General features: G+C 53.0%; 54 protein-coding genes, 3 tRNA genes, 1 pseudogene and 1 other annotated feature (1 of these 59 cut by a window edge). Of the genes and pseudogenes, 21 read left to right on the forward strand and 37 right to left on the reverse strand.

Translation table 11 applies throughout. The features are described 5' to 3' along the window. Nucleotides 1–79: 79 nt before the first annotated feature. Nucleotides 80–571, forward strand: a pseudogene (locus tag OGV85_RS10100) (MFS transporter); the annotation flags it as partial. Nucleotides 572–611: 40 nt separating this feature from the next. Then, the gene (locus OGV85_RS10105; RefSeq protein ID WP_003018947.1) at nt 612–2,651 is read left to right on the forward strand and encodes a glycoside hydrolase family 31 protein; all 2,040 of its coding nucleotides are present in this window, start codon (nt 612–614) and stop codon (nt 2,649–2,651) included. Nucleotides 2,652–2,700: 49 nt separating this feature from the next. Here OGV85_RS10105 and nhaR read toward each other — a convergent pair whose 3' ends face one another. The 4 genes from nhaR to dnaK form a co-directional block, all read right to left on the reverse strand. Beyond that, the gene (gene nhaR, locus OGV85_RS10110; RefSeq protein ID WP_003018949.1) at nt 2,701–3,600 is read right to left on the reverse strand and encodes a transcriptional activator NhaR; all 900 of its coding nucleotides are present in this window, start codon (nt 3,598–3,600) and stop codon (nt 2,701–2,703) included. A 38-nt stretch (nt 3,601–3,638) separates the two neighbouring features. Next, nucleotides 3,639–4,805 carry a Na+/H+ antiporter NhaA gene (nhaA, locus tag OGV85_RS10115; RefSeq protein ID WP_003018952.1) on the reverse strand — a complete coding sequence of 389 codons (1,167 nt, stop codon included), beginning with the start codon at nt 4,803–4,805 and terminating at the stop codon, nt 3,639–3,641. A gap of 206 nt (nt 4,806–5,011) precedes the next feature. Next, the gene (gene dnaJ, locus OGV85_RS10120; protein WP_003018956.1) at nt 5,012–6,145 is read right to left on the reverse strand and encodes a molecular chaperone DnaJ; all 1,134 of its coding nucleotides are present in this window, start codon (nt 6,143–6,145) and stop codon (nt 5,012–5,014) included. Nucleotides 6,146–6,230: 85 nt separating this feature from the next. Then, nucleotides 6,231–8,153 (reverse strand): molecular chaperone DnaK, encoded by a 1,923-nt coding sequence (gene dnaK, locus OGV85_RS10125; protein WP_003018959.1) that lies wholly within the window; start codon nt 8,151–8,153, stop codon nt 6,231–6,233. Between the two features lie 383 nt (nt 8,154–8,536). On the opposite strand from dnaK, the gene OGV85_RS10130 reads away from it, so the two are divergent. The 3 genes from OGV85_RS10130 (at nt 8,537) to satP (ending at nt 10,403) form a co-directional block, all read left to right on the forward strand. Next, nucleotides 8,537–8,941 carry a DUF2541 family protein gene (locus OGV85_RS10130; protein WP_003018965.1) on the forward strand — a complete coding sequence of 135 codons (405 nt, stop codon included), beginning with the start codon at nt 8,537–8,539 and terminating at the stop codon, nt 8,939–8,941. A gap of 33 nt (nt 8,942–8,974) precedes the next feature. Next, entirely contained in the window at nt 8,975–9,688 is a 714-nt protein-coding gene (msyB, locus tag OGV85_RS10135; protein ID WP_003845650.1) for an acidic protein MsyB, read from the forward strand. Between the two features lie 148 nt (nt 9,689–9,836). Further along, nucleotides 9,837–10,403 carry an acetate uptake transporter gene (satP, locus tag OGV85_RS10140; protein ID WP_061548372.1) on the forward strand — a complete coding sequence of 189 codons (567 nt, stop codon included), beginning with the start codon at nt 9,837–9,839 and terminating at the stop codon, nt 10,401–10,403. A 34-nt stretch (nt 10,404–10,437) separates the two neighbouring features. On the opposite strand, the gene OGV85_RS10145 is transcribed toward satP, so the two are convergent. The 3 genes from OGV85_RS10145 to tal form a co-directional block, all read right to left on the reverse strand. Then, complete coding sequence (locus OGV85_RS10145) at nt 10,438–11,745, reverse strand: MFS transporter (protein WP_061548373.1); 1,308 nt, start codon at nt 11,743–11,745, stop codon at nt 10,438–10,440. Between the two features lie 124 nt (nt 11,746–11,869). Then, nucleotides 11,870–12,457 (reverse strand): molybdopterin adenylyltransferase, encoded by a 588-nt coding sequence (mog, locus tag OGV85_RS10150; RefSeq protein ID WP_003018973.1) that lies wholly within the window; start codon nt 12,455–12,457, stop codon nt 11,870–11,872. 110 nt (nt 12,458–12,567) lie between these two features. After that, nucleotides 12,568–13,521, reverse strand: a complete 954-nt coding sequence (gene tal / locus OGV85_RS10155; protein WP_003018974.1) for a transaldolase — start codon at nt 13,519–13,521, stop codon at nt 12,568–12,570. Nucleotides 13,522–13,795: 274 nt separating this feature from the next. Between tal and OGV85_RS10160 the strand changes: the two genes are divergently transcribed. Both OGV85_RS10160 and yaaA read left to right on the forward strand, forming a co-directional pair. Further along, nucleotides 13,796–15,226: an alanine/glycine:cation symporter family protein gene (locus OGV85_RS10160; RefSeq protein ID WP_048233940.1), complete on the forward strand. Its 1,431-nt coding sequence runs from the start codon at nt 13,796–13,798 to the stop codon at nt 15,224–15,226. Nucleotides 15,227–15,303: 77 nt separating this feature from the next. Beyond that, complete coding sequence (gene yaaA, locus OGV85_RS10165; RefSeq protein WP_060855445.1) at nt 15,304–16,077, forward strand: peroxide stress protein YaaA; 774 nt, start codon at nt 15,304–15,306, stop codon at nt 16,075–16,077. 84 nt (nt 16,078–16,161) lie between these two features. On the opposite strand, the gene thrC is transcribed toward yaaA, so the two are convergent. From thrC to yjjY, 6 genes are all read right to left on the reverse strand, one after another. Continuing rightward, a complete protein-coding gene (gene thrC, locus OGV85_RS10170; protein ID WP_003018980.1) occupies nt 16,162–17,448 on the reverse strand; it encodes a threonine synthase in 1,287 nt (428 codons plus the stop codon). A 3-nt stretch (nt 17,449–17,451) separates the two neighbouring features. Continuing rightward, entirely contained in the window at nt 17,452–18,381 is a 930-nt protein-coding gene (gene thrB / locus OGV85_RS10175) for a homoserine kinase (RefSeq protein WP_003018982.1), read from the reverse strand. A gap of 1 nt (nt 18,382) precedes the next feature. After that, nucleotides 18,383–20,845: a bifunctional aspartate kinase/homoserine dehydrogenase I gene (gene thrA / locus OGV85_RS10180; protein WP_003018985.1), complete on the reverse strand. Its 2,463-nt coding sequence runs from the start codon at nt 20,843–20,845 to the stop codon at nt 18,383–18,385. 23 nt (nt 20,846–20,868) lie between these two features. Next, nucleotides 20,869–20,995 (reverse strand) — a sequence feature (Thr leader region). Further along, nucleotides 20,925–20,990, reverse strand: a complete 66-nt coding sequence (gene thrL, locus OGV85_RS10185; protein WP_072291326.1) for a thr operon leader peptide — start codon at nt 20,988–20,990, stop codon at nt 20,925–20,927. Its footprint overlaps the feature before it by 66 nt. A 206-nt stretch (nt 20,996–21,201) precedes the next feature. After that, nucleotides 21,202–21,888, reverse strand: coding sequence for a tRNA/rRNA methyltransferase (locus tag OGV85_RS10190; RefSeq protein WP_003018988.1), 687 nt, complete (start codon nt 21,886–21,888; stop codon nt 21,202–21,204). Nucleotides 21,889–22,286: 398 nt separating this feature from the next. Beyond that, nucleotides 22,287–22,427 (reverse strand): YjjY family protein, encoded by a 141-nt coding sequence (gene yjjY, locus OGV85_RS10195; protein WP_042998021.1) that lies wholly within the window; start codon nt 22,425–22,427, stop codon nt 22,287–22,289. A gap of 95 nt (nt 22,428–22,522) precedes the next feature. Here yjjY and arcA point away from each other — a divergent pair, with 95 nt between their 5' ends. Then, nucleotides 22,523–23,239, forward strand: coding sequence for a two-component system response regulator ArcA (gene arcA, locus OGV85_RS10200; RefSeq protein ID WP_001194359.1), 717 nt, complete (start codon nt 22,523–22,525; stop codon nt 23,237–23,239). Between the two features lie 60 nt (nt 23,240–23,299). Here the strand turns inward: arcA and creD are convergent, their stop codons facing one another. The 4 genes from creD to creA are packed head-to-tail and all read right to left on the reverse strand — an operon-like array spanning nt 23,300 to nt 27,318. Then, nucleotides 23,300–24,661 carry a cell envelope integrity protein CreD gene (gene creD, locus OGV85_RS10205; RefSeq protein WP_061548374.1) on the reverse strand — a complete coding sequence of 454 codons (1,362 nt, stop codon included), beginning with the start codon at nt 24,659–24,661 and terminating at the stop codon, nt 23,300–23,302. Between the two features lie 57 nt (nt 24,662–24,718). Further along, nucleotides 24,719–26,143: a two-component system sensor histidine kinase CreC gene (creC, locus tag OGV85_RS10210; protein WP_286553496.1), complete on the reverse strand. Its 1,425-nt coding sequence runs from the start codon at nt 26,141–26,143 to the stop codon at nt 24,719–24,721. Then, on the reverse strand, nt 26,143–26,832 hold the full coding sequence (creB, locus tag OGV85_RS10215) for a two-component system response regulator CreB (protein WP_016149520.1): 690 nt from the start codon (nt 26,830–26,832) through the stop codon (nt 26,143–26,145). The genes creC and creB overlap by 1 nt, the downstream gene beginning before the upstream one ends. A 12-nt stretch (nt 26,833–26,844) precedes the next feature. Further along, complete coding sequence (gene creA, locus OGV85_RS10220; RefSeq protein ID WP_003018998.1) at nt 26,845–27,318, reverse strand: protein CreA; 474 nt, start codon at nt 27,316–27,318, stop codon at nt 26,845–26,847. Between the two features lie 211 nt (nt 27,319–27,529). Between creA and robA the strand changes: the two genes are divergently transcribed. Then, on the forward strand, nt 27,530–28,399 hold the full coding sequence (gene robA, locus OGV85_RS10225; RefSeq protein WP_003837295.1) for an MDR efflux pump AcrAB transcriptional activator RobA: 870 nt from the start codon (nt 27,530–27,532) through the stop codon (nt 28,397–28,399). Here robA and gpmB read toward each other — a convergent pair. Continuing rightward, on the reverse strand, nt 28,396–29,043 hold the full coding sequence (gene gpmB / locus OGV85_RS10230) for a 2,3-diphosphoglycerate-dependent phosphoglycerate mutase GpmB (protein ID WP_003019006.1): 648 nt from the start codon (nt 29,041–29,043) through the stop codon (nt 28,396–28,398). The genes robA and gpmB overlap by 4 nt on opposite strands. A 52-nt stretch (nt 29,044–29,095) precedes the next feature. Here gpmB and yjjX point away from each other — a divergent pair, with 52 nt between their 5' ends. After that, complete coding sequence (gene yjjX / locus OGV85_RS10235; RefSeq protein WP_003019009.1) at nt 29,096–29,611, forward strand: inosine/xanthosine triphosphatase; 516 nt, start codon at nt 29,096–29,098, stop codon at nt 29,609–29,611. A gap of 55 nt (nt 29,612–29,666) precedes the next feature. Here the strand turns inward: yjjX and trpR are convergent, their stop codons facing one another. Beyond that, nucleotides 29,667–29,993 (reverse strand): trp operon repressor, encoded by a 327-nt coding sequence (trpR, locus tag OGV85_RS10240; protein ID WP_003837292.1) that lies wholly within the window; start codon nt 29,991–29,993, stop codon nt 29,667–29,669. Between the two features lie 89 nt (nt 29,994–30,082). Then, entirely contained in the window at nt 30,083–32,020 is a 1,938-nt protein-coding gene (gene sltY / locus OGV85_RS10245) for a murein transglycosylase (protein ID WP_003019016.1), read from the reverse strand. 331 nt (nt 32,021–32,351) lie between these two features. Between sltY and ettA the strand changes: the two genes are divergently transcribed. Beyond that, a complete protein-coding gene (gene ettA, locus OGV85_RS10250; protein ID WP_003019019.1) occupies nt 32,352–34,019 on the forward strand; it encodes an energy-dependent translational throttle protein EttA in 1,668 nt (555 codons plus the stop codon). A gap of 99 nt (nt 34,020–34,118) precedes the next feature. Here the strand turns inward: ettA and nadR are convergent, their stop codons facing one another. From nadR to serB, 3 genes are all read right to left on the reverse strand, one after another. Next, the gene (gene nadR / locus OGV85_RS10255; RefSeq protein ID WP_003019021.1) at nt 34,119–35,348 is read right to left on the reverse strand and encodes a multifunctional transcriptional regulator/nicotinamide-nucleotide adenylyltransferase/ribosylnicotinamide kinase NadR; all 1,230 of its coding nucleotides are present in this window, start codon (nt 35,346–35,348) and stop codon (nt 34,119–34,121) included. Between the two features lie 88 nt (nt 35,349–35,436). Next, nucleotides 35,437–36,819: a DNA repair protein RadA gene (radA, locus tag OGV85_RS10260; protein WP_001728171.1), complete on the reverse strand. Its 1,383-nt coding sequence runs from the start codon at nt 36,817–36,819 to the stop codon at nt 35,437–35,439. Nucleotides 36,820–36,830: 11 nt separating this feature from the next. Continuing rightward, nucleotides 36,831–37,799 (reverse strand): phosphoserine phosphatase, encoded by a 969-nt coding sequence (gene serB, locus OGV85_RS10265; protein ID WP_003019027.1) that lies wholly within the window; start codon nt 37,797–37,799, stop codon nt 36,831–36,833. Nucleotides 37,800–37,914: 115 nt separating this feature from the next. Between serB and OGV85_RS10270 the strand changes: the two genes are divergently transcribed. Together OGV85_RS10270 and lplA are read left to right on the forward strand one after the other, a co-directional pair. Next, nucleotides 37,915–38,556, forward strand: coding sequence for a YtjB family periplasmic protein (locus tag OGV85_RS10270; RefSeq protein ID WP_003019032.1), 642 nt, complete (start codon nt 37,915–37,917; stop codon nt 38,554–38,556). Between the two features lie 36 nt (nt 38,557–38,592). After that, nucleotides 38,593–39,609: a lipoate--protein ligase gene (gene lplA / locus OGV85_RS10275; protein WP_003019035.1), complete on the forward strand. Its 1,017-nt coding sequence runs from the start codon at nt 38,593–38,595 to the stop codon at nt 39,607–39,609. Nucleotides 39,610–39,759: 150 nt separating this feature from the next. On the opposite strand, the gene deoD is transcribed toward lplA, so the two are convergent. From deoD to deoC, 4 genes are all read right to left on the reverse strand, one after another. Further along, on the reverse strand, nt 39,760–40,479 hold the full coding sequence (gene deoD, locus OGV85_RS10280; protein WP_000224864.1) for a purine-nucleoside phosphorylase: 720 nt from the start codon (nt 40,477–40,479) through the stop codon (nt 39,760–39,762). Nucleotides 40,480–40,582: 103 nt separating this feature from the next. Continuing rightward, a complete protein-coding gene (gene deoB / locus OGV85_RS10285; protein ID WP_061548376.1) occupies nt 40,583–41,806 on the reverse strand; it encodes a phosphopentomutase in 1,224 nt (407 codons plus the stop codon). 51 nt (nt 41,807–41,857) lie between these two features. Further along, entirely contained in the window at nt 41,858–43,180 is a 1,323-nt protein-coding gene (gene deoA / locus OGV85_RS10290; RefSeq protein ID WP_003019040.1) for a thymidine phosphorylase, read from the reverse strand. A 112-nt stretch (nt 43,181–43,292) separates the two neighbouring features. Further along, nucleotides 43,293–44,072 (reverse strand): deoxyribose-phosphate aldolase, encoded by a 780-nt coding sequence (deoC, locus tag OGV85_RS10295; RefSeq protein WP_003019042.1) that lies wholly within the window; start codon nt 44,070–44,072, stop codon nt 43,293–43,295. A gap of 261 nt (nt 44,073–44,333) precedes the next feature. On the opposite strand from deoC, the gene OGV85_RS10300 reads away from it, so the two are divergent. Beyond that, entirely contained in the window at nt 44,334–45,884 is a 1,551-nt protein-coding gene (locus OGV85_RS10300; RefSeq protein ID WP_061548377.1) for a YjjI family glycine radical enzyme, read from the forward strand. Continuing rightward, nucleotides 45,856–46,719: a YjjW family glycine radical enzyme activase gene (locus tag OGV85_RS10305; protein ID WP_003019049.1), complete on the forward strand. Its 864-nt coding sequence runs from the start codon at nt 45,856–45,858 to the stop codon at nt 46,717–46,719. The genes OGV85_RS10300 and OGV85_RS10305 overlap by 29 nt, the downstream gene beginning before the upstream one ends. Nucleotides 46,720–46,755: 36 nt before the next feature. Here the strand turns inward: OGV85_RS10305 and OGV85_RS10310 are convergent, their stop codons facing one another. The 8 genes from OGV85_RS10310 to holD form a co-directional block, all read right to left on the reverse strand. Beyond that, nucleotides 46,756–47,532 carry a metal-dependent hydrolase gene (locus OGV85_RS10310; protein ID WP_003019050.1) on the reverse strand — a complete coding sequence of 259 codons (777 nt, stop codon included), beginning with the start codon at nt 47,530–47,532 and terminating at the stop codon, nt 46,756–46,758. Continuing rightward, complete coding sequence (locus OGV85_RS10315) at nt 47,529–48,602, reverse strand: patatin-like phospholipase family protein (RefSeq protein WP_003837277.1); 1,074 nt, start codon at nt 48,600–48,602, stop codon at nt 47,529–47,531. Before OGV85_RS10315 ends, OGV85_RS10310 begins: the two co-directional genes overlap by 4 nt. A gap of 121 nt (nt 48,603–48,723) precedes the next feature. Then, on the reverse strand, nt 48,724–48,885 hold the full coding sequence (locus OGV85_RS10320; protein WP_003019081.1) for a DUF1328 domain-containing protein: 162 nt from the start codon (nt 48,883–48,885) through the stop codon (nt 48,724–48,726). 127 nt (nt 48,886–49,012) lie between these two features. Continuing rightward, nucleotides 49,013–49,630: a molecular chaperone OsmY gene (osmY, locus tag OGV85_RS10325; RefSeq protein ID WP_003019084.1), complete on the reverse strand. Its 618-nt coding sequence runs from the start codon at nt 49,628–49,630 to the stop codon at nt 49,013–49,015. A gap of 308 nt (nt 49,631–49,938) precedes the next feature. Continuing rightward, on the reverse strand, nt 49,939–51,528 hold the full coding sequence (gene prfC, locus OGV85_RS10330) for a peptide chain release factor 3 (protein WP_003019086.1): 1,590 nt from the start codon (nt 51,526–51,528) through the stop codon (nt 49,939–49,941). 92 nt (nt 51,529–51,620) lie between these two features. Beyond that, nucleotides 51,621–52,301 carry a pyrimidine 5'-nucleotidase gene (yjjG, locus tag OGV85_RS10335; RefSeq protein ID WP_003019088.1) on the reverse strand — a complete coding sequence of 227 codons (681 nt, stop codon included), beginning with the start codon at nt 52,299–52,301 and terminating at the stop codon, nt 51,621–51,623. Nucleotides 52,302–52,315: 14 nt separating this feature from the next. Then, complete coding sequence (rimI, locus tag OGV85_RS10340) at nt 52,316–52,762, reverse strand: ribosomal protein S18-alanine N-acetyltransferase (protein ID WP_061548378.1); 447 nt, start codon at nt 52,760–52,762, stop codon at nt 52,316–52,318. Further along, a complete protein-coding gene (holD, locus tag OGV85_RS10345) occupies nt 52,731–53,144 on the reverse strand; it encodes a DNA polymerase III subunit psi (protein ID WP_003837254.1) in 414 nt (137 codons plus the stop codon). Before holD ends, rimI begins: the two co-directional genes overlap by 32 nt. Before the next feature lie 103 nt (nt 53,145–53,247). On the opposite strand from holD, the gene rsmC reads away from it, so the two are divergent. The 4 genes from rsmC (at nt 53,248) to OGV85_RS10365 (ending at nt 54,819) form a co-directional block, all read left to right on the forward strand. Further along, complete coding sequence (rsmC, locus tag OGV85_RS10350; protein ID WP_286553499.1) at nt 53,248–54,279, forward strand: 16S rRNA (guanine(1207)-N(2))-methyltransferase RsmC; 1,032 nt, start codon at nt 53,248–53,250, stop codon at nt 54,277–54,279. Between the two features lie 221 nt (nt 54,280–54,500). After that, nucleotides 54,501–54,587: transfer RNA gene (locus OGV85_RS10355), tRNA-Leu, on the forward strand. Nucleotides 54,588–54,615: 28 nt separating this feature from the next. After that, nucleotides 54,616–54,701 (forward strand) — tRNA-Leu (locus tag OGV85_RS10360). 32 nt (nt 54,702–54,733) lie between these two features. Beyond that, nucleotides 54,734–54,819 (forward strand) — tRNA-Leu (locus OGV85_RS10365). A 40-nt stretch (nt 54,820–54,859) separates the two neighbouring features. Here the strand turns inward: OGV85_RS10365 and OGV85_RS10370 are convergent. After that, nucleotides 54,860–55,096 carry a DUF1435 domain-containing protein gene (locus tag OGV85_RS10370; RefSeq protein ID WP_003019100.1) on the reverse strand — a complete coding sequence of 79 codons (237 nt, stop codon included), beginning with the start codon at nt 55,094–55,096 and terminating at the stop codon, nt 54,860–54,862. Nucleotides 55,097–55,351: 255 nt separating this feature from the next. On the opposite strand from OGV85_RS10370, the gene OGV85_RS10375 reads away from it, so the two are divergent. Next, the gene (locus tag OGV85_RS10375) at nt 55,352–56,428 is read left to right on the forward strand and encodes a GGDEF domain-containing protein (RefSeq protein WP_061548380.1); all 1,077 of its coding nucleotides are present in this window, start codon (nt 55,352–55,354) and stop codon (nt 56,426–56,428) included. Nucleotides 56,429–56,536: 108 nt separating this feature from the next. After that, nucleotides 56,537–57,325, forward strand: a complete 789-nt coding sequence (gene fhuF, locus OGV85_RS10380; protein WP_003837247.1) for a siderophore-iron reductase FhuF — start codon at nt 56,537–56,539, stop codon at nt 57,323–57,325. Nucleotides 57,326–57,354: 29 nt separating this feature from the next. Here the strand turns inward: fhuF and OGV85_RS10385 are convergent, their stop codons facing one another. After that, on the reverse strand, nt 57,355–57,430 hold the 3' portion of the coding sequence (locus OGV85_RS10385; protein ID WP_061548381.1) for a PTS sugar transporter subunit IIC. The gene runs 1,268 nt beyond the window's last position; the window shows 76 of its 1,344 coding nt (coding positions 1,269–1,344); its start codon lies beyond the right edge, outside the window; its stop codon occupies nt 57,355–57,357.

A 57,430-nucleotide genomic window follows, 5' to 3' on the forward strand; every position in this document is an offset into this window, starting at 1 on the left:
GTAAATGTTCGTCTCATTCAAAAAACCTCCGCAACCCCATGTTTTCACATAACTGTTGCGTTGACCAATTGAATCTACAATCCCTTTCTTTAGCAAATTCCTGGCTAAAACCTGGATATGGGTAGGTGGCTTGCTGGTCGCCACGTTCGGCGGCGTCTTGATGTGGCTGGCGGCGGACAACATACCTTTCCTCATCGCGGCCTGGGTGCTCGGCAATATCGGTAGCGGAATCGCCTGCTCAATGCCGTTTGCCATGTTGGGCTTTGCCGTCGACTTCGGTGCCTGGAAAACGGGCATTAAGGCCACGGGCATTCTTATCGCCTTCGGCAGTACTTTCTGCATCAAGATGGGCAGTGGTCTGGGTACCGCTTTCGCCGCCTGGATCATGAACAGTTTTGGCTATGTCCCGAACCATGCCCAAAGCGCTGCGGGCCTGGAAGGCATTACCTGGGCTTTTATCTGGGCGCCCGCCCTACTCTTCGCACTCGCGGCGATCCCGCTACTTTTCTTCCGTAAGTACGAAGCAATGGAAGAGACGATTCGCCACGATCTGGAAACCATCACCCAATAACTTTCTTAATCTTTACCCTCAAAATATGGGAGGCACCACCATGCCATTTGTGCAACATGACCCGCGTCGTCTGGTCTGGCAGCAAAACGATCGCTATTTGTGGATTGAACCCTGGGGCGAGAACAGCCTGCGCGTACGCAGTGGTCGTCATCTGCCGGTAATGAGAAATGAAGACTGGGCATTGACTGAGCCAGTCGCAGAAAGCCACTGCCACATCGATTATGAGCACCACCAGGCGACACTGACCAACGGCAAAATTATCGCTATCGTCAATCAAAAAGGACAAGTTACCTTTTACCGTCATCCACACAAACCCCTGTTGCAGGAGTTCTGGCGCCTGCGGGGCGAAATTGGCGAGGATGAATCTTCTCACGGCCAGTACGTCAGCGCACTCAACCTTGAGGGACGCGAATTCCGCCCTATTCAGGGTGGGAAATATTCACTTAAAGCCCGCTTCGAAGCCACCGAAGGGGAAAAAATTTACGGCATGGGCCAATATCAGCAGGCCAATCTGGATCTCAAAGGATGCGTGCTCGAACTAGCCCAGCGCAACTCTCAGGCCTCGGTGCCCTTTATGCTCTCAAGCCTGGGCTACGGATTTTTATGGAATAACCCTGCGGTCGGCCGCGTGACGTTCGCCCACAACGTGACCGAGTGGGAAGCTCAAATCAGCGAGCAGCTGGACTACTGGATCACCGCTGGCGATACCCCGGCAGAAATTAGCCGGGCGTATGCGCTCGCCACGGGCACGCCACCAATGATGCCGGATTACGCCATGGGCTTCTGGCAGTGCAAGTTACGTTATCGCACTCAGGAGGAGTTGCTCGCCGTCGCCCGCGAGTACAAACGGCGCAACCTCCCCATCTCGGTCATCGTGATCGATTTCTTCCACTGGCCAAATCAGGGGGACTGGATGTTCGACTCGCGGGACTGGCCCGATCCCGATGCCATGATCGCCGAGCTAAAATCGCTAGGTATTGAGCTAATGGTCTCCGTGTGGCCAACCGTGGATAGCCGAACCGAAAGCTATCGGGAGATGCGTGAAAACGGCTGGCTGGTGCAAACGGAACGCGGATTGCCGATTAATATGGATTTCCTCGGCAATACCACTTTCTTTGATGCCACCCATCCCGGCGCTCGCGACTACGTCTGGGGTAAAGCAAAACGCAACTATTACGATAAAGGCGTGAAGCTCTTCTGGCTAGACGAAGCCGAGCCGGAATTCAGCGTTTACGACTACGATAATTATCGCTACCACGCCGGACCGGTGCTGGAAGTGGGCAATATCTACCCGCGAATGTATGCCAAAACCTTTTTTGACGGCATGAAAGCCGATGGCGAAGACCAGGTGATCAACCTGCTGCGCTGCGCCTGGGCCGGAAGTCAGAAATACGGCGCGCTGGTCTGGTCAGGTGATATCCACTCATCGTTTCGTTCTCTGCGCAATCAGTTTGCCGCCGGGATGAATATGGGGATTGCAGGTATCCCGTGGTGGACAACAGATATTGGCGGCTTTCATGGCGGCAATATTCACGACCCACACTTTCATGAGTTGCTGATTCGCTGGTTCCAGTGGGGCGTGTTTAGCCCAGTGATGCGCCTGCACGGCAACCGCGATCCGCAAATTTTACCAGAACATCCTTACCGTGATGGTATTGCCCAGTGTCCGACCGGTGCGGCAAACGAAGTGTGGAGCTATGGTGAAGAGGTGTGCGAAGTGTTGACCGGCTGTCTGACGTTGCGAGAAAAGTTAAAGCCGTACATCAAAGCGGTGATGGCGGAAACACACGAACGCAATGCCCCGGTTATGCGCACCCTGTTTTTTGAATTTCCTGAGCAGACAAAAAGCTGGGAGATCGCCGATCAGTACTGTTTTGGTCCCGATCTGCTGATTGCTCCGGTGATGCATGAAGGCATGCGCGAGCGTGACGTTTGGCTACCGGAAGGGGAAACATGGACGGATCTTGCAACCGGCGAGAGCTATCAGGGAGGACAAACGCTGTGCTATGACGCTCCCCTGAACAGAATTCCGGTATTTATCCGCGAAGGCGGGCAGTATCGTAATATGTTGAAACTGTAGTCAAAGTCCGGCTGCGGTTAGTACACCGCAGCCGGCAACATGAAGGCGTTTAGACCTGTGGCGACTTGAACAGTGCTGAGTAGTCCGCATTGCAAATACGCTGCACCGCCGGATGCTGGATCATCCTTTCCGCAAATATGGCGTGATACTCCTCCATCACATTCTCTACGCGTCCAATTTCAACAATAGAATCATCGGCATAGAAATTGTGTGAATACAGCGTAGGCGCAACGAAAATGGCATTATGCGTTGCGCCAAACGCTTTCATCAGCGCAGCATCATCAAACTCGCCGAGGATTTCGACATTCAATCCTTGTGAGTTGATCCAATTCAGCAGCTTACGACCGAGCATTGAACGACGTCCAGGAATCAGTAATCGACGCTCCTCAAGGCAGGCCGGGAAGGGTTTTTCAGGCAGCGGCTTGGTGCACCAAAAACTCACGCTGCATTCGCCTATCCGCACCGAGAACAGCCCTTCCTGCTGTGTAGAATCGATCGGACAATCGGAGATAATCATATCCAGCTTATGCTGGCTGAGTTGATCCAACAGCATCTCGTGTGTTGACTCAAAACAACGCAGATGGATTTGTTCATCTTCAACCACAGCGGCATCCAGCACGCTACTGACCAGCTGCTTCGATAGCGCATCCGCCACGCCGACATCAAACAGTAAATTAGACTCTTTGCGGTAGTTCACGATATCCAGCATTTCCTGGCTTAAGGTGAACATCTTATCCGCATAACGAAAAACCAATTCGCCTAACTCACTGGGCTCCAGCCCACGCCCCTTGCGCTTGAACAGCTTTCCCTGCAAGCGTTCCTCAAGCGCTTTAATCTGCCCGGTAATGGTCTGCGGTGTCAGATAAAGCGCTTCTGCAGCGCCAACCACCGAACCTTCTTTATAGACATGCCAAAAGTAGTACAGGTGGTTGTAGTTTATATGAGACATACTCTCTCCCTGAAAATTGTCACGAAAGGGCTATCCCGTCAGGCTGACGCGTTCAACCGGGTGCGTAACCAGCAGTAACCAATTACCGCCGACAGTAAGGAGCCAATCAGGATCCCCAGTTTCGCCCAGTTAATCAGCTCAGGATCGACGTTCCCAAACGCCAGGCTGGCGATAAAAATCGACATCGTAAAGCCAATGCCGCACAGAATGCCGACCGCCATAATCTGCTGGAAATTCGTTCCCTCTGGCAATTGCGCCACCTTGAGGCGTAACGCCAGCCAGCAAAACAGACTGATACCCAACGGTTTACCGATCAACAAACCAGCAATGATCCCCAGCGGTAATACCGAGGTCAGTCCATCAATAGTGACGCCCTGCAGTGAAACGCCCGCGTTGGCGAAGGCAAACAGTGGCAGGATCAGGTATGCCACCCATGGATGCAGAACATGCTCCAGTCGCTTCGCCGGCGAACGCCCGTGTTTTTCCTTCAACGGAATAAAGAAGCCCACGATCACACCCGCCAAAGTTGCATGCACGCCCGACTTCAGTACGGCAGTCCACAGCACCACGCCAACCAGAATATAAATCCCGGTACGTCTCACTCCGCACAGATTCAATGCCGCCAGAACGAGGATCGCGCACGCGGCAACCCCCAGCGACAACAGCGAGAGATCGCTGGTATAGAACAGCGCGATAATTACGATAGCACCGAGGTCATCGATAATCGCCAGCGCCATCAGGAATATTTTCAACGCCAGCGGTACACGGCTGCCCAACAGCGCCAGCACGCCTAATGCAAAAGCGATATCCGTTGCCGCCGGGATCGCCCACCCTTCACGGGTGATGGGATCGGCATAGTTGAATGCCAGGTACAGCAGCGCCGGGACAATCATGCCCCCGATAGCGGCAATGATCGGAAACGCTGCCTGACGCAGGCTAGCCAGCGAGCCTTGCATCAACTCACGCTTCACCTCCAGACCAATCAACAGGAAGAACACCGCCATCAATGCGTCGTTGATCCACAGCAGCATATTTTTGTTGATCTCAAGCGCGCCAACCCGCAGTTGAACGGGCGTTTCCAAAAAGGCGTGGTACCATCCACTGGTTACCCCGATGTTTGCCATCAGCATAGCGACCACGGCAGCGATGATCAGAATGATGCCCCCCGAGGCGTCACTACTAAAAAAACGATGCAGATGTTTCACTTTTATTCTCTCTATTGGGTGAATACTTCGTAAATACTATCTTACACCCTCAAAAAGCTCGTTAAAATTAGATTATTTGTGATTGATAGATCGGTTTTTACGACCTATTCAGATAAAGTCGATAAAGATTTTCCGAGCGGAAAACAGAAATAAAAAAGCCTGAGGCTTTTCAGTCCCAGGCTTTTTATTCAAGATAAAACGGCGAATTAGCGAGTCAGATCGTCAAAGAACTTCTTCACACCGTCGAAGAAGCTTTTGGAACGCGGGCTGTTGTTTTCGCCGGTAGGACCGCCGAAGCTTTCCTGCAGATCTTTCAGCAACTGCTTCTGCTTGTCGTTCAAACCAACCGGGGTTTCAACAACTACACGGCACAGCAGATCGCCCTGAGCGCCACCGCGTACAGACTTGACGCCCTTTCCACGCATGCGGAAAAGTTTGCCAGTTTGCGTTTCGCCCGGAATTTTTAGCTTCACGCGACCATCCAGCGTCGGGACTTCAATCTCGCCGCCCAGAGCAGCCATCGCAAAGTTAATCGGCACTTCGCAGTAGAGGTTATTGCCTTCACGTTCGAAAATTGGGTGTTGTTTTACCTGCACCTGAACGTACAAATCACCTGCTGGCGCGCCATGCTCACCGGCTTCGCCTTCACCAGACAAACGGATACGGTCGCCGGTATCAACCCCTGCCGGGATTTTAACAGACAGCGTTTTGCTCTTCTCAACGCGACCATGCCCGTGGCATTTGTTGCACGGATCTTTGATCAGTGTACCGCGGCCCTGACAGTGTGGACAGGTCTGCTGTACGGCAAAAAAGCCCTGACGCATCTGTACCTGACCAGAACCGTGACAGGTTGGACAGGTCTGCGGCTGAGTGCCCGCCTTCGCGCCGCTACCGTGGCAGACGTCACACTCTTCCAGAGTCGGAATACGGATCTCTTTGGTGACGCCACGCACGGCTTCTTCCAGAGTGAGATCCATGTTGTAACGTAAATCAGCACCACGTGAGGCGCGCTGACGACCACGACCGCCGCCAAAGATATCGCCAAACACGTCACCAAAGATATCGCTGAAGTCAGCCCCGCCGCCAAAACCGCCGCCGCCGCCCATGCCGCCTTGCTCAAACGCAGCATGACCGTACTGATCGTAGGCCGCACGTTTTTGCGCATCGGTCAGGATCTCGTACGCTTCTTTGATCTCTTTAAACTTGGCTTCGGCCTCTTTATCACCCTGGTTGCGGTCCGGGTGATATTTCATGGCCAGGCGCTTGTAGGCCTTTTTGATTTCACGCTCTTCCGCTGATTTGGAAACGCCTAAAATCTCGTAATAGTCTTGCTTAGCCATCTCTTTTTATCTGCCCCTAACATGCGTGCACGGGCGGAGAGGAAACCTCTTCGCCCGTGCCAGTAATTACCCGTTCAAAGGGCGATTATTTTTTGTCTTTCACTTCTTCAAACTCGGCGTCGACAACGTCGTCATCTTTCGCGTTATTTGCAGAAGCATCAGCGCCTGCTGCACCAGCCTGTTGCTGTGCGTGCTGCTGCTGAGCGATTTCCATCAGTTTCTGGGAAACCTGTGCCAGCGCCTGCATTTTCGCTTCGATATCCGCTTTATCTTCACCTTTCAGAGAAGTTTCCAGCGCGGTCAGTGCAGACTCGATGGCAGTTTTGTCGTCAGCCGGCAGTTTGTCGCCTGCTTCTTCAACCTGCTTGCGAGTGCTGTGCAGCAGATGGTCACCCTGGTTACGGGTCTGAACCAGCTCTTCAAACTTACGGTCAGATTCTGCGTTCGCTTCTGCTTCGCGAACCATTTTCTGAATTTCTTCTTCGTTCAGACCAGAAGAAGCCTTGATGGTGATCTTCTGCTCTTTACCGCTGTTTTTGTCTTTCGCGGAAACGTGCAGGATACCGTCGGCATCGATGTCAAAAGTAACTTCGATCTGCGGCATACCGCGCGGAGCCGGGCTGATACCATCCAGGTTAAACTGACCCAGATCTTTGTTATCAGCAGCACGTTTACGTTCACCCTGCAGCACATGGATGGTTACCGCAGACTGGTTGTCTTCAGCGGTAGAGAACACCTGGCTGTGCTTGGTCGGGATAGTGGTGTTTTTCGCGATCAGCGGAGTCATTACGCCACCCATGGTTTCGATACCCAGAGACAGCGGGGTAACGTCCAGCAGCAGCACGTCTTTAACATCACCGGTCAATACACCACCCTGAACAGCAGCACCGATTGCTACGGCTTCGTCCGGGTTAACGTCTTTACGCGGTTCTTTACCGAAGAACTCAGCGACTTTCTTCTGCACCATCGGCATACGCGTCTGACCACCAACGAGGATAACGTCGTTGATATCAGATACGGACAGGCCAGCATCCTGCAGAGCAACTTTCAGCGGCTCGATAGAACGGTTAACCAGGTCTTCAACCAGGCTTTCCAGTTTCGCACGGGTCACTTTGATGTTCATGTGTTTCGGACCGGTCGCGTCTGCAGTGATGTACGGCAGGTTCACGTCGGTCTGCTGAGCGGAAGACAGCTCGATCTTCGCTTTCTCAGCGGCTTCTTTCAGACGCTGCATCGCCAGCGGGTCATTACGCAGGTCGATACCCTGATCTTTCTTAAACTCGTCAACCAGGTAGTTGATCATACGGCTGTCGAAGTCTTCACCACCCAGGTGGGTATCACCGTTGGTTGCCAGAACTTCGAAGGTTTTTTCGCCGTCAACTTCGTCGATTTCGATAATAGAGATATCGAAAGTACCACCACCGAGGTCATATACCGCGATAGTACGGTTGCCGACTTCTTTATCCAGACCGTAAGCCAGCGCAGCTGCGGTTGGTTCGTTGATGATACGTTTTACTTCCAGACCTGCGATACGACCGGCGTCTTTAGTTGCCTGACGCTGAGCATCGTTAAAGTATGCAGGTACTGTGATAACTGCTTCAGTTACCGGCTCACCCAGGTAATCTTCAGCCGTTTTCTTCATTTTTTTCAGCACTTCAGCAGAAATCTGCGGCGGTGCCAGTTTCTGACCTTTTACGTCAATCCATGCATCACCGTTGTCAGCACCGATGATTTTGTACGGCATGATGGCTTCATCACGCTGTACTTCTTCGTCCTGGAAGCGGCGGCCAATCAGGCGTTTAATCGCAAACAGGGTGTTTTGCGGGTTTGTCACTGCCTGACGTTTAGCCGGCTGACCAACCAGAGTTTCACCATCCTGGGTATAAGCAATGATAGAAGGCGTGGTGCGATCGCCCTCGGCGTTCTCCAGCACACGTGCAGTAGTGCCATCCATAATCGCTACACAAGAGTTGGTAGTACCCAGGTCGATACCAATAATTTTACCCATCTAAACGTCTCCACTAAAAATTCGGTCATCATGTGGTTGTGAATCTGTAATAAGGGCGAAACGTGCGGTTTCAACTACCCTGAATCGTTTTTTTTCAGACTCACCACTGCGGTTGCTTACAAGATGGGGTCGTAACCCACGTCATCAAGGGGGGCATGAAAATTTTTTTTAGCCTTGTGGCAATAAAATCGCAGAAAAAAGGCTAAAAGATTAAAAAATGAATAGTCTCAAATCAAAATTAATTCATAAAACAGATAGATTCAGCACAGCCATTCACATAAAAATTGTAATAAAAAGAAAAGATTACAAGCATGAATCATGATTCTGACAGCGGTAAGATGGTCTGAAACGACACACTTTTACAGCCGTCAAAGAGAAATTCCATGAAATCCGTATTAACCCTTTCCGCCAGCCTGCTTATGGGCCTGCTGCTGAGCAGCGCCGCACACGCTAACGATCATAAAGTCCTCGGCGTGATCGCCATGCCCCGTAATGAAACCAACGATCTGACGCTGAAACTTCCCGTTTGCCGCGTGGTGAAACGCATTCAACTTACGGCCGATCATGGTGATTTACAGCTCAGTGGTGCATCGGTTTATTTCAAAGCTGCCCGCATGTCCAGCCAGAGTCTGAACGTGCCTTCCTCCATCAAAGAAGGGCAAACGACCAATTGGATCAACATCAATAGCGACAACGACAATAAGCGCTGTGTGAAAAAAATCACCTTCTCCGGCCATACGGTGAACTCTTCTGATATGGCGACGCTGAAAATCATCGGCGACGACTAACTCCCCATACTTTTATTCAAAAGCCATAGAAACATGAATGTCACCTATTTGAATGACGACGATCTCGATTTTCTTCAGCATTGCAGCGAGGAGCAGCTCGCCAATATTACCCGCCTGCTTACACATAATGAAAAGGGGAAAGCCCGTCTGTCGAGCGTTCTCAACCACAACGATTTATTTAAATCGATGGAAGGACATCCGGAACAGCACCGTCGCAACTGGCAACTGATTGCTGGCGAACTGCAGCATTATGGGGGCGACAGCATTGCCAATAAACTCCGTGGACATGGAAAACTGTATCGGGCGATTTTGCTGGACGTTTCGAAGCGTCTGAAGATTAAAGCTGATAAAGAGATGTCCACGTTCGAAATTGAACAGTCTCTGCTGGAGCACTTTTTACGCAACGCCTGGCAAAAAATGGATGCCGGACAAAAGCAGGAATTTCTGCAGGCTGTCGATGCAAAAGTTTCTGAACTGGAAGAACTGCTACCGTTATTATTGAAGGATCGTCATCTGGCAAAAGGCGTCTCTCACCTGCTCTCCGGCCAGTTAACCAAAATTCTGCGAACCCACGCCGCCGTCAGCGTAATAGGGCACGGATTACTGCGCGGAGCCGGACTTGGCGGCCCGGTAGGTGCGGCTTTAAACGGGGTTAAAGCGGTGAGCGGCAGCGCTTATCGGGTGACGATCCCGGCTGTACTCCACATTGCCTGCCTGCGCAGAATGCTCAACCACACACAAGCGTGATGCCCATCACAGGGAAAATAATTCGTTTTCCCTTCGTTAGATCATAGACAGTGCCCTCTCCCCTGATTATTATGCCGCGCCCCGAAGACAGCGATCGTTATTCGGGGAAACTATTTCACCATTCAATCAATGATGATTTTGAGGAATTATGGGCAACACTAAGTTGGCTAATCCGGCACCGCTGGGCCTGATGGGCTTTGGCATGACCACCATTCTGCTTAACCTGCATAACGCGGGTTTCTTCGCTTTAGACGTTATTATTCTGGCGATGGGCATTTTCTACGGCGGTATCGCGCAAATTTTTGCCGGTCTTCTGGAATATAAAAAAGGCAACACCTTCGGTTTAACCGCCTTTACCTCCTACGGTTCGTTCTGGCTGACGCTGGTTGCGATTCTGCTGATGCCGAAAATGGGCCTCGCGGATGCAACCAATGGTAAGTTCCTGGGCGCTTACCTGGGTCTGTGGGGCGTGTTCACTCTGTTCATGTTGTTCGGTACGCTGAAAGCCGCGCGCATGCTGCAGTTCGTGTTCCTGAGCCTGACAGTGCTGTTCGCCCTGCTGGCCGTTGGCAACATTGCAGGTAACGAAGCAATCATTCACGTTGCGGGTTGGGTTGGCTTAGTGTGTGGTGCAAGCGCCATTTACCTGGCGATGGGTGAAGTGCTGAACGAACAGTTTGGCCGTACCATCCTGCCGATTGGTGAAGCGCACTAATCTGACAATATCCCCCCTGAAGGGGGGATATTCCTTACAAACGCTGTAACTCTCCCTGTACGCTCGTATCGCGATGATAAATATCCTGTCGCAGCCAAATCCCCAGACCTAACCCCACCAGCGATAACGCCAGCACATACCAGGCCGGAGCCATTGGCGACACGCCCATTAACATCGTCACGGCGATTGGCGTCAGACCACCAAAAATGGCATATGAGACGTTATAGGAAAAGGAAATACCGGTAAAACGGACTTCCGCCGGAAACGCCCGCACCATGACATAAGGCACTGCGCCGACCACGCCAACGCATAATCCCACCAGCCCGTATAACAGGAACAAGTGCTGAGGATGGCTGCCGGTCAGGTGATAGAAAAACCAGCTCGAACAGGCCAGCAGCAGGCTGCCGACAATAAAGGTTTTGCTGGCGCCGACCCGGTCGACAATAAATCCGGCCAGCAGACAGCCGACGCACAGCATAATGGTAGCGACACTGTTGGCCTGTAGCGTTAGCGCGGGTGCAAAGCCATACTGCTTCTGCAACCAGACTGGTGACATCAGGATCACCACCACAATCCCGGCCGATAACAACCAGGTCAGCAGCATTGAAATAGCCACCGCTTTTTTATGCTTACTCACCACCGACTTCACCGGTAGCTCTTGCGCAAGTGCTTTACGCTGCTGCATTTCGAGGAAGATGGGCGTTTCCTGCAACCAGCGACGCAGGTACATCGCCACCAGCCCAAAAACGCCCCCCAACAGGAACGGGATACGCCAGCCGTAGTCATGCACCGCCTGTTGCGTCAGGTTGGTATTCACCAGCGTCGCAACCACCGATCCCAACAGAATCCCCACCGTCAGCCCGGCGGTCAGCGTGCCACAGGCAATGCCGATGCGGCGCTCCGGTACATGCTCCGCCACGAACACCCACGCGCCCGGCACTTCTCCGCCGATGGCAGCGCCTTGCAAAATGCGCATCAGCAGTAACAGCAGCGGTGCGAGGATCCCCATTGAGGCGTAGGTAGGCAAAAGACCAATCGCCAGCGTCGGTATCGCCATCAGCAAAATGCTCAGGGTGAACATTTTCTTACGCCCGACCAGATCGCCAAAGTGCGCCATGATGATGCCACCCAGCGGACGCGCCAGATATCCGGCGGCAAAAATGCCGAAGGTTTGCACCTGACGTAGCCACTCAGGAATGTCTGCCGGAAAGAAGAGTTCACCAACAACAGCGGCAAAGAAGACGAAGATAATGAAATCATAAAACTCAAGCGCACCGCCGAGGGCAGCAAGCGTAAGAGTTTTATAATCCTGGCGATTCAGCGGTCGAGTGTGTTGTGACATAGCAAACCATCAGTCAGTGGAGTTATTGAATCTGTCTGTCGATATATGTAAAGCAAAAATTACTATATCGTAAACAATTCAATACTCCACTGTGATTGGCACTTATGTCACGATCGGGCTACTTTCAGGCGTTTGTATCGCGAATTGCGCTTTTAGGACGAAAAGATGCTACAACAGCCGGTGCGGTTTCCACATACGGCCCATCCAGCAACTGTATACAATACGGTACACTTGCAAAAATACCCGGTACGATAACCTTACCGTCGGCATCTTTCACGCCTTCCAGCGTTTCTTTGATCGATTTCGGCTGCCCAGGCAGATTCAGGATCAACGCCTGTTTGCGAATCACACCGACCTGGCGGGAGAGAATAGCCGTTGGCACAAAGTGCAGACTTATCTGGCGCATCTGTTCGCCAAAGCCTGGCATCTGGCGGTCAGCGACGGCAAGCGTAGCATCGGGGGTCACGTCGCGACGTGCCGGACCCGTTCCGCCGGTAGTCAGCACCAGATGACAGCTCATTTCATCCACCAGCTCGCATAAGGTCTGTTCGATGATCGCCTGTTCATCCGGGATCAGTCGCGTTTGCAGCTCAAAAGGGGTGGTAAGGGCAGATGCCAGCCACTCTTCAAGGGCCGGGATACCTTTATCCTGGTAAACGCCGCTGGAAGCACGGTCAGAAATGGAAACCAGGCCAATGCGTAAAGTATTCATGATTATTCCGTTTAAACAGTCTCGTTAAACAGAATGATACACTGCGAAAGGAAGGACAGACAGGTTTCAGAAGAGGTAGCGTGACCCATATCAGGGCCACGCTTAAATGATTACAGCAGATCGCCGATCATTTTTTCCAGTTTACCCTGGTCTACAGCAAACTTACGGATACCGTCCGCCAGTTTATCTACAGCCATCGGATCCTGGTTGTGCTGCCACAGGAACTCAGCTTCGGTGATGCGTGCAGGACGCGCTTTCACTTCGCCGGAGAAGGACAGTTTACGTTCGATAGCGCCTTCGCTTTCCGCCAGCTCTTTCAGCAGTGCCGGAGCAATCGTCAGACGATCGCAGCCTGCCAGCTCAATGATTTCGCCGATGTTACGGAAGCTCGCCCCCATCACCACGGTTTCGTAACCGTGCTGTTTGTAGTACTCGTAGATTTCCGTTACGGAAACCACACCCGGATCTTCTGCCGGTGCATACTCTTTCTTGTCAGTGTTGGCTTTGTACCAGTCAAGAATACGACCAACGAACGGAGAAATCAGGTATACGCCAGCTTCTGCACATGCACGTGCCTGCGCGAAGGAGAACAGCAGAGTCAGGTTACAGTTGATGCCTTCTTTTTCCAACTGCTCAGCGGCACGGATGCCCTGCCAGGTTGAAGCCAGTTTAATCAGAATGCGATCGTTGCTGATGCCAGCGTCGTTGTACATCTTGATCAGACGTTTTGCTTTCGCGATGGACGCGTCGGTGTCGTAAGACAGACGAGCGTCAACTTCAGTAGAGATACGACCCGGGACCAGTTTCAGGATCTCCAGACCGATATTTACTGCCAGTTTGTCGGTCGCGTCGACGATCTGCTGTGCGCGGTCGTTGCTCTGCTGCTTAGCCCAGGCTACAGCGTCATCAATCAGCTTGCGGTATTCTGGGATCTGCGCTGCGTTAAGAATGAGAGAAGGGTTAGTTGTGGCATCCTGAGGCTGATACAGCTTCATTGCCGCGATGTCTCCGGTGTCGGCCACTACTGTGGTGAACTGACGAAGGGAGGTCAATTTGTCCGTCATGATAGCGATTCTCTTTAAACAGCTTGTTAGGGGGATGTAACCGATCTTCCCTGATGATAGCACGACGCACTCTCAGCGCAACCGCCTGGATTGTCCGACCCGCTGCTCAGCCCTGATTACGCATCTCAAAGCCTGTGATGCGCAATTGCGGGATATAACGATTGTTATGATAAACTCCCGCAATCACTCTCATGACAAGGTATATACTGGTCGATTATTGGTAGCGCTTACACGGAAATCTTCGCGCTTACCGGCATCAACAAGAGGGATGTTAATGCCTGATTTTTTCTCATTTATTAATGAAATACTCTGGGGATCGGTGATGATCTACCTCCTGCTTGGCGCAGGATGTTGGTTCACCTGGCGTACAGGGTTCGTGCAGTTCCGCTACATTCGCCAGTTTGGCACAAGTCTTAAAAACAGCATTAGCCCGCAGCCGGGCGGTTTAACTTCCTTTCAGGCTCTGTGCACCAGCCTTGCCGCGCGTATCGGTAGCGGGAACCTGGCCGGCGTAGCGTTGGCGATCGCCGCTGGCGGCCCTGGAGCCATTTTCTGGATGTGGGTCTCAGCGGTCATTGGTATGGCAACGTCATTCGCCGAGTGCTCACTTGCCCAACTGTATAAAGAACGCGATAGCAAAGGACAGTTCCGCGGTGGTCCTGCGTGGTATATGGCACGTGGTCTGGGCATGCGCTGGATGGGCGTCCTTTTTGCCATCTTTTTACTGATTGCCTATGGACTGATTTTTAACAGCGTTCAGGCGAACTCGGTCTCTCGTGCGTTGACCTTTGCTTTTGACATCCCTCCCCTCTTCTCCGGTATCGCACTGGCAATAGTGTCATTACTGGTCATCGTCGGCGGTATTAAAGGCGTCGCACGCCTGATGCAATGGTTCGTTCCGATGATGGCACTGCTGTGGGTTGGAAGTAGCATCATCATCTGTCTGTGGCATATCGGGCAGCTTCCCGACATTATCGTCACCATTATAAAAAGCGCCTTTGGCTGGCAGGAAGCAGCGGCGGGTGCGGCCGGATATACGCTAAGCCAGGCTATTGCCAACGGTTTTCAGCGCGGCATGTTTTCTAACGAAGCCGGAATGGGATCTACGCCAAATGCAGCCGCATCAGCCGCCTCCTGGCCACCGCATCCTGCGGCACAAGGCATTGTGCAAATGATTGGGGTATTAGGCGACACTCTCGTGGTCTGTACGGCTAGCGCGATGATTATTCTGTTGGCAGGCAATGGCACCAGCTATGTCCCAATGGAAGGCATCCAGTTACTTCAGAAAGCAATGGTAACGCTGACGGGAGAATGGGGAGCCGGATTCGTGGCTTTTATTGTGATTCTGTTTGCCTTTAGCTCGATTGTCGCCAACTACATCTATGCGGAAAACAATCTCGTCTTTCTGAAACTGGACAATATGCGCGTCATCTGGCTATTGCGAATCGCTACCATTAGCACCATTATCGGCGGAACGTTTGTCAGCTTCCCGCTGGTCTGGCAGTTGGCCGATATCATTATGGCTTGTATGGCCATTACTAACCTGACAGCGATTCTGCTGCTTTCTCCGGTTGTCCATACCATCGCCAGCGACTATCTGCGCCAGCGTAAACTCGGGGTGCGCCCGGAATTCGATCCGCACCGTTATCCTGATATCAGACAACAGCTTGCCCCCGAAAGCTGGGATGAAACGCCGCGCGAATAGCGCGGCAATCGCAACCATCGATCAATTCAGTCGTTTTTTTTGCTAAAGTCGCAGTAAATTTCCTGCAAGGACTGGATATGCTGATTCTGATTTCACCTGCAAAAACGCTCGACTACCAAAGTCCGCTGGCAACGACACGCCATACGCTACCCGAACTGCTGGATCACTCTCAGCAGCTTATCCATGTGGCGCGCCAGCTCTCTGCGCCGCAAATTGGCAAGCTGATGGGAATTAGCGACAAACTGGCGGATTTGAATGCCACGCGTTTCCATGACTGGCAGCCTGACTTCACGCCGGACAATGCGCGCCAGGCCATTCTGGCATTTAAGGGCGACGTGTATACCGGGCTGCAGGCTGAAACCTTCAGCGCGGCGGATTTCGACTTCGCTCAGCAGCATTTACGGATGTTGTCCGGACTGTACGGCGTTCTACGTCCACTGGATTTGATGCAGCCTTATCGTCTGGAGATGGGCATTCGTTTGGCCAATGCGAAGGGTAAAGATCTCTACCAGTTCTGGGGAGATATCATCACCGATAAACTTAATGAAGCACTTGAAGCACAAGGCGACAGCGTGGTGATTAATCTCGCTTCGGATGAGTATTTTAAATCCGTGAAGCCGAAAAAGCTCAATGCCGAGCTGATTAAACCAGTCTTCCTCGACGAGAAAAACGGCAAGTTCAAAGTCATCAGCTTTTATGCCAAGAAAGCGCGCGGCCTGATGAGCCGCTACATCATTGAGAACCGCTTAACGCAGCCGGAACAGCTGACCGCATTTAACAGCGAAGGCTATTTCTTTGATGAAGAAGCGTCAGGAAACGGCGAACTGGTGTTTAAACGCCACGAGCAATAATTTACATGCCGGATGACGGCTAACGCCTTATCCGGCCTACAGGTTTTGTAGGCCCGCTAAGCAAAGCGCCAGCGGGCACCACCGTTAACTGCGGGTCATCATCAGCTTACGCAGTTGCGCAAAATCAGCAGGCAGGTGATGAGAAAGCAGCGGCAAGTCCGCGCGTTCCGCCAGCTCTTTTGGCAACGCCAGCGTCAGATCAAGAATCTCTTCAACGCTTTCTTTAAACTTCGCCGGATGCGCAGTACCAAGGAACAGGCCGTACTCGCCAGGGTTCAGTTGGTCACGCAGCGCACGGTAAGCCACCGCCGCATGCGGTTCTGAGGTGTAGCCTATCTCATGTAACTCACGCATGGTGTCCTGAGTCGTGGCATCATCAACGGCGGCATAACCCAGCTCATTCAGACGCCAGATTTTACGGCGGAACAGTTCTTCCACGCGCGGCCAGTTGTTCGGCTGGCTGACATCCATCGCATTCGATAACGTCGCCTGAGTCGCTTTCGGCGCCCACTCACCTTCAGCAAGGAAACGCGGAACCGTATCGTTAACGTTAGTCGCCGCGATAAAACGCTTCACCGGCAAGCCCAGTGATTTCGCCAGTAGCCCGGCGGTCAGATCGCCAAAGTTACCGCTGGGAACAGAAATCACCAGCTGATTCCGCGCCTCTTGCGGTAGCTGAGCCACAGCCTCAAAGTAGTAACAGATTTGCGCCAGCAAACGGCTGATGTTAATTGAATTAGCCGAGTTCAGTCCCAGAGCCACCTTCAGCTCTTCGTCATCAAACGCCTGTTTCACCAGCGCCTGGCAGGCATCAAAATCGCCATCAATCGCTACAGTTTCAATGTTACCGCCCAGCGTACAGAACAGTTTTTCCTGTAATGGGCTGATCTTGCCGTTCGGGTAGAGGATCACCACGCGCACATTTTTCAGGCCATAAAAGGCATGTGCAACCGCCGCGCCGGTATCACCTGAGGTCGCCGTCAGAATGGTTACCGGCTTGTCGCCGCTGATGTGCGTCAGCATTTGCGCCATAAAGCGCCCGCCAAAGTCTTTAAATGCAAGCGTAGGGCCGTGGAACAGTTCCAGACAGCCGACATCTGCGGCAACCTGAGCAACCGGTGCCGGAAAAGCAAATGCAGCACGCACGCGTTTTTCCAGAATTTCCTGAGGGATCTCATCACCAATAAATGCGGACAGGATCTTCGCGCTGCGGCTAACGAAGTCCTGGTTCAGCATCTCATCCACTTCTGTCAGATTGAATTCCGGTAGATCGTGCGGAAAAAACAATCCCTGATTCTTGCCAAGCCCTTGCGTGACGGCCTGCGCAAAGCTGACCTGCTCGTTATGATCTTTCAGATTATACAGTTTCATTGATTATCCCAGTACCCGTGCGCCCGCCGTGTCCAGCCGGCAAATATGAACAAAGCCTTCCTGATTTTGCAGGTAATTTTTACTCAGCCAATCTGCTACGCGCTGCGCCGTATCCGGCTTATCGCACAAGGCGAACAGCGTCGGCCCTGACCCGGAGATCCCGCTGGCCAGCGCGCCAATTTCTGTTACCGCCTGACGCGCCTGACTAAAGCCTGGCAGCAAGCGGGTACGATACGGCTCAGCAATGACGTCCTTCATCAGCTTCGCGGCAAGCCCAGGCTGACGGGAATAGCAGGCATGGATAAATCCAGCCAGATGTCGCCCGTGGGCGATACAGTCCTGACGGCGATACTGCGCAGGTAGAATCGCCCGCGCTTCTGCCGTCGACACTTTAATCCCCGGATACGCCAGTACCCATAGCCACTCATCAAAGCCTGGCACCTGCTGGCTAATAATGCCGTTTTCTTCAATCATTAACTGCATGCCGCCCAAAAAGCACGGGGCAACGTTATCGTAATGAATACTGCCGGAGATACGCCCTTCCAGCTCGCCCATTATCGCCAACAGGCGCGTATCGTTGAGCGGCTTACCGCAGTGTTCGTTCATAGCGACTAACGCCGCCACGACGGAACAGGCGCTGGAGCCTAACCCGGAGCCAATCGGCATATTTTTTTCCAGCGTCATCGCCACCGGAACCGTTTTACCCAGCTCCTGGCAGAATCGCTCCCAACACTGATAGACAATATTTTCGCGCGGCTCTGACGGCAGCTTGTTGGCAAAGCGCCCAAGGTTGTTCAGGCTGAACTGATCAGCCGCCTCAACGGACACCACATCGCCCAACAGCGAACCGTCCACCGGAGTTACCGCCGCACCGAGCACATCAAACCCGACGCTCATATTGGCACTGGAAGCCGGGGCATAAACTCTCACCATGTCAGACTCCTAACTTCCATGAAAGGGTGCGTAGCAGGTCGGCAAAGACGCCCGCTGCCGTCACGTCGTTACCCGCGCCATATCCGCGCAGAACCAACGGTAACGGCTGATAGTAGTGGCTATAGAATGCCAGCGCGTTCTCACCGTTTTTCACTTTAAACAGCGGATCGTTGCCGTCTACTGCATCAATTTTCACGCGACAAACGCCGTCCTCTTCGATATTGCCAACATAACGCAATACTTTTCCCTCATCACGGGCTTTCGCCACGCGCGCGGCAAACACGTCATCCAACTGCGGCAATTTCGCCATAAACGCGGATACATCACCGGAATCATCAAATTCTTTTGGCAGAACTGGTTCAATGACCACGTCTGAAAGCTCCAGCTCACGACCGGTCTCACGGGCGAGGATCAGCAGCTTACGTGCCACATCCATGCCGGAAAGATCGTCACGCGGATCGGGCTCGGTATAGCCCATCTCACGCGCCATGGTGGTGGCTTGCGAGAAGCTCATGCCTTCATCCAGCTTGCCGAAAATAAACGACAGCGAGCCGGAAAGAATACCGGAGAAACGCTGCAATTCATCACCTGCGCTGAGCAGGTTTTGCAGGTTTTCAATTACCGGCAAGCCTGCGCCCACGTTGGTGTCGTAGAGGAATTTACGCCTGGACTTCGCGGCGGCAAAACGCAGCTGATGGTAGTAATCCATCGACGAGGTGTTGGCCTTTTTGTTCGGCGTAACCACATGGAAGCCTTCGCGCAGGAAATCAGCATACTGATCTGCCACCGCCTGGCTTGACGTACAGTCGACAATCACCGGATTAAGCAGATGATATTCTTTCACCAGGCGAATTAAGCGCCCAAGGTTGAAAGGCTCTTTCGCACTTTCCAGCTCCGACTGCCAGTTTTCCAGATTCAGTCCGTGGACGTTGGTCAACAGGGCCTTCGAGTTCGCCACGCCGCACACGCGCAGATCGATATGCTTCTTTTTGAGCCAGGTTTGCTGACGTTTAAGCTGCTCCAGTAGCGCACCGCCCACGCCGCCTACACCAATCACAAACACTTCAATCACCTGGTCGGTGTTGAACAGCATTTGATGGGTCACGCGAACGCCGGTAGTCGCGTCGTCGTTGTTCACCACCACTGAAATAGAACGCTCAGACGAACCCTGGGCGATCGCCACGATATTGATGTTCGCACGAGCCAGCGCGGCAAAGAATTTCGCCGAAATGCCACGCAGAGTACGCATACCATCGCCAACAACAGAGATGATAGCCAGACGCTCAGTCACCGCCAGCGGCTCCAGCAGGCCTTCTTTCAGTTCGAGGTAGAATTCATCCTGCATCGCGCGTTGCGCACGCGCGCAGTCGCCCTGCGGGACGCAGAAGCTAATGCTGTATTCGGAAGAGGATTGGGTGATCAGCACTACCGAGATGCCCGCACGCGACATTGCGGCAAAAACGCGTGCCGCCATACCCACCATGCCTTTCATTCCTGGGCCGGAAACGCTAAACATAGCCATGTTATTGAGATTAGAAATACCTTTTACCGGCAAATCGTCGTCATCACTGCTGGCGCCAATCAACGTGCCAGGCGCTTGTGGATTGCCGGTATTTTTAATCAGGCAAGGGATCTGGAACTGGGCAATAGGGGTAATGGTGCGCGGGTGCAGCACTTTGGCGCCGAAGTAAGAAAGCTCCATCGCTTCCTGATAAGACATCGACTTCAGCAGTCGGGCGTCGGGTACCTGACGCGGATCGCAAGTATATACGCCGTCAACATCGGTCCAGATCTCACAACAATCCGCGCGCAAACAGGCGGCCAGTACGGCGGCAGAGTAGTCGGAGCCATTACGCCCCAGCACTACTAACTCACCTTTCTCATTCCCGGCGGTAAATCCGGCCATCAAAATCATGTGGTCCGCAGGAATACGGCTGGCGGCAATGCGGCGCGTAGATTCGGCGATATCAACAGTAGATTCGAGGTAATGGCCGACTGCCAGCAATTTCTCCACCGGGTCGATGACCGTCACGTTGTGCCCGCGCGCTTCCAGCAGGCCAGCCATGATGGCGATCGACATTTTTTCGCCGCGGCAGATAAGCGCGGCATTGATGCTGTCCGGGCACTGTCCCAACAGGCTGATGCCATGCAAGACGTGTTTAATCTGGGCAAACTCTTGTTCAACAAAGGCTTTGAGCGGAGCCAGCGGAAAACCCGGCTGCGCAGCGGCCAAACCCACCAACAGCTCAGAGAAAATACGTTCGGCGTCGCTGATATTGGCTAAAGCATCCTGACCACCGATGGTCTTCTCAATCATCGCCACCAGATGGTTAGTAATTTTTGCGGGGGCAGAGAGCACGGTCGCGACCTGCCCCTGTCTGGCATTGCTTTCCAGAATATCGGCAACCCGCAGAAAGCGCTCTGCATTTGCCACTGATGTACCGCCGAACTTCAACACTCGCATGGTTTACCTCATTGCCTTTGGTCGAAAAAAAAGCCCGCACTGTTTAGGTGCGGGCTTTTTCTTGTGTTTCCTGTACGCGTCAGCCCTCACCGTTACCTGTGGTAATGGTGATGGTTGTGGTAATAGTGATGCTGATGCGTTTCATGATGTTGTGTGCTCTGTAATTATTTATTATCTGTCCTGTATTCTTTAAGGGTTAAAGTATCTGCTGACCTAAGTCAATAAATTTTTAAATTGATCACATTCCGAAACTTGTTCATGAGCGACTGCTTGCCCTTTTACTTTCAACCAATACAGCATGTCTCGCCCACTTGAAACCAGAGCAAAACACTGCACAACAAACATTAATCAACACTTTATTTTGTTAGATTTTTTTCTATATCATGTAAAAAACGGTGCAACATTGCCGTGTCTCGCTGCTCTAACAGACCCATTCGCTGTTGCAGCCAGTCCGTCAACTTAATGTCGTCAGAAACGTTCAGCGTGGCTAATAAACGCAAAACACGTTCGCGCAATGCCTGTAGCTGATGCTCATCCGTCATCTCAATGTTTCTGGCCGGTTGTTGTATTAAACCTGCTAATTGATAGCAATACACCATCACCGCCTGCCCCAAATTGAGTGATGGATAGTCAGCCACCATAGGTACCCCGGTGAGGACATCCGCCAGAGCCAATTCTTCGTTGGTCAGCCCCGAATCTTCACGACCAAAAACCAGCGCGGCGTGATCCATCCACGTTGATTTTTCCTGCAACAGGGGAACCAGTTCGACCGGCGTAGCGTAATAATGAAACTTCGCGCGGCTGCGCGCCGTGGTCGCGACGGTAAAATCCACGTCGTGAAGCGCCTCGGCTAACGTTGGAAAAACGTTAATATTATCAATAATATCACCCGAACCATGCGCAACCCATCGCGTGGCGGGTTCCAGGTGGGCCTCGCTGTCAACGATTCGCAACTGGGTGAATCCCATGGTCTTCATCGCACGGGCTGCCGCACCAATATTTTCCGCTCTGGCGGGGGCAACCAGAATAATTGTTAAACGCATTTCGATACTCTTTTGGCCTGTGTGCAAGTAATAATGTGACATGCATCAACATATTACGCAGCGCGAATTTACATATTTTTAACAGGAATCACTGAAAAAGCATTTCGCATCCGGTAAAAAATGCTAAACTATTTCCAGACTGAACTATTGCCCTTTATGTTAACAAAAGTTGCATATCCTTCTGTTTATCCATGATAATTTAATTTAAAATGGATCGCATTGGTTGGATTCATTACATTTATTAATTAGCGCGTGCAACTAGTTGTAATATTGCAATTTTGTGATGAAAGCAAACATTTGGATACGTTGATTTCATCAAACTGTTAACGTGCTACAATTGAACTTGATATATGTCAACGAAGCGTAGTTTTATTGGGTGTCCGGCATGTCTTAGCCTGTTATGTTGCTGTTAAAATGGTTAGGATGACAGCCGTTTTTGACACTGTCGGGTCCAGAGGGAAACTACCCACGACCAAGCTAATGATGTTGTTGACGTTGATGGAAAGTGCATCAAGAACGCAATTACGTACTTTAGTCATGTTACGCCGATCATGTTAATTTACGGCATGCATCAGGCAGGTCAGGGACTTTTGTACTTCCTGTTTCGATTTAGTTGGCAATTTAGGTAGCAAACATGCAGACCCCGCACATTCTTATCGTTGAAGACGAGTTAGTAACACGCAACACGTTGAAAAGCATTTTCGAAGCAGAAGGCTATGATGTATTCGAAGCGACAGATGGCGCGGAAATGCATCAGATTCTCTCTGAATATGACATCAACCTTGTGATTATGGATATCAATCTACCTGGGAAAAATGGCCTCCTGTTAGCGCGCGAACTCCGCGAACAAGCTAACGTTGCGCTGATGTTCCTGACGGGCCGTGATAACGAAGTCGATAAAATTCTCGGCCTCGAAATCGGCGCAGACGATTACATCACCAAGCCGTTTAACCCGCGCGAACTGACTATCCGTGCTCGTAACCTGCTGTCGCGTACCATGAACCTGGGTACCGTCAGCGAAGAACGCCGTAGCGTCGAGAGCTACAAATTCAATGGCTGGGAGCTGGACATCAACAGCCGCTCTCTGATTGGTCCTGATGGCGAGCAGTATAAACTGCCACGCAGCGAATTCCGCGCCATGCTTCACTTCTGTGAGAATCCGGGCAAAATCCAGTCTCGCGCAGAACTGCTGAAAAAAATGACCGGTCGCGAACTGAAGCCGCATGACCGTACCGTTGACGTGACTATCCGCCGCATTCGTAAACATTTCGAATCAACGCCGGATACGCCAGAAATCATCGCCACCATTCACGGTGAAGGCTACCGTTTCTGCGGCGACCTGCAGGATTAATTCGATCCTCACAGGTAAAAAAACGGCGCAATATGCGCCGTTTTTCATTTCACCACAGCCCTATTTCCATAAGCGAAACTCGTCACTCTGCGCAGGCTGAGACTCCGGAATTTCTGTCAGCTTTGGTTTTGGCTGTGCCAGCGAGTGCCAGTCAAGATGACGCGTCAGGAACATCACGCCACACAACGCGACCAACAGCACGCCGGTTCCCAGCAGTAAAGAGCTGTCCTGTGAACGGAGCAACACCCACATCACACCATCCAGCCCCAGCAGCGCTACGGTGAACAAAATACTCTTACGCCAACCCTGTAATATCGCCTGCAGATACACACCGTTCATCAACGCCCCCACCAGACTGGCCGTAATCCACGCGGCGGTAAAACCAATATGTTCTGACAACGCCAGCAGCAACAGATAAAACATCACCAGCGATAATCCCACCAGCAGGTACTGCATTGGGTGCAGTCGAAGGCTGGTCATGCTTTCAAGGACAAAGAAAGACATAAAGGTCAGCACAATCAGCAAAATGGCATATTTTGTCGCCCTATCCGTCAGTTGGTATTGATCCGCAGGCGTGGCGACAGCGACGCTAAATGCAGGCATTCCCTCCCAGCCAATCTTTTCGCCATCAAAGCGTTCGCCGAGGTTATTGGCAAACCAACTGCTTTGCCACTGGGCATTGAATCCAGACTTACTGATTTCGCGCTTAGCCGGAAGAAAATCCCCAAGAAAGTTGGGATGCGACCAATTGCTGGTTAAGGTCATTTCACTGTTACGGCCAACCGGAACAACGGAGAAATCTCCTGTTCCGCTCAAATTCAGCGACAGCGTCATGCTCAGGTTTTGCTCCGCCCAGCTCGCGTCGGGTAACGGAATGTGGATCCCCTGCGCACGTCCATCCAGCCCCGTCCCCGGCTCAACCGCCAGCGACGTTCCATTGACCTGCGGCGCTTGCACCACACCAATCCCGCGCGCATCCCCCACGCCAACCACGATAAACGGTTTGCCGACGCTGACATTGGGATGGTTTAAATCACGCAAACGTTCAGCGTTAAACTCGGCCTTCACCGAGAGGTCATTGTGCCAGACCTGGCCCTCATAAATACCGATTTTACGCGCTTCAACGTTCTGACTCCCCTCAACCACCAACGACTCCGGCAGCCAGAAATGGATATAGCTTCGCTTACGCTGGATCTCTTTGCCATCCTCCAGCGAGGTATAAAGCTCTGTCACCGGAATGGCTATCAACGGGCCGACCATCTTTTGCGGTCCGCTGGTGCTCTGGCGGATTGCATCTTCAACGTCATTGCGATAATCCGATCGCTCTACGATTATCTGCCTGACCATTGTCAGGGGAATTAACAGCAGCAGCATGGCGCCACCCAGAGTGACGATTTTCCAGAACAGGGGTGATTTCAACATAGCGTTCTCCTTTGCAATATCAGCAAGGTAGAACAGCTATGTGCGGAGAATTTGAAGTTATGTGAAGTGACGATGAAGCGTAAACGAAGCTTGTGCGCCGCCCTCTGGTCGGTTAGATAATGTCACCTCGCCTTCATGCAGTCGTGCAACTTCACTGACAAACGCCAGCCCCAAACCGCTGCTCTTGTGTCCATTCTCGCGGGGCAGCGAGTAGAAGCGCTCAAAAATACGTGGCAACGCAAAGTCAGGGATCCCGCTACCGCTGTCGGTAACCTGCAACGTGACCCGATCCTCGTGCTGATGTGCACTCAGCACAATCGTCCCGTCCTGTGGCGTAAAGTCGATAGCGTTGTCGAGTAAATTCCCCAATGCCTGCTCCAGTAACGCGGGATCGGCTGCGACGCTAAGCGATGAAGGCAAAATGGTCAGCGTGATGTTTTTTGCCGCCAGCTGCACGCTACGCGCCTCTTTGAGCTGAGCAAACAGTGCATCTACCGCCACTGGCGTCAACGTAATGTCCTGCAGATTCTCCAGTCGCGCCTGACGTAACAAGGTTTCAACCAGCGCCTGCATGCGCGCATTTTGCGTCAGAATATTATCGGTAAAGCGCGCTACCACGTTTGGCGGCGGACCTTCGCGCAGTATCTCTGCCGCGCCACGAATGGCCGCCAGCGGGCTTTTCAGCTCATGCGTTAACGCGTAGACATACTGCTCAATGTAGTTCTTGCCTTCGAGCTTCAGACGCATACTTTCCAGCGCCTGCGCCAGTTTGCGTAACTCGCTACTGCCTAAATCAGGCAGTGGGACGGGGCGATTCTCAGTAACGGAATCGGCATAACGCGCCAGCCGGGCAATGGAGCGGTTTATCCACCATACCATCCCGAAGCCAATCACCAGGGCAATACCCAGCAATACGGCGCTGGCCCACAGCATTCGCCGTTCACTGCGTTTAATCACCGGCGCCATCGCTGCATTTGGTTTGCCGACACTGAGCACACCGATAATACGACTACCGTCTACAATCGGCGCGGCAACGTACATCACCGAGCTTTCCGGGTCGTCCGGATTTTGCGGCGTACTACGAGCGCCATACTGCCCACGTAATGTTAACCACACGTCGTTCCAGCGGGAGTAGTCCTGACCGACGGCCTGGTTAGCTGAATCAAACACCACCTTGCCCTGGGCGTCCGTCATATAGACATGGTATTCATTACGTACTTTATTAATGCCGCTGATATTGGCGCGGAATGGTCGGTTATGCAGTTGCGAAAAGGCCTGCGCCAGCTTGCCGTTGGCGGGAGAGTTAGAGAGTAAGTCATCACGCGCCAGCGCAGCCAGCAGCGTGGCGGTATCAATCAATGTGCCTTCAGTCGCTCGACGGACGCCTGGCTTAATTTCCTGCACAAAGATAGACAGAACGAACCAGGCAGCGACGGCAACAATCAGAAAATAGCCGAGCAGCAAACGCATGCCAATGCGCATCAGACGCTCCTCAGGCTGTATCCCATACCACGATGCGTATTGATGGGGGAAAGCTCGGGGTTGATGGCCCGAAGCTTGGCGCGCAGCGTTTTGATGTGGGTATCGACCGTTCTGTCAAAGGTATCCTGCGCATCGGCCCAGACTAAATCCATCAGTTGTTGGCGGGAGTAAATACGTCCCGGCGACATCAGGAATGTTTTCAGCAGCAGGAATTCATAGCGCGTCAGGTTCAACGGCATGCCGAACCAGGTAATCTGCGCGGCCAGCTCATTAAGTTCAAAATCCCCACAGCGCGTTGTCAATGAAGGCGTGGAGAATTTTTGCACCCGCCGCAGCAGCGTACGCACACGAGCGCACACTTCACGCGGCGAGAAAGGCTTGGCAACATAGTCATCCGCGCCAATTTCCAGCCCCAACAGGCGATCCACTTCATCGCTGCGTGCGGTCAGAAACAGGATCGGCAACGCCGGGTGGCGTTCAAGTAAACGTCGGCACAGTTCAAAACCGCTTATATCCGGTAGCCCGACATCCAGAATGATGGCATCAGGGCATTGCTGGCGAGATTTCTCCAGCACGGGAAATCCGCGCTCAAACGCCTCTACGCTAAACCCCTCTTGCTGCAGCATGTAGATAAGCGTATCAGCGATTCCCTGCTCATCCTCAACCAACCAGATCAACGGCTGTTGCATTGTGCTTCCTTGTTATTGTCGCCACGGCATGATGGGTACCGCGCTAATGGCATTTTTGGGCGATCCATCGACGACTTTATCTGAATAAGCCAGATAGGCCAGCGCATTACGTTTCGCATCGTAAAAACGCACGACCTGTAAAGATTTAAACACCAGCGAGGTACGTTTTTTAAATACCACTTCGCCCTGAGCTTTACCGTTCTTGATTCTGTCGCTCAGTTCTACCGGCCCAACCTGCTGGCAGGAAATGGCGGCATCGGAGGTATCTTCCGCCAGCCCCAGACCACCTTTGATGCCGCCAGTCTTCGCCCGACTCACGTAGCAGGTCACGTTAGTAACATCCGGATCGTCAAACGCTTCGACCACAATTTTATGATCCGGGCCAAACATTTTGAACACCGTATCGACAGATCCAATCTGCTCCGCATGGGCAACCTGCGCCAACATCAGCAGAATTGAGGAAATAACTAAGCTCTTATATTTCATATTGTTACCATTTTTAAAAGTTACTCTGTGCAATTATTCGACATTCTAAGATAAAACGTATACAGATCAAAGGATTACAATAATCACGCTTTCGTATGTCCGAAAAAAGCATTTATGAGCAAAAAAAACACTGAATGCTAAAACAGCAAAAAATGCTATTATCCTCATACCTGACGTCAGGTACTCGTTGTTGAAAGGATGAGGATATTTTATGGATCAGGCTGGCATTATTCGCGACCTATTAATCTGGCTGGAAGGTCATCTGGATCAGCCTTTGTCGCTTGACAATGTGGCGGCAAAAGCGGGCTATTCCAAGTGGCACCTGCAGAGAATGTTTAAGGACGTGACGGGCCATGCTATTGGCGCCTATATCCGCGCCCGTCGTTTATCGAAATCTGCAGTGGCGCTACGACTGACTGCGCGCCCAATTTTGGATATTGCGCTGCAATATCGCTTCGACTCTCAACAAACCTTTACTCGCGCGTTCAAGAAACAGTTTTCCCAAACGCCTGCTCTGTATCGTCGCTCCCCGGAATGGAGTGCGTTTGGTATTCGCCCGCCAATGCGACTGGGTGAATTTGCGATGCCTGCGCACGAGTTTGTCACCCTGGAAGATACGCAACTACTCGGCACCACGCAAAGCTATTCCTGCTCGCTGGAACAGATTTCAGATTTCCGTCATGAAATGCGTATTCAGTTCTGGCGCGACTTCCTCAGTCAGGCTCCTGCGATCCCGCCAGTGCTGTACGGGCTTAACGAAACGCGTCCGAGCATTGAAAAAGATGACGAGCAGGAAGTGTTTTACACCACTGCACTGACGCCGGAACAGGCCAATGGCTATGTGCCGTCGGCGCAGCCTATCCTGTTACAGGGTGGCGAGTACGTGATGTTTACCTACGAAGGGCTGGGAACCGGCGTGCAAGAGTTTATCCTGACGGTTTACGGCACATGCATGCCAATGCTGAACCTGACGCGCCGTAAAGGACAGGATATCGAGCGATATTACCCGGCAGAAGATGCCAAAGCGGGAGATCGCCCGATCAACCTGCGCTGCGAATTCCTGATTCCGATTCGCCGCTAGCGCTGTAGTTCATCCAACGCAGGGGCGTCCAGATGTGAGATGTCCCCTGCCGTTTCAACGACCCATCCCGGCGCCAGCCATAAGCTTTCCTGGTAATCAACGCGAGAAATAGAACAGTTGCGCAGACGCAAGCGACGTTCAGCCCATGCCGGTAATCCAAGAATTGTACTCACCAGGCAACCCAGCGCGATACCGTGACTGACCAGCAGCGGACGACTTCCCGGCGGCAATTCCAGACAGGATGCCAGCGCTGCGTTGACGCGATCGCTCAATTCCTGCATCGATTCCCCTTCCGGGATACGACCATCCACCGTACCGTTCACCAACTGGCGACGCCAGCCCTCTTCCTCCGGCGTCAGCGTATCGATGTGACGTTTTTCCAGCACACCCATATTTAGCTCGCGCAGACGGGAGTCATAGGTGATATCACAGCCACAGGCCTGGGCGATGATTTCTGCGGTGCGTCGTGTACGACCAAGATCGCTACTGATGACATGCGTAATACCAAACGAGCGAGCGCGTTCACCCACCTGCATGGCTTGCTGTTCACCTTTAGCGGTTAGTGGGCTGTCTGACTGGCCTTGAATACGTCGCTCGGCGTTCCACTGCGTTTCGCCATGGCGAACAAGGTATACCTGTAACATGCTTTTTTTCCGTTATACTGCGATGCGATGAATTTTCAAACTGAGCTTAATTATGCACAAGGTTATCTCTGCGACCACCAATCCTGCCAAAATTCAGGCAATTCTGCGGGCATTTGAAGAGATTTTCGGGGAAGGATCCTGCCATATTGAACCCGTCGCCGTCGAGAGTGGCGTGCCGGAACAACCTTTCGGAAACCAGGAAACGCGCACTGGCGCACGAAATCGTGTTGATAACGCTCGCCGCCAGCACCCACAGGCTGATTTCTGGGTCGCCATTGAAGCAGGAATTGACGACGATGCCACCTTCAGTTGGGTAGTAATTGATAACGGCATCCAGCGCGGTGAAGCCCGTTCAGCCACGCTGCCATTGCCTACTGTCATTCTCGACAGAGTCCGCAAAGGTGAAGCACTCGGCCCGGTGATGTCGGACTATACAGGTATTGATGAGATTGGCCGTAAAGAGGGCGCAATCGGCGTCTTTACCGCGGGTAAGCTGACGCGTTCGAGCGTCTACCACCAGGCGGTGATTCTGGCGCTCAGCCCGTTTCATAACGCGGTGTATTTATAGCATTGTGCCGGATGTTCAATCGTAGGCCGGATAAGGCAAAGCCACATCCGGCGGATCAATTTTTCCCGAGCAACACCTGTTCCAGCCACTGACGCAGATCCACCGGTGCGGATTTGAGGCTGTTCGACCCTCGCGTAATAGTAGCAATCCCCGCCCCGAGCTCGTTTTTAAGCTCACGCTGGCTCATCTCACCGCGCAGCAGCTCTTCAATGATACGCACACGCGTGCCCAACGCTTCACGCTCATCCGGCGTTAACATCAAATTGAGCAGTGGCAGGTGTAAATCTTGTTCGTAGGCGTGTTTAAGCAGATCGACAAAACGTAACCACTCCTGGTGACGTTGTTCTGCCATCTCTGCTGAATAGGGTGATTGCTGAGTCATAAGATATCGCCATCGTTGCGGGGGAAGCGTGCTTGCCTCCCCCTTTTGTACTCTTTAACGAGTACGATAGCATAACACAATCGACACGATCAGTAACGACGTTGCCATTCTGCGTCGCTCATCAACTCCGGTTTATCGCCGAGGAAATAGCGATAGTACGCATCGTAAGCCAGCACGTTCTTCACATAACCACGCGTCTCTGAGAATGGAATGCTCTCGACAAACGCGACGGCATCAATGCGGCCAGCGCTATTGCCAAGCCAGGTGCGAACGCGTCCCGGACCGGCGTTATAGGCTGCTGACGCAAAGATGCGGTTATTGCCAAATTGCTGATACACGTACTGCAAATAGCTGGTTCCGATGTTGATGTTGGTATCAGGATCCAATAGCTGGCTCGGACTGCTGTAACCTGGAATCGAGAACATTTTCACCGTATGCGTCGCCGTACCCGGCATAATCTGCATCAGCCCGCTTGCGCCAACCGGTGATTTCACTTTCGGGTTCCAGGCGCTTTCCTGACGCGCTATCGCCATCGCATAGCTTGGCTGAATATCCTTGCCGCTGGTGTAACGGGTAAAAAGATCTTTATAGGCCAACGGGAATCGCTCTTCCAGATGATCCCACAACTTTCCGGCGATCGTCGCCTGAACGCTTAGATCCCACCAGTGATTGTTGAACGCGTAACGCGCCAACTGAGCCTGCTCGGACTTGGTACGGCTGGTGACCAGATTCGCCCATTCACTGCGCGCGGTATTATCCATGTTCCAGTACATTAGCTCGCGGACGCGTGCCATTTCCGGGCCCTGAGTCAGCGCAGAATCAACGTTCGCTGGTGCTTTATCCACTTTCAGCTCGTACTCTTCGCCCAGGCGCTGTGCCGCCACCATCGGATAGAAACCGCGCTGCTGCATGAGTTGGTGCAGGATCTCTTTGGCTTCCGCATCGCGTCCGCGCTCCAGCAGCAGATCCGCTTGCCAGTAGCGCCACTCATCTTTTTCTTTGGCTTCCATTGGCAGACGCGCCAGCCAGGTATTCAGGCCACGACGATCGCCGGTTCCCAGCGCCATGCGCACCCGGCGCTCCACAAGCGAGGTGGAGTTGGAGCGCATAATCGCATCATCACGCCATTTGGCCTGCTCGTCGGTAACGTCATTGCCCATCAGACGCCAGGCGACAATGTCGCGCAGCTCCTGGGTTTGCTCGTCATTCAGCTGTTGCGCCTGCACCAGGGAAGGGATCATCAGGCGGGCATTCTCCACATCCTGACGCGCCACGCTGGCAAAGGCGACCGCCGCCATCTGTCGGGTGAAATCCGTTGCGCCGGTGGTGCGAGCAAAGGTCATTACCGAATTCGGATCGTTGGCCAGCGCGATGATCGCTGAAGCAATGGTTTGGTATTGCGCGGGCATCTGTCCGGCCAACGCCGTGACCAGTCCGGTATTCCCGGCTTTCATCGCCAGACGAATACGCTCCAGATACGCCAGCGGATCCTGGGTGCCTGAGGCACGCCATACGCCGAATAATTTGTCACAGGCGTTCGGCTGACTTTTTCCGCTCAGCCACAGTTCTTTCGCCCCCTGCCAGGCTTCTTCAGTTTGTCCGGTACTCCATTTCGCGAAGTAATAGTTACATTGCGCTTCGGTGGTGCCCGGTTTTTCCGGACTGAACGCCAGCAGCCCACGCCAGTCTTCGCGGCGCGCCAGTTCATTCACGAAACGAGATTGCAGAGTACGCGCCGGGGGCAGCGTCGGGTTGGCGCGCACAAAATTGGTGACGGTAATGGTGGGCTGATTCATCAGATCGTCAGTGATCTGGCGATATTCCAGATAAGGATACAGAGGATAGTTCTTCAGGCCAGGCATCATCTGCTCTACGACATCCATCTGCCGGTTATCCCAGGCCTGCTTAATTTGCGCATAGCGATTGCGCTGCTCATCCAGGGAATCCGCTCGCGCTACTTGACTGACCGTCAGCAGACATACGCTGGCAGCCAGCAGGCGCCAGGTAAATTGTTTAGCTTTGTCCACAAGCTCTTCCTCTTCTCATGTTACGTCTGTGCAGCATCATGCCGCTTAATTCATTCATGCTAACCAGACATTGCAGAATGCGCCACGTCACGGACACTTTTTTACTTTTGTTGCGAGTGGGATCTGCTGGCTGGGATTGGACAATGAAAAAGGCTACACTTCGCCTTTGATAACTATTTACCAATAATTAGCCCTAAATAATTCAAGTTGCAGCAAGGCGGCGAGGAAGTGAATCCCCTGAGCGTACAAAAGTACGTGACTGGGGTGAACGACACAGCCAACGCATCTGCGGCTTGAAGTATGACGGGATAAACATAGAGGCGAGTCCAACGTGGCCCAATTCGTTTATACCATGCATCGTGTCGGCAAGGTCGTTCCGCCGAAACGTCATATTCTTAAAAACATCTCACTGAGCTTCTTCCCTGGCGCCAAAATCGGTGTTCTCGGTCTGAACGGTGCGGGTAAATCTACCCTGCTGCGCATCATGGCCGGTATTGATACTGATATCGAAGGTGAAGCTCGCCCACAGCCTGGCATTAAAATCGGTTACCTGCCACAGGAACCAAAACTGAACCCGGAACATACCGTTCGTGAATCCGTGGAAGAAGCGGTTGCCGAAGTGGTTAACGCGCTGAAAGGTCTGGATGAAGTGTACGCCAAGTACGCCGAACCGGACGCTGACTTCGATAAGCTGGCCGCACAGCAGGGCAAGTTTGAAGAGATCATTCAGGCGCACGACGGTCATAACCTGAACGTGCAGCTTGAGCGTGCCGCTGACGCCCTGCGTCTGCCGGACTGGGACGCTAAAATTGAGAATCTCTCCGGTGGTGAACGCCGCCGCGTCGCGCTGTGCCGCCTGCTGCTGGAAAAACCAGACATGCTGCTGCTCGACGAACCGACTAACCACCTGGACGCCGAATCCGTCGCGTGGCTGGAACGCTTCCTGCACGACTTCGAAGGTACCGTGGTGGCGATTACCCACGACCGTTACTTCCTCGACAACGTTGCCGGCTGGATCCTGGAGCTGGACCGTGGTGAAGGTATTCCATGGGAAGGTAACTACTCTTCCTGGCTGGAGCAGAAAGATCAGCGTCTGGCCCAGGAAGCCTCTCAGGAAGCGGCTCGCCGTAAATCCATTGAGAAAGAGCTGGAGTGGGTACGTCAGGGCGCTAAAGGCCGTCAGTCTAAGGGTAAAGCCCGTCTGGCACGCTTTGAAGAGCTGAACAACACTGAATACCAGAAACGTAACGAAACCAACGAATTGTTTATCCCACCTGGAGCACGTCTGGGCGATAAAGTTGTTGAAGTCACCAATCTGCGTAAATCCTACGGGGATCGCGTGCTGATTGACGACCTGAGCTTCTCGGTACCGAAAGGCGCTATCGTCGGCATCATCGGTCCGAACGGTGCGGGTAAATCAACCCTGTTCCGTATGATGTCCGGCCAGGAACAGCCTGACAGCGGTACCATCACGCTGGGTGAAACCGTCAAACTGGCCTCCGTTGACCAGTTCCGTGACGCCATGGACAACAGCAAAACCGTGTGGGAAGAAGTGTCCGGCGGGCTGGATATCATGAAGATCGGCAACACCGAAATGCCAAGCCGTGCCTACGTGGGCCGCTTCAACTTCAAAGGTGTGGATCAGGGTAAACGCGTTGGCGAGTTGTCCGGCGGTGAGCGTGGTCGTCTGCACCTGGCGAAGCTGCTGCAAGTTGGCGGCAACATGCTGCTGCTCGATGAACCAACCAACGACCTGGATATCGAAACCCTGCGCGCGCTGGAAAACGCCCTGCTGGAGTTCCCGGGCTGCGCGATGGTTATCTCGCACGACCGTTGGTTCCTTGACCGTATCGCGACCCACATTCTGGATTACCAGGATGAGGGTAAGGTTGAGTTCTTCGAAGGTAACTTTACCGAATACGAAGAGTACAAGAAACGCACGCTGGGCGCCGATGCGCTGGAGCCGAAGCGTATTAAGTACAAGCGTATTTCTAAGTAATTAGCGTTAAGCGCCGGATGGCGGCGTCATGCCACATCCGGCCTACGAGGTTAGTGCGACTTGTAGGCCGGATAAGCGCAGCGCATCCGGCATTAAAACCTACCTCTGCTCGCCCATCAACTCTTTCACCAACTCCACGCAGCGCAGGAAGCGACCATCGTAGTCCGGCTCCTGAACGTGCACAAAATTGATATTGTTCTCCTGCAGCATCTCGACCAACAGCGTCTGAAACGCTTTTCTGTCAACCGAACTTCCAAGGCTGCGCAAGCCATCCGCTACCCACGGGGTGTTGTTTTCCAGCAGGATAACCAGGTCGAAGCGATACTCGTCAATCAGCGCTTGCACAAACGGGTGTTCACGCCCTTCATACTTTTTGCAGAAAGCCTGAGTGGTCACAAAATCGGTGTCGATGAACGCCACTTTATTGGCGTACTTAACAGCAAAATCAATGTATTGCGCTTGTCCCAGGGCGATTTTATCGTAATCAGAATACTGTAACGCCATCTCATCGCCGCCCAAATGGGAGAAGACGTAATCACGCCCATATTCCCACGCACTGGTGGTGTTAAAGATGTTGGCGAGCTTGTTCACCAGCGTCGATTTACCGCTCGACTCCCCGCCGAGGATCGCCACGGTGCGCACGAAAAACGGCTTCACTTCGGTCGGAATATACTCCCAGTAGCGAAACGGGTTTTCACGGATTTGCCCGCCGCTGATGCTCATAAACGTCCGCTTGGGATCCACCAGCACGGTTTCGATCCCCAGATGTTCGAGATACTGCGGGGCATCTGATTCTTCAGAGGTGTAGATCCAGTTTGGCTGGATCCCTTTCTCCTGCATAAACGTTTTGATCCCGTTGCTCCACACGTCCCAACCGTGTGGATACGGCTCCATGCCCTCTTCGTTGAAGGCATGAATACGGATATTTTTCTGATACTTAAAGGTTTGCAGCAGCCAGCGTAGACGATCGGGCACCGTAGGCTGTTGCGACATGGCACTGTCTTCAAACAGGCTGCGATCGCGCGTGTCGTCATAGCCCATGATGATATGCAGTTCATCAACCTGACTACAGGCGCGCTGGATAAGATAGATATGGCCGGTATGCAGCGGATAAAACTTACCAAATACCACACCGATATTTTTCTGCTGGCGCGGAAACTCCAGTCCGAGAAAACGGTGCAACGCCTCCAGCTTTTGCGCGCTGGGGCTTTTAATTTTGGCATTCAGAAGCTGGCTTAGATATCCCTTGGTCATGCCACTGGCATCTGCCACCTGTTGCAGGGTACAACCCTTTTTCTTAATGGCGGTTTTCAGATAATCAAATGACACAAGAGCCTCCTGCTGGAAAAATCGCGTAACACTGCCTGATGACGCATCGCTTATCAGGCCTACAAATTCAGTACGTACGGGTATTTGATTATAGGTCGTCAAACACGCTTAACGCATCCGCAAGCTTCTTAACGCCAAAGACCTGCATCCCTTCCGGTACTTTTTTCGGTACGTTAGCGGCAGGAACAATCGCCCGGCGAAAACCGTGTTTCGCCGCCTCCGAAATACGCTCCTGCCCGCTGGGTACCGGACGGATTTCGCCTGCCAACCCCACTTCGCCAAAGACCACTAAATCCTGTGGCAGCGGCCTGTCGCGCAGGCTGGAGACCATTGCCAGCAGCAACGCCAGGTCGGCGCTGGTTTCGGTGACTTTTACGCCGCCAACTACGTTAACGAACACGTCCTGATCCGCCATCTGCAAGCCGCCATGACGATGTAACACTGCCAGCAGAATCGCCAGACGGTTCTGTTCCAGACCGACCGCCACACGACGCGGGTTCGCCATCATTGAGTGATCGACCAGCGCCTGAATCTCGACCAGCAGCGGGCGCGTGCCTTCCCAGACTACCATCACCGAACTACCGGAAGTGACTTCATCGCCACGGCTTAAGAAAATTGCAGAAGGGTTGCTGACTTCACGCAGCCCCTGTTCCGTCATGGCAAAGACACCCAGCTCATTCACCGCGCCAAAGCGGTTTTTATGGCTACGCAGTGTACGGAAGCGGGAATCGGCGTCGCCGTCGAGCAACACCGAGCAGTCAATACAGTGCTCCAGTACCTTCGGCCCGGCCAGCGAGCCATCTTTGGTGACGTGGCCGACCATCACAATCGCCACGCCGCGCGTTTTAGCAAAGCGCGTCAGGTAAGCAGCGGTTTCACGCACCTGCGCCACGCTGCCCGGCGAAGACTGAATATCCGCCATGTGCATCACCTGAATGGAGTCGATCACCATCAGCTTCGGCTGTTCTTCTTCAGCAATCAGGCAAATTTGTTCGATACTGGTTTCCGACAGCATGTTCAGGTTCGCCGTCGGCAGGCCAAGCCGATGCGCGCGCATCGCCACCTGTTGCAGCGACTCTTCGCCGGTGACGTACAGGGTTTTCATCTGCTCGGCGAGCCTGCACAGCGTTTGCAACAGCAGCGTTGATTTGCCCGCGCCAGGGTTACCGCCAATCAGTATGGCGCTGCCGGGCACCACACCACCGCCGAGCACGCGGTCAAACTCTTTAAATCCGGTAGAAAAACGCGGCAGTTCCTCAAGGCTGATGTCAGAGAGCTTCTGCACTTTTGCAACGCCCGCATTTCCGGCGTAGCCGCTGAGTCGCTCGTTGCGCGCCACCGTTGGCGATGCGGCAAGGCGCACCTCGGTAATGGTATTCCAGGCCTGACAGGCGCTGCATTGCCCCTGCCAGCGCGGGTAATCGGCCCCGCATTCATTACAAACAAAGGCGCGTTTAGGAGCTTTTGCCACGTTTTACCTCATTATTTCTGATTCATACTGCCAGAGAGAATGCAGAACACGCCCATCAGGTCAGCGTGACGGATAGTAATCTCCGTCTTTTCATTCACTTTGGGTTTCGCATGATACGCAATCCCCAGCCCGGCCGTTTTGATCATCGGCAGATCGTTGGCACCGTCGCCGATCGCCACCGTCTGCGCCATCGGGATCTCATATTCTTGCGCCAGGCGGGTCAGAGTACTGGCTTTGTACTGAGCATCGACGATATCGCCGATCACGTTGCCAGTAAATTTACCGTCCATGATCTCCAGCTCATTCGCCACAGCTGCCGTCAGGCGCAGCTTGTTGCGCAGATAATCGGCAAAGAAAGTAAACCCGCCGGAAGCGATAGCCACTTTCCAGCCAAGCGTTTCCAGTTTTAACACCAACTGAGTCAGGCCTGGCATTAGCGGCAATGTTTCGCGCACCTGGTGCAGAATATTGGCATCAGCGCCCTTCAGCGTCGCCACGCGGCTGCGCAGGCTGGCGGTAAAGTCCAGCTCGCCGCGCATTGCGCGTTCGGTGACTTCGGCAACCATCTCGCCGGTTCCGGCCAGTTTAGCAATTTCATCAATGCATTCGATCTGGATAGCCGTTGAATCCATGTCCATCACCAGTAAACCCGGCGTGCGCAGATGCGGAATTTTACCCAGCGGCGCAACATCCAGTTTGGCGTCATGCGCCAGTTTTGCCGCACGCGGCGTTAACGAGCCCGCCAGACGAATTACCTGATAATCCTCAACGCACCACGCCGCCACGATCACCATCGCCGCGCCCAGTTTACTCTGGTATTGCGTTAACCGTTGTTTATCCAGCCCACGACCGTACAGCAGCCAGCCACTGCGGCCCGCGTGGTAATCCAGCGGCATCACTTCATCACCGCTTAAAGAGAGGGGCAGACCTGGCCACAGAGAGACATCTTCAGGTAGATCGCACCAGGTAATGTTAGGCATTAAAGCTCCTGTAAAATCGTTCGGGTCGGAATCATCAGGGGAAAATAACGCATGAGGCTACCCTGTAACCAGCGCTTCTGGCAACATTAAGTCTCAAATTTTCAGCAGGTGGAATATGGCTCGCACAAAACTGAAATTCCGACTTCATCGTGCAGTGATTGTATTGTCCTGCCTTGCGCTGCTCGTCGCGCTGATGCAGGGGGCTTCCTGGTTTAGTCAAAGCCACCAGCAGCAGCGTAATCCGCAGCTCGAAGAGCTGGCCCGCACGCTGGCCCGTCAGGTCGCGCTGAACGTCGCCCCGCTGATGCGTACCGAAACGCCGGATGAAAAGCGTATTAAGGCGGTGCTCACACAGTTGACGGAGAGTAGCCGTATTCTGGACGCAGGCGTGTACGACGAACAGGGAGACCTGATTACGCGCACCGGTGAGAGCGTCAATGTTCGTGATCGTCTGGCGCTCGACGGCAAAAAAGCCGGGGGCTATTTTAACCAGCAGATCGTCGAACCCATTCAGGGAAAAAATGGTCCGCTGGGCTATCTGCGCCTGACGCTGGATACCCACACTCTTGCCACTGAAGCCAAGCAGGTGGATAACACCACCAACATCTTACGCCTGATGCTGCTACTGTCACTGGCAATCGGTGTAGTGCTGACCCGTACCTTATTGCAAGGTAAGCGTACCCGCTGGCAGCAATCTCCTTTCCTTCTCACTGCCAACAAACCGGTGCAGGAAGAAGACAACGAGAAGATAGAGTAAAGCTGTAAAAACTGTAAAACAGAAGGGAAATCAACCATGACAACACTACGCCTGCTTATCTCAGACTCTTACGATCCGTGGTTTAACCTCGCGGTCGAAGAGTGCATTTTTCGCCAGATGCCCGCCACGCAGCGCGTTCTGTTCTTGTGGCGTAACGCCGATACGGTGGTAATTGGCCGGGCGCAAAACCCGTGGAAAGAGTGTAATACCCGCCGCATGGAAGAAGACAACGTGCGGCTCGCCAGGCGCAGCAGCGGTGGCGGCGCGGTGTTCCATGACTTAGGCAATACCTGCTTTACCTTTATGGCTGGTAAACCGGAATACGACAAAACCATCTCCACCGCGATCGTCCTCAATGCGCTGAATTCGCTGGGCGTAGAAGCTGATGCCTCCGGGCGTAACGATCTGGTGGTGAAAACGCCGGACGGCGATCGCAAAGTTTCCGGCTCTGCTTATCGGGAAACGAAAGATCGCGGATTCCACCACGGCACGCTGCTGTTGAATGCCGATCTCAGCCGCCTGGCAAACTATCTCAATCCCGATAAAAAGAAACTTGCCGCCAAAGGCATCACTTCGGTTCGCTCGCGCGTAGCGAATTTGACCGAGCTGTTACCGGGCATCACTCATCAACAGGTCTGTCAGGCCATCACGGAAGCCTTTTTTGCCCACTACGGCGAACGCGTAGAAGCCGAGATCATCTCCCCAGACAAAGCGCCGGATCTGCCGAACTTCGCCGAAACCTTTGCCCGCCAGAGCAGTTGGGAGTGGAATTTTGGCCAGGCGCCTGCTTTTTCACATTTACTGGACGAACGTTTCACCTGGGGTGGCGTTGAGCTGCATTTCGACGTCGAAAAAGGCGTGATTACCCGCACCCAAGTCTACACCGATAGCCTCAATCCTGCGCCGCTGGAAGTACTGGCAGAACGACTACAGGGCTGCCAGTATCGCGCCGATATTTTACAGCAGACTTGTGAAGCGCTGCTTGCGGAGTATCCAGATCAGGAAAGCGAGTTGCGTGAGCTGGCTGCTTGGGTAGCGAAGGCCGTTCGCTAAGCGATTAGTGGCGAATTGCCGGATGGCGGCTGCGCCTTATCCGGCCTACAAGACCGCTCCCGTAGGCCTGATAAGCGAAGCGCCATCAGGCATTAATAGCGGCATTCCCGTAGGCCCGGCCAGCGCAGCGCCTCCGGGCCACAACAAAACTTACTCTTTATCGCCCAGCAGAACGGATTCCAGTGCGATTTTGATCATGTCGTTGAAGGTCGTCTGACGCTCAGCGGCAGTGGTCTGCTCGTGGGTACGGATATGGTCGGATACGGTGCAGATGGTCAGCGCTTTCGCACCGAATTCCGCCGCCACGCCGTAGATACCCGCCGCTTCCATTTCCACGCCCAGAACGCCGTATTTTTCCATCACGTCGAACATTTCACCGTCCGGAGAGTAGAACAGGTCAGCGGAGAAGAGGTTGCCCACACGAGCGTCTACACCCAGCGCTTTTGCCGCATCAACTGCGTTACGCACCATGTCGAAGTCAGCGATAGCTGCAAAGTCATGATCTTTAAAACGGATACGGTTAACTTTGGAGTCGGTGCAAGCGCCCATGCCGATAACCACGTCACGCAGTTTAACGTCCATACGCACAGCGCCGCAGGAGCCTACGCGAATGATTTTCTTCACGCCGAAGTCGGTGATCAGCTCTTTGGTGTAGATGGAGCAGGACGGGATACCCATACCGTGGCCCATTACGGAAATCTTACGGCCTTTGTAAGTACCGGTGAAGCCTAACATGCCGCGAACGTTGTTCACTTCACGAACATCTTCGAGGAAAGTTTCAGCAATATGCTTTGCACGCAGCGGGTCGCCCGGCATCAATACGACGTCAGCGAAATCACCCATTTCTGCATTAATATGTGGAGTTGCCATCTTCAGTTCCTTTTATATTGTTGTTTTTGCCGGGTGGCGGCTGCGCCTTACCCGGCCTACAAAACCGTAGGCCCGGTAAGCGAAGCGCCACCGGGCAATTGCATCAGAGCATATTTTTACCGTAGTCCATCGGCGACGTACCAAAGTAGCTCGCCAGCGTCTGACCGATATCCGCGAAGGTTTCACGGTGACCTAAAGAACCTGGTATCACTTTCGGGCCGTAAACCAGTACCGGAATGTGCTCACGGGTATGGTCAGTGCCGGTCCAGCTTGGGTCGCAGCCGTGGTCAGCGGTCAGGATCAGAATGTCATCTTCACCCACCAGCTCCATCAACTCAGGCAAACGGCGGTCGAACAGTTCCAGGCCCGCAGCATAACCGGCGATATCGCGACGATGTCCCCAGGAAGAGTCGAAATCAACGAAGTTGGTGAAGACGATGGTCTTATCACCGGCTTCTTTCATCTCTTTGATGGTGGCGTCGAACAACGCGTCCAGACCGGTGGCTTTCACTTTTTTGGTGATGCCGCAGTTAGCGTAGATATCCGCGATTTTACCGACGGAAACCACGTGACCGTCTTTCTCGTCGACCAGTTTCTGCAACACGGTCGGTGCTGGCGGCTCAACGGCCAGGTCGTGACGGTTACCGGTACGCTGGAAGTTACCGGCTTTATCGCCGATAAACGGACGGGCGATAACACGACCGATGTTGTAACCACCTTCGGTCAGCTCTTCACGGGCGATTTCGCACAGCTCATAGAGCTTATCCAGGCCAAAAGTCTCTTCGTGGCAGGCAATCTGGAACACGGAGTCAGCGGAGGTATAGAAAATCGGCTTGCCGGTTTTCATATGCTCTTCACCCAGTTGATCCAGGATCACGGTACCGGAAGAGTGGCAGTTGCCGAGGTAGCCCGGCAGGTTGGCACGTTTTACCAGTTTATCCAGCAGTTCTTGCGGGAAGCTGTTTTCGTGATCGGAGAAATATCCCCAGTCAAACAGAACCGGAACACCCGCGATTTCCCAGTGGCCAGACGGCGTGTCTTTCCCGGAAGAAAGTTCATGCGCCCATGCGTAGGCACCAATCACTTCCGCGTTGCCGTCCATGCCAGCAGCAATTTTACCAGTAGAACCTTCGTGAGCTTTCACCAGGCCCAGACGGGTCAGGTTAGGCAGATTCAGTGGACCTTTGCGACCATTGTCAGCTTCACCTTTCGCACAGGCTTCTGCAATGTGTCCCATAGTGTCTGAACCTACGTCGCCAAAGCGATCCGCATCTTCAGTCGCACCAATACCAAAGGAGTCCAGCACCATAATAAATGCACGTTTCATCTTGTTCTCCATACATCTGCGCCGCAAAAAAGCGATCAGATCAGTATACAGTTATTCGGTAATACGACGATAGACTGTCGGTGTAATTTCTGGCGCTTTATCGTCAAGGCTAATTGCCGCTTTGACCGCTTTCGCCGCTTCCTGCCAGCTGGCTTCGTCTTTGGCGTGGATCACCGCCAGTGGGCGCTGTCCGTCTACGCTGTCGCCCAGACGCGCCATATCGCTAAAGCCAACGCTGTAATCAATGGTGTCCGATGCCTGACGACGACCGCCACCCATGGAAACAACCGCCATTCCCAGCGCACGGGTATCCATCGCGCTGACAAAGCCTTCAGTATCAGCATATACCGCTTTGCTGAGCATTGCCGTCGGCAGGTACTTCGCATAATTTTCGACGAAATCTGTCGGGCCTTTTTGCGCCGCCACCATGCGACCAAAAATCTCTGCTGCTTTGCCGTTATCCAGCACCGTCTGCAATTTCGCACGGGCTTCGGCGTCATCTTTCGCCAGGTTGCCGGAGATCAGCATTTCCACGCACAGCGCCATGGTGACGTCTAACAGACGTGGATTGCGGTATTCACCGGTCAGGAACTGCACCGCTTCGCGGACTTCGACCGCGTTACCTGCGCTGGAGGCCAACACCTGGTTCATATCAGTTAACAGCGCGGTGGTACGTACACCCGCACCGTTTGCCACGCCGACAATCGCTTCAGCAAGGGCTTCAGAAAGCTCGTAGGTCGGCATAAAAGCACCGCTGCCCACTTTCACATCCATCACCAGCGCATCCAGCCCTTCCGCCAGTTTTTTCGCCAGAATGGAACCGGTAATCAGCGGGATGGAATCCACCGTCGCGGTAATATCGCGGGTGGCATAAAAACGTTTATCCGCCGGTGCGAGCGAGCTGGTTTGCCCAATAATCGCCACACCCACGTCTTTAATAATTTCACGGAAACGCGCGTCGTCCGGGAAGATGTCAAATCCAGGAATCGCTTCCAGTTTATCGAGCGTACCGCCGGTATGCCCCAGGCCACGCCCGGAGATCATCGGAATATAGCCGCCGCACGCAGCAACCATCGGGCCTAACATCAGTGACGTTACGTCACCTACGCCGCCGGTAGAGTGTTTATCCACAATCGGGCCGTTCAACTGCAGGCTTTTCCAGTCCAGCACGGTTCCTGAATCACGCATTGCCATGGTCAGCGAAACACGCTCAGGCATTGTCATATCGTGGAAAAAAATGGTCATCGCCAGGGCGGCGATTTGCCCTTCAGAAATGGTATTGTCGCGAATGCCATTGATAAAGAAACGAATTTCTTCATCGCTCAGCGTATGACCATCACGTTTTTTACGAATAATTTCTTGTGCGAGAAACACGGTAACCCCCAGGGGAAAAGAGTAGAAGGCCGTTGTAAGCCGGGTAAGCAACGCGCCACCCGGCAGTCGTCTTAATGCCGGATGGCGGCTGCGCCTTATCCGGCCTACGGGCTTAGTAGCTGCTTGCGCTCTTGCCGTCGCCGTGACCCAGCGCTTTCAGCAAGCTAGCCAGCAGGCTGGATGCGCCAAAACGGTAGTGACGAGAATCAGCCCAGTCAGCGCCAAACAGTTCATCAGCAATCGCCAGGAATTGCTGTGCATCTTCTGCAGTACGCACGCCGCCAGCCGGTTTGAAACCTACAGTTTTAGAAACACCCATGTCGCGGATCACTTCCATCATGATGCGTGCGCTTTCCGGCGTCGCATTGACCGGCACTTTACCGGTAGACGTTTTGATGAAATCAGCACCGGCTTTGATGGAGATTTCAGACGCTTTGCGAATCAGTGCTTCTTCTTTCAGCTCACCGGTTTCGATGATCACTTTCAGCAGCACGTTTGCCGCCGCACACGCGTCTTTGCAAGCTTTAACCAGATCAAAACCAATCTGCTCATTACCGGCGATCAGCGCACGGTACGGGAACACCACGTCAACTTCATCGGCACCGTAGGCGATCGCCGCGCGGGTTTCCGCCAACGCAATCTCGATGTCGTCGTTGCCGTGCGGGAAGTTGGTGACGGTTGCAATGCGGATGTCCGGCGTACCCTGCTCTTTCAGAGTCTTACGCGCAATAGGGATGAAACGCGGATAGATACAGATTGCGGCAGTGTTGCCAACCGGGGTCTTCGCCTGATGACACAGCGCGATCACTTTTTCATTGGTGTCGTCGTCATTCAGGGTGGTCAGGTCCATCAGTTTCAGTGCACGCAGGCTGCTTGCTGTTAAATCGGTCATAACATTCTCCAACGGCATCGCCGTATAAAATTTCACCTTGCGAGTTTGTTAGTATTCTAACATCCGCTCGCTATTACACTTCGATATACATCACAGTTAATGAAAACCACATACAGATTTGCATTACTCTAATGAGATCTACTTCAAATAAATTACCTTTTCTAAAGGGATGCGGTGGCATCAGGCGCATCCGGATCAAAGGTTGTGGCGGCGTTGCTTTCTACAATGGCGTTACACCTTCGGGACAAAAAGGAATCAACGATGCCCACTTCAAGCGAACTCGCGCTGCAACAGCGTTGCCAACAAATCGTGACCAGCCCGGTGCTCAGCCCTGAGCAGAAACGCCACTTTCTGGCGCTGGAAGCTGAAAACGCGCTGCCTTATCCGCAACTACCTGCACAGGCACGTCAGGCGCTGGATGATGGGGTAATCTGCGATATGTACGAAGGTCATGCCCCGTTCAAACCGCGCTACGTTTTACCCGATTACGCGCGTTTTCTGGCCAATGGTTCATCGTGGCTGGAGCTGGAAGGGGCAAAGGATCTTGATGACGCGTTATCCTTACTCACCATCCTGTACCACCACGTTCCGTCAGTGACGTCGATGCCGGTTTATCTCGGCCAGCTCGATGCTCTGCTGCAACCATATGTTAGAATTCTAACACAAGAAGAGATCGATATTCGAATAAAACGTTTCTGGCGTTATCTCGACAGAACCCTGCCAGACGCGTTTATGCATGCCAACATCGGCCCCACCGATACTCCAGTTACCCGTGCAATTTTACGCGCAGATGCAGAGTTAAAGCAGGTTTCGCCTAATCTGACATTCATTTATGACCCGCAAATCACACCTGACGATCTGCTGCTCAGCGTGGCGAAAAATATCTGCGAGTGCAGTAAGCCACATATTTCCAACGGCCCTGAAAATGATAAAATTTTCACAAAAGGTCAGTATGGCGTCGTCAGCTGTTACAACTCTTTGCCGCTCGCCGGGGGTGGTAGCACGCTGGTCAGGCTTAATCTGAAAGCCATCGCAGAGCGCAGCGCCTCTGTCGATGACTTCTTTACGCGCACCCTACCGCACTATTGCCAACAGCAAATCGCCATCATTGATTCACGATGTGAATTCCTCTATGAAAAATCACATTTCTTTGAGAATAGCTTCCTCGTGCAGGAAGGGTTGATTGATCCCGAACGTTTTGTGCCTATGTTCGGCATGTATGGCCTGGCGGAGGCGGTGAATCTACTGTGCGATAAGGCGGGACAAAATGCGCGCTACGGAAAAGATGAGTTCGCCAATCAGCTTGGCTATCGCATCAGCGCCCAACTGGCGGAGTTTGTCGAAAGCACCCCGGTGAAATATGGCTGGAAGCAGCGCGCGATGCTGCATGCACAGTCGGGGATCAGTTCTGACATCGGCACCACACCGGGTGCACGCCTGCCTTACGGCGATGAACCAGACCCGATCACTCATCTGCAAACCGTCGCGCCACATCACGCGTTTTATCACGCCGGGATCAGCGACATTCTCACGCTGGATGAAACCATCAAGCGCAATCCTCAGGCGCTGGTACAACTGTGCCTCGGCGCATTTAAAGCCGGGATGCGTGAGTTTACCGCCAACGTGAGCGGCAACGATCTGGTTCGCGTTACGGGTTACATGGTGCGTCTGTCGGATCTGGAAAAATATCGCGCCGAAGGTTCTCGCACCAACACCACCTGGCTTGGCGAAGAAGCCGCGCGTAATACGCGCATTCTGGAACGACAACCTCGCGTGATTAGCCATGAACAGCAGATGCGCTTCGGTAAGTAAGATTATCCCTTTCTCCTGCGTCGACGGGCCGGGCAGTCGCCTGGCTCTGTTTCTGCAGGGATGTAATCTGCGCTGTAAAAACTGCCACAATCCGTGGACGATGGGGCGCTGCAACGACTGCGGGGAGTGTGTGCTGCATTGCCCGCATGAGGCGCTGAGCCTGAGCGCGGGGAAAGTGTGGTGGCAGTCCGATTTGTGTCAGCAGTGTGACACCTGCCTTCATATGTGCCCCCAGCAGGCCACGCCGATGGCGCAGACCATGAGCGTTGATGAGGTGCTGCAGCATATTCGCAAGGCAGCACTGTTTATTGAGGGAATTACGGTCAGCGGCGGCGAAGCGACAACCCAGCTACCGTTTATTGTGGCGCTGTTTCGTGCGATCAAAACCGATCCGCAACTGCAACACCTGACCTGTATGGTCGACAGCAATGGCATGCTGAGCGAAACCGGCTGGCAGAAGCTGCTGTCGGTGTGCGACGGCGTAATGCTGGATTTAAAAGCCTGGGACAGCACGTGTCATCGTCAGTTGACCGGTCGCGATAACACGCTGATTAAACAAAGCATTACCTTTCTGTCCGGGCAAGGGAAACTTGCGGAACTGCGCCTGCTGGTTATCCCTGGTCAGGTGGATTATCTACAGCATATTGATGCGCTGGCGGCGTTTATCAGAGGTTCAGGTGACGTGCCGGTAAGGCTGAATGCCTTTCATGCGCACGGGGTGTATGGCGAAGCGAAGGACTGGCCGAGCGCCACGCCGGAGGATGTGGAACACCTGGCGCAAAGATTGCGCGAACGCGGGGTGGATAATTTGATTTTTCCGGCGCTGTACCTGTGATAGCCGGATGCGATGCAATAGCGCCGCATCCGGAATTCAAAAATCAAACAACGCCGTGGTATTACGATACAGCGCGTCAGCGATCACGTCCGCAGGTTCCGGGCGCAGTTCGCATAAGACGTCAAAGACTCTGACTACCTGCTCCGGGCGATTAGGCTGCCCCTGAAAGCCGTTGAGCGGCATATCCGGCGCGTCGGTTTCCAGCAACAGCGACTCCAGCGGCAGCTGCGCCATTACCTCGCGGGTTTTACTGGCACGCGGATAGGTAATGGTGCCGCCCACGCCAATTTTGTATCCCAGTTGCACAAAGCGTTCGGCCTGCTGCACGCTCCCGGAAAACCCATGCACCACGCCTGTTCGTGGCAAAGCATGGCGTTTAAGGTACATCGCCAGCTTGTCATGCGTGCGTCGCGAATGCAGGATCACCGGCAGTTCGTACCTCTTCGCCAGCTTAAGTTGCGCTTCCAGCACCCGCTCTTGCTTGTCGAATTGCGGATCGTCGCGATACAGATCCAATCCAATCTCACCTACCGCCACCAGCTTTTGTGGGCGCTTATCCAGCACCTGCTGCAACTGGTCCAGGCAGTCATCACTATGTTGTTCAATAACAATGGGATGTAAACCAAGCGCGGCAAATAATGGAGGATAATTTTCCGCTAACGCCAGTACACGGGAAAAATTCGCCGCCTGGGTGGCCGGAACGATAATGCTCTGTACACCAACCTCCGCCGCGCGCTGAATGCTGGCAGGTTCATCGCCGGTAAACGGCGGGAAATCAAAGTGACAGTGCGTATCGATAAAACGATAACTCACGCCAAATCCTCATTATTAAACGTTGTATCGTTGGCCTGAGGCGCATTGGCCACCACCGGCGCGTGGGCATCGTTGGCCACCGGTGCGGGAGGAACCACCACCGGTCCCGGCACCACAATCTTCGGCGTCTGACGAGGCAGCGGCACGTTTTTCCCCAGCAGTTTGCCGACGGTAGCGAGGAAGTAACGACCGCACAGACGTCCGGTTTTGTAGTCTTCCCGCAAGGCCGGAATACGGCTTCCCAACGCCATGCTGTGGAGCGGTTTGGGAGGGTAGATCTCAAAGATACGCAGCTTGCCCGGCGGTTTCTCAATAAAGCTCTGAATCGCGCGATAGGTGGCTTCATGGTGCTGCACCAGATTCAACAGTGGTTGCAGGCTGCTTTCGCCCAGCCAGCGTTCCATACGCTTGAACCACTGCGGGGTGTAATACATTTGCGAAGGCACAGTGCGGATAACCACCAGCGTTTTCGCCCCCTGCTTCGCCGCTTCCTGCACGGGAATGGCGTCGCTGACGCCCCCATCCAGGTAATTCACGCCGTCCAGCACAACCCCTGTGCGGTAGAACCCGGGAATCGCGCTGGAGGCACGAATAAGATCGAGCCAGTTTTGCCGGTTCGGCGAAAAATAGCCCGGCGTGTAGTCATCACCCCGACAGGCGCACATATAAAACGCTTTCCCCGCGGCAAACAAGCGCTCAGCGTTGTCCATCGCCAGCGGCATTTGGGACGAGGTCGAATCCACCAGCCAGTCGAGATCGATTAAGTTTCCCCCGCGCACAAAGCGCACCGGGTCAAAAAACTCACGTCGGGTAGTGTAACGCATGATGACTTTACGACCGTAACCGGGCTGGTTACAGAGATAAGCTGAAAGGTTTTGCGCACCAGCGGACGTCCCGTAGAAGAGATCAAAGGGATTGAACTGCGCGCGCATGAATTCATCCAGTACGCCTGCGGTGAAGATGCCTCTTTGTCCCCCGCCCTCGCACACCAGCGCCATACTGCCAGGTTGAAACGGACGTAACGATAACGGCGCGATATTACCGAGCGTGACGGGTATTCTCTGCCCCACCTCTGCCTTCCTGTTGTTTTTGTAATAGGACAACAAAGTAACGCAAATTGCCTGCAGCTAAAACCGTAAAAGCCAGTCCGCTGGACTGGCTCAGTAGCAAGTTATCTTTACGGTTTACGTACTAGGGTCGTTTACGCCCGGTAAACAGGCTGACCAGAAACAGAATGATACCCACCACAAAAACAATTTTCGCTGCGCCTGCAGCGGTACCCGCCAGTCCACCAAAACCCAGTGCAGCGGCAATTAACGCGATAACCAGAAATATGATGCCCCATCGAAACATATGCTTCTCCTTTACCATAGTTAATTTCACCGCTTGATATGAGCGCTCAGGCTACCCATCGGCGATATTTTCAGTGTGGTGCACAATACGCCTCCCGACAAACGTCAGGAGGGCGAATTAAGTCTAATTAGTGAGTTTTGAGATCGTTTTTAACGCTTTTCACGCCATCAATCGCTTTGGCGATGCTCTCAGCGCGATCGCTTTGAGCTTGTGATTCAACGGTTCCTGAAAGCTGTACCACACCATCGGTGGTTTCAACTTTCACTTTGCGGGATGGGACAATATCATCGGCCAGCAGCTTGGCTTTTACTTCACTAGTGATTGCCGTATCGCCCGCATAGCCTTTAACGGAGGTTTCTTTACTATCACGCACGTGCAGTTTGTCGCTAACGGAGGTCACACCCTCAACGCCTTTCGCCACTTTCACCGCTTCTTCAGCCTGCGCCTGGCTTTCAACAAAGCCGCTTAGCGTTACTACTTTCTGATCGGTCTTGACGGAAATATCGGTGCTCTTAATGCTATCGTGGTCCACCAGCGCGGCTTTTACTTTCGCGGTGATGGTGCTGTCATCCATGAAATTACCGACTTTGTTCATAGAGCTATCGACTTTCTGCCCCGCACTTTCGACGCCGGATTGCGCTTTATCCATCGTGGCGTTTTCTGCATAAGCAGAACCCGTTGCAACAGCGGAGGTCAGCATCACGGCCAGCAGCGTTTTAGAAATCTTAAGTCCTGTCATTGTCATCGATGTATTCCTGTATGTTTTGCTAAAAGCCAGGCTCTGCCGTTACACGGCCTGAACCAGCAACTAATTTTGTAAGTGGAATAAATATCAGCAATAGAAGCTGCAACAGGCAGCCTAAAAAGCATTTAACGCCGATATTTATGTCATCACATTGTTAAATATAGTTCAGGATTTCGTGATCGCTGCCCGAATTGACTAAAAAACAGGCAAACAAAAGAAAAACGCAAGGTTTTAAGAACATTCCGCAAGGGATTTAAAAGACAGGAAAAGTTGCAGGGCACGGCGGATACCGTGCCCTGGAAGGTCGATTAGTGTTCGCGTGTTTTACGGAACTGAACGTCCGGGTAACGTTCCTGGGTGAGATTCAGGTTAACCATGGTTGGCGCGATATAGGTGAGGTTATCGCCGCCATCCAGCGCCAGCTGAATTTCGTTCTTACGCTTAAATTCTTCGAATTTCTTCACGTCAGAACATTCTACCCAGCGCGCAGTCGCCACGTTGACGGATTCATAAATCGCTTCAACGTTGTACTCGCTCTTCAGACGTGAAACCACCACGTCAAACTGCAGCACACCCACCGCACCGACGATCAGATCGTTGTTGGCGATCGGACGGAATACCTGCACTGCACCCTCTTCTGACAGCTGAACCAGCCCTTTCAGCAGCTGTTTCTGCTTCAATGGATCCTTCAGGCGAATACGACGGAACAGCTCCGGCGCGAAGTTCGGAATACCAGTGAACTTCATCATTTCGCCCTGGGTAAAGGTATCGCCGATCTGGATAGTGCCGTGGTTATGCAGGCCGAGAATATCGCCCGGATACGCTTCTTCCACATGAGAACGGTCACCGGCCATAAAGGTGAGTGCGTCGGAGATCACCACGTCTTTACCAATGCGCACCTGGCGCATTTTCATGCCTTTCTCATACTTGCCGGATACCACACGCATGAACGCCACACGGTCACGGTGTTTCGGGTCCATGTTGGCCTGAATTTTAAACACGAAACCGGTGAACTTCTCTTCTGAGGCTTCGACGACGCGGGTGTCGGTTTTACGCGGCATCGGCGCAGGCGCCCACTCCACTAAGCCGTCCAGCATATGGTCAACGCCGAAGTTACCCAACGCGGTACCGAAGAAGACCGGGGTGATTTCGCCCGCAAGGAACAACTCATGGTCGAACTCGTTGGACGCGCCCTGCACCAGCTCCAGCTCGTCACGCAGCTGCTGCGCCAGGTCTTCACCCACGGCAGTATCAAGTTCCGGGTTGTTAAGACCTTTAACAACACGCACTTCCTGAATGGTGTGGCCTTTACCGGTCTGATACAGGTAAGTTTCATCTTTATAAAGGTGATAGACACCTTTGAACAACTTACCGCAGCCAATCGGCCAGGTGATCGGCGCACAGCCGATTTTCAGTTCGTTCTCAACTTCATCCAGCAACTCCATCGGATCGCGGATGTCACGGTCGAGTTTGTTCATAAAGGTCAGGATCGGCGTATCGCGCAGACGGGTAACTTCCATCAGCTTACGGGTACGATCTTCAACGCCTTTTGCAGCATCGATAACCATCAGGCAGCAGTCCACCGCCGTCAGAGTACGATAGGTATCTTCGGAGAAGTCTTCGTGCCCCGGGGTGTCCAGCAGGTTCACCAGGCAGTCATGATACGGAAACTGCATCACAGAGGTGGTAATGGAGATACCACGTTGCTTTTCCATTTCCATCCAGTCAGATTTTGCATGCTGGCTGGAGCCACGGCCTTTTACCGTACCGGCGGTCTGAATGGCCTGTCCGAATAACAGTACCTTTTCAGTAATTGTCGTTTTACCGGCATCCGGGTGAGAAATAATGGCAAAAGTGCGGCGTTTGGCCACCTCTTGCAAATAAGGAGACAACGTCATAGTCAAATCTTCTTAGGTAAGCACGGCAACGGGCCGGGCAAGTTGAATACGAAAAATTGCGGCTATTTTACCCATCAACGGGGGGGAGGCAATCAGTGTTTACACAGGAGCTGCTCCAGTTCGCTTAATGACGCTACGGTCCAGGTCGGCTGAATGCCCGCTGGCTGCTCGCGGTGGTGCGTATTTAGCCAGCAGGTGGATAGCCCGGCGTTAATGCCGCCAAGAATATCGGACTCTGCGGTGTCACCCACCATTAGCACGCGAGAACGGTCAGGATTGCCCGCCTGCTCCAGCGCATGGTCAAAAATACGGGAATCAGGTTTTGCCACCCCAACCTGCTCAGAAATCACCAGCAGGTCGAAATAATCGCGCAGCCCCGTCCGCTCAAGGCGGATTTGCTGCAACGCGGTAAAGCCGTTAGTAATGATGCCGATTTTCGCTTTATCACGAATCGCATTGAGCAGAGAAACCGCCCCCGGCAACGGCGAGCAGATCTCCGCCATCGCATTGATGAATGCATCATTAAGTTGGCCCGGTTCAACCTTCAGGCGTTCGGCCCAGCTCTGAAAACGGGCATGCTGCAGTTGTAATGAGGTAATCGCGCCGTTTTGGTAATCCACCCACAGCGGTTTATTCACGGCCTGGTAGTCCTGAAAATCTTCAGCGGTAAAGGTAATGCTATAGTCGAGAAACATCCGCTGTAAGCCGGTAAACGAGTCAAATGTAAACAGCGTTTCGTCGGCATCAAAGAAAATCCAGTCCCACTTCTTCATCATTACACCTTGTCTTACATGCTGATTGGCAACGCCATGATGATGGCGTCTTCGTGACCATCGGCCGTTGGATAGTAATTGCGACGGATTGTCGCCTCGTTAAAGCCTAAGCTTTCGTACAGCGCGATAGCGGCCACATTCGAGGCGCGCACTTCAAGCCACAGCGTCAAAATGCCACGCTTTTCCAGCTCATCGATCAAATGCTCCAACAGCTCACGCCCCAGCCCACGGCGCTGAAAGTCAGGATCGACGGCAATATTGAACAGCGTAGCTTCATCCAGCACGACCTGCATAATCGCAAAAGCCGCCATCACGTCATCAACTCTCAACTGAAAATTGAGGTAGCGATCGCCCTGGTTGCTGGCAAATGTTTTTTCACTCCACGGAAAAGCGTGGGCGCGTTTTTCAATATGAAATGCTGCGGGTAAATCAGTCGGTTCGAGGGAAGAAATCGTGTTCATATGCGCAGATTTGTTGCCATAACGCGGCGCGTGCCGCTGGGTTTTCCCGTAATTCATTAAACGCAGGACTCTCGACCTGAGCGCCCTCCAGCAGCAGCGGCTCTTCGGTTCCCAGCCGCCAGCTATTACAGCGACTGCCTTGCGGCAGCATGGCGACACGGTCAGGCGTCAGTTGTAAAACCTGATCCGGGCTGACGGTTAATGCGCGTAAAATATCGCTCATCAATGGTTCGGTTAGCGCGGGTAACTGTGCAGCAACCATCACCAAACGGACATGCGCAGGAATGGAAATCGCGATCTCGCCCTGCAGTGCGCCAGGACGACGCAACGACCACTGCGTAATGCCCAGTTGCTGTAACTGCCAGTCTCGTCGGGATGTCATAGCGAAACACTCCTGTCTATCAGGGGCGCAAATATAGCAAATTTGTCGAATCCGTGCCATCAAACAACTATAATCCCCCGCTGTACAATTTAAGGAGCATTCCATGTCTGCTTTTACCCCGGCAAGTGAAGTCTTGCTGCGCCACAGTGATGATTTCGAACAAAGCCGTATTCTGTTTGCCGGTGATTTGCAGGATGACCTGCCTGCCCATTTTGAAAGTGCCGCCAGCCGAGCGCACACTCAGCAACTTCACCACTGGCAGGTGCTTAACCGCCAGATGGGCGACAACGTCCGCTTCAGCCTCGTCGCGCAGGCCGATGACGTTGCCGATAGCGATACGCTGATCTACTACTGGCCAAAGAATAAGCCAGAAGCCCAGTTCCAGTTGATGAACATTCTGTCGCTGTTACCGGTTGGCACCGATATTTTTGTTGTCGGTGAGAATCGCAGCGGCGTACGTAGCGCAGAGCAGATGCTGGCCGAATACGCACCGTTAAACAAAGTCGACAGCGCACGTCGCTGTGGCCTGTACCACGGTCGTCTGGAAAAACAGCCGGTCTTTGATGCAGAAAAATACTGGGATGAATACCAGACAGAAAATCTGACCATCAAAACGCTGCCGGGCGTCTTCAGCCGTGACGGCCTGGATGTTGGCAGCCAACTGCTGCTCTCCACGCTGACGCCGCACACCAAAGGCAAAGTGCTGGATGTCGGCTGTGGCGCAGGCGTTCTCTCCGTCGCCTTAGCCAGCCACTCGCCGAAAGTGCGCTTAACCCTGTGCGATGTTAGCGCCGCCGCCGTTGAAGCCAGCCGTGCAACGCTTGCAACCAATGGCATTGAAGGTGACGTCATCGCCAGTAACGTCTTTTCTGACGTAACGGGCCGATTTGATATGATCATCTCCAACCCACCGTTCCACGACGGAATGCAGACCAGCCTTGATGCCGCGCAAACGCTCATTCGCGGCGCCGTGCGTCATCTGAACAGTGGCGGTGAACTGCGTATCGTGGCAAACGCCTTCCTGCCTTATCCGAAGGTTCTGGATGAAGTGTTTGGCTTCCACGAAGTTATCGCGCAGACCGGGCGCTTCAAGGTCTATCGCACCATCATGACGCGCCAGGCGAAAAAAGCCTAACCGCTGTAGGCCAGATAAGGCGTTTACGCCGACATCCGGCGTGACATCGAGCAACGCCGGATGGCGCTATCGCTTATCCGGCCTGCATAAAACGCCAAAGCCGAAGAAACGCCTTTTTTTTCGGCAATCACGTTAAGTTCGATAATTAACAGTTGACGCCCTGCATAAAATCTCTAGAATTCGCCTCCGTGGTAACGATACTTTTTGAGTGTCGATGGTATGCGAAGGTGGCGGAATTGGTAGACGCGCTAGCTTCAGGTGTTAGTGTCCTTTCGGACGTGGGGGTTCAAGTCCCCCCCCTCGCACCATAATCCACGTTGATATTGCTCGCACTGGGCGAAGGTGGCGGAATTGGTAGACGCGCTAGCTTCAGGTGTTAGTGTCCTTAGGATGTGGGGGTTCGAGTCCCCCCCCTCGCACCAACGAGGCGATATCAAAAAAATAAGATGACTGTGCGAAGGTGGCGGAATTGGTAGACGCGCTAGCTTCAGGTGTTAGTGTCCTTAGGATGTGGGGGTTCGAGTCCCCCCCCTCGCACCAATTATCTTATTTCCCTCTCGATTTCCTTCTCTAGTTTTGTTCATCCCTGATTCCAGTTCATCATTACCAGAACAATGCCACCTATCAGCGCCGCGCATGAAGGTAACAAAACAAAGTGCCGTAAACGCTTGTGGTACAACATGAGCGAAGTCAGTAGTAATCCTAATACAATCATCACCTTCCATACGTAGACCGACAGGTCGCTATATGCCATCCCGGCAATCAGCATTCCCGGCAGCAAAACACCCCATCCACTGCCCAGCGTACGTTGCAACATGATTCCACCTATGATATTGATAATGATAACCAATATCATATGATAAAATTTCTCATTTGTCAGCCGTGAAGCACTATCAATTATATGAGTTTTACTTAACGATTGATGACATGAATAATCCAAGGTGATAAATTGCTCACCGGTTAGCTCTTCAACTAAAAACAATAAAAACCTCTGCGAATGATACCCCGTTCGTTATTTGTTTTATTTACCAACACACCTTCGTACATTGCAGATAACTAACAATATTTACCTATGACAGTACAATCCTGGCGAGCTCTGCGCACCAAAAAATACCAACTCTCTTTACGACTGTTTCTGCTGCTCAACGCAGTCTCCGCGCTGTTTACGCTTTTTTTCCCACTGTTTGCGGTCAAAGCCTTATCAGTACCGGCGTTGCTGATGCTGGTGATGAGTACACTGCTGCTGGTATGGCATGGGAAATACGTGGATAAAAGAATTAATCTCCCTTTTATTTCAATCGTTTTTGGCTTGTTATGGGCGTTACACATATTATTGAAATATAATGCTCTAGGTCAGAATGATTATTATTTCCTGTTAATAGCGCTTCTCAGCGTACTGTTTATTGGCTCTATCGCTTTTGCCAATAATATCATCGCGTTTACGCTCCACTCACTTCCCTCCGTCGCCGTTTGTTTATGGCTTAACGGCAGCGAGCATGGTTTGCGGATTTTCTATTTTATGGCGCTGCCTATGGCCGGTATCGCCATCCAGCATGTGATACAAAAGCGCTACGATGGGTTCGCTCAGCAACTGATGTACAAACTGCTGGAGGAACGAGAAACCCTGAACGGGCTCAGCATGCTCGACCCGCTAACCGGTTTGTATAATCGCCGGGGGCTGCAACACCGGCTCGACACGCTGTTAGCCTTAAGTAATTCGAGACACTTCGTTCTGCTGCTGGATATCGACCATTTCAAATCCTATAACGATCATTACGGACATATGATGGGCGACCAGGCGTTGATCCGTGTTTCTGCCGCCATCCGAGACTCCGTCCGCTCCAGGGATGTGGTGGCGCGTTTTGGCGGTGAAGAGTTTATGATTTTGCTGACCGCGGTCGATCCACAGCAGGCCCAGGCAGCCGCCGAACGTATCCGCCAGAAAGTGTACGACCTTAAAATCCCTCACATGTTTAATGAGAGCGTGGCAACCAACGTAACCGTCAGTATCGGCATTGCACCTCTGGTCGAACAGGATATTGATGCTGCTATTGCCAAAGCGGATAAAGCCCTTTACGAGGCTAAGAATCTTGGGCGTAACAATACTCTGGTCAGCGATGAGCTACGGGTAAACTGCCCTTCTACCTGAGTTTTCTGTGCGGTGCCACCCGAGATGGCGACAAAGATCTTGCTATCGCTTAACACCAATTATAGGATTAGCAATCATTATCATTAAGATTAACATCCTTATATCGACATGGCTTATCGTTCCGCACCGATCGTTGAAGATGTCATCTGGCGTAGCCATCTCCCCTCAGAGATGCCCTCGCTGGCTGCTGCTGTACGCGCAACGATAGCCAAAACTCGCGAGCACTTGCTGGACTTCATTCGTCTTGACGAAACGCCTGTGCCAGGTGCAATGACGCTGCATGAATGGACGCAACCGACGACGCTAAGTTCATTGCTCGCTGTTTATTCAGACCATATCTATCGCAACCAGCCCACGCTGCCCCGCGAAAATAAGCCCCTGATATCTCTTTGGGCGCAATGGTATATCGGCCTGATGATGCCTCCGTTAATGGTGGCCCTGCTGACGCAAAAAGAGGCTATAGACGTCTCTCCTGAACACATGCACGTAGAATTCCACGAAACGGGCCGAGCAGCCTGCTTCTGGATCGATGTCCATCAGGATCATCTGGCTACAGCACTGTCTCCTCAACAACGCATGGAAACACTGATTCTCTCAGCGCTAACGCCGGTTGTGCAGGCGCTGGAAGCAACGGGTGAGATCAACGCAAAGCTTATCTGGAGCAACACCGGATACTTAATTCACTGGTATTTAACGGAAATGAAGCCGTTGTTAGGTGAAGAACTGCTGACCACGCTGCGCCAGACCTGCTTTTTTGAGAAACAACTTTCCTGCGGTCAGGATAATCCTTTATGGCGTACCGTTGTTCCGCGTGAAGGGCTGTTAGTGCGCAGAACCTGCTGCCAACGCTATCGCCTGCCTGACGTTCAGCAATGCGGAGACTGCACGCTGAAGTAAGCGAGGAGCCGTAGCCCCTCGCCAGATATTTATGCAACCTGCTGGTTTTCCTCTTCCATACGCTGCGCTTCTTCTTTTTCCTGCGCTAATAGCTGCTTTTCGTAG

The organism is Citrobacter sp. Cf132 (genome assembly GCF_030333885.1).
Taxonomy (GTDB): domain Bacteria; phylum Pseudomonadota; class Gammaproteobacteria; order Enterobacterales; family Enterobacteriaceae; genus Citrobacter; species Citrobacter freundii.

Excerpts from the sequence above, each read along its gene's own strand:
- OGV85_RS10105 (WP_003018947.1), top strand. The coding sequence starts at position 612 with ATGCCATTTGTGCAACATGACCCGCGTCGTCTGGTCTGGCAGCAAAAC.
- nhaR (WP_003018949.1), bottom strand. The coding sequence starts at position 3,600 with ATGTCTCATATAAACTACAACCACCTGTACTACTTTTGGCATGTCTAT.
- dnaJ (WP_003018956.1), bottom strand. The coding sequence starts at position 6,145 with ATGGCTAAGCAAGACTATTACGAGATTTTAGGCGTTTCCAAATCAGCG.
- dnaK (WP_003018959.1), bottom strand. The coding sequence starts at position 8,153 with ATGGGTAAAATTATTGGTATCGACCTGGGTACTACCAACTCTTGTGTA.
- OGV85_RS10130 (WP_003018965.1), top strand. The coding sequence starts at position 8,537 with ATGAAATCCGTATTAACCCTTTCCGCCAGCCTGCTTATGGGCCTGCTG.
- msyB (WP_003845650.1), top strand. The coding sequence starts at position 8,975 with ATGAATGTCACCTATTTGAATGACGACGATCTCGATTTTCTTCAGCAT.
- satP (WP_061548372.1), top strand. The coding sequence starts at position 9,837 with ATGGGCAACACTAAGTTGGCTAATCCGGCACCGCTGGGCCTGATGGGC.
- OGV85_RS10145 (WP_061548373.1), bottom strand. The coding sequence starts at position 11,745 with ATGTCACAACACACTCGACCGCTGAATCGCCAGGATTATAAAACTCTT.
- mog (WP_003018973.1), bottom strand. The coding sequence starts at position 12,457 with ATGAATACTTTACGCATTGGCCTGGTTTCCATTTCTGACCGTGCTTCC.
- tal (WP_003018974.1), bottom strand. The coding sequence starts at position 13,521 with ATGACGGACAAATTGACCTCCCTTCGTCAGTTCACCACAGTAGTGGCC.
- OGV85_RS10160 (WP_048233940.1), top strand. The coding sequence starts at position 13,796 with ATGCCTGATTTTTTCTCATTTATTAATGAAATACTCTGGGGATCGGTG.
- yaaA (WP_060855445.1), top strand. The coding sequence starts at position 15,304 with ATGCTGATTCTGATTTCACCTGCAAAAACGCTCGACTACCAAAGTCCG.
- thrC (WP_003018980.1), bottom strand. The coding sequence starts at position 17,448 with ATGAAACTGTATAATCTGAAAGATCATAACGAGCAGGTCAGCTTTGCG.
- thrB (WP_003018982.1), bottom strand. The coding sequence starts at position 18,381 with ATGGTGAGAGTTTATGCCCCGGCTTCCAGTGCCAATATGAGCGTCGGG.
- thrA (WP_003018985.1), bottom strand. The coding sequence starts at position 20,845 with ATGCGAGTGTTGAAGTTCGGCGGTACATCAGTGGCAAATGCAGAGCGC.
- OGV85_RS10190 (WP_003018988.1), bottom strand. The coding sequence starts at position 21,888 with ATGCGTTTAACAATTATTCTGGTTGCCCCCGCCAGAGCGGAAAATATT.
- yjjY (WP_042998021.1), bottom strand. The coding sequence starts at position 22,427 with ATGACTAAAGTACGTAATTGCGTTCTTGATGCACTTTCCATCAACGTC.
- arcA (WP_001194359.1), top strand. The coding sequence starts at position 22,523 with ATGCAGACCCCGCACATTCTTATCGTTGAAGACGAGTTAGTAACACGC.
- creD (WP_061548374.1), bottom strand. The coding sequence starts at position 24,661 with ATGTTGAAATCACCCCTGTTCTGGAAAATCGTCACTCTGGGTGGCGCC.
- creC (WP_286553496.1), bottom strand. The coding sequence starts at position 26,143 with ATGCGCATTGGCATGCGTTTGCTGCTCGGCTATTTTCTGATTGTTGCC.
- creB (WP_016149520.1), bottom strand. The coding sequence starts at position 26,832 with ATGCAACAGCCGTTGATCTGGTTGGTTGAGGATGAGCAGGGAATCGCT.
- creA (WP_003018998.1), bottom strand. The coding sequence starts at position 27,318 with ATGAAATATAAGAGCTTAGTTATTTCCTCAATTCTGCTGATGTTGGCG.
- robA (WP_003837295.1), top strand. The coding sequence starts at position 27,530 with ATGGATCAGGCTGGCATTATTCGCGACCTATTAATCTGGCTGGAAGGT.
- gpmB (WP_003019006.1), bottom strand. The coding sequence starts at position 29,043 with ATGTTACAGGTATACCTTGTTCGCCATGGCGAAACGCAGTGGAACGCC.
- yjjX (WP_003019009.1), top strand. The coding sequence starts at position 29,096 with ATGCACAAGGTTATCTCTGCGACCACCAATCCTGCCAAAATTCAGGCA.
- trpR (WP_003837292.1), bottom strand. The coding sequence starts at position 29,993 with ATGACTCAGCAATCACCCTATTCAGCAGAGATGGCAGAACAACGTCAC.
- serB (WP_003019027.1), bottom strand. The coding sequence starts at position 37,799 with ATGCCTAACATTACCTGGTGCGATCTACCTGAAGATGTCTCTCTGTGG.
- OGV85_RS10270 (WP_003019032.1), top strand. The coding sequence starts at position 37,915 with ATGGCTCGCACAAAACTGAAATTCCGACTTCATCGTGCAGTGATTGTA.
- lplA (WP_003019035.1), top strand. The coding sequence starts at position 38,593 with ATGACAACACTACGCCTGCTTATCTCAGACTCTTACGATCCGTGGTTT.
- deoD (WP_000224864.1), bottom strand. The coding sequence starts at position 40,479 with ATGGCAACTCCACATATTAATGCAGAAATGGGTGATTTCGCTGACGTC.
- deoB (WP_061548376.1), bottom strand. The coding sequence starts at position 41,806 with ATGAAACGTGCATTTATTATGGTGCTGGACTCCTTTGGTATTGGTGCG.
- deoC (WP_003019042.1), bottom strand. The coding sequence starts at position 44,072 with ATGACCGATTTAACAGCAAGCAGCCTGCGTGCACTGAAACTGATGGAC.
- OGV85_RS10300 (WP_061548377.1), top strand. The coding sequence starts at position 44,334 with ATGCCCACTTCAAGCGAACTCGCGCTGCAACAGCGTTGCCAACAAATC.
- OGV85_RS10305 (WP_003019049.1), top strand. The coding sequence starts at position 45,856 with ATGAACAGCAGATGCGCTTCGGTAAGTAAGATTATCCCTTTCTCCTGC.
- OGV85_RS10320 (WP_003019081.1), bottom strand. The coding sequence starts at position 48,885 with ATGTTTCGATGGGGCATCATATTTCTGGTTATCGCGTTAATTGCCGCT.
- osmY (WP_003019084.1), bottom strand. The coding sequence starts at position 49,630 with ATGACAATGACAGGACTTAAGATTTCTAAAACGCTGCTGGCCGTGATG.
- prfC (WP_003019086.1), bottom strand. The coding sequence starts at position 51,528 with ATGACGTTGTCTCCTTATTTGCAAGAGGTGGCCAAACGCCGCACTTTT.
- yjjG (WP_003019088.1), bottom strand. The coding sequence starts at position 52,301 with ATGAAGAAGTGGGACTGGATTTTCTTTGATGCCGACGAAACGCTGTTT.
- rimI (WP_061548378.1), bottom strand. The coding sequence starts at position 52,762 with ATGAACACGATTTCTTCCCTCGAACCGACTGATTTACCCGCAGCATTT.
- holD (WP_003837254.1), bottom strand. The coding sequence starts at position 53,144 with ATGACATCCCGACGAGACTGGCAGTTACAGCAACTGGGCATTACGCAG.
- rsmC (WP_286553499.1), top strand. The coding sequence starts at position 53,248 with ATGTCTGCTTTTACCCCGGCAAGTGAAGTCTTGCTGCGCCACAGTGAT.
- OGV85_RS10370 (WP_003019100.1), bottom strand. The coding sequence starts at position 55,096 with ATGTTGCAACGTACGCTGGGCAGTGGATGGGGTGTTTTGCTGCCGGGA.
- OGV85_RS10375 (WP_061548380.1), top strand. The coding sequence starts at position 55,352 with ATGACAGTACAATCCTGGCGAGCTCTGCGCACCAAAAAATACCAACTC.
- fhuF (WP_003837247.1), top strand. The coding sequence starts at position 56,537 with ATGGCTTATCGTTCCGCACCGATCGTTGAAGATGTCATCTGGCGTAGC.